The organism is Brevibacterium daeguense, from assembly GCF_021729135.1.
Classification (GTDB): domain Bacteria; phylum Actinomycetota; class Actinomycetes; order Actinomycetales; family Brevibacteriaceae; genus Brevibacterium; species Brevibacterium daeguense.
In genome coordinates, this window is record NZ_JAJTWW010000001.1 from 455,373 (window position 1) to 511,191 (window position 55,819).

Genomic DNA, 55,819 nt, shown 5'->3' on the forward strand with positions numbered 1-55,819 from the left:
CGGTGCACGGGCTGGCCGAGGCTCTTGCCGATCGCATCCCACAAGGCGATGTCGAGAGCGCCTTTGGCGACCTGATTGTGGATCGTGCGCCCGAGCACGGCGTGGATGCGCTCACGGTCGAGGATGCCGAAGCCGACCACCTGTGGGGCGAACAGCCCGGTTATGACCTCCACGATCGACCGCTGGGTCTCCCCATAGGTGTAGGGCCGCGGTGGTGCATCGGCAACACCGACCACTCCCTCGTCGGTGTGCACCCGGACGAGCACGTGGTCAGCGGTGTGCACCTCGCCCGATGCGAAGCGCAGGGGGTGGGTGTAGGGAATCGCGTAGGGGATCGCCTCGATGCGGGTGATGTTCATGATCGCTCCTGAGCAGATGCGGGTCCGGAGTCGGCGACGTCCGGCAAGCTGCCGGACGGTCCGGGCTCGAGAATGTCGAACAGGGAGATGAATCTGCGAACCAGGGCGGTCTCGGCGGTCCGGCGCCAGGCGAGAGCGAGGTCCACCACAGGAGCACTGTCGAGGGGGCGGAAGACGACGCCCTGCACGGAGAAGCCGCGCTGGGTCATGGGCACCAGCGCGACGCCCATGCCGGCGGCGACGAATGCCAGCAGCGTGGAGGTCTCACCGGCCTCCTGCGCGATGTGCGGCCGGAAGCCGGTCCGGCGGGTTGCCTCGAAGGTCGCGGCGGCGACGGCGGAGCCCTGGGGATAGCACACGAACGGATCGTCGGCGAGGTCCGACAGCGCGATCGACGAACTGTCGGCCAGGGAGTGGTTGCCGGGCAGTGCGACCATCAGCTCGTCCTGTTCGAGCAGCTTCACCTCGAGGTCCTCGGAGCGGACCGGGGGGCGCAGCACCGCGACGTCGATGCGGCCGGTCTCCAGCGCCTCGGTGAGTTCCGGAGTCAGCATCTCTGCCTGCACGTGCATGTGCAGGCTCGGCATCCTGGTCCGAGCTGCCTGGACGATCTCGGGCATCAGCCGGTAGGCCGCCGAGCCGACGACACCGACGCGGACCACCCCTGCCGCGCCCTCGGCGACGAGGCGGACATCCTGGACCATGCGGTCGACCTCTGTCAGGAGCGCCTGAGCGCGCGTGAGCATGAGCTCGCCGGCCGGAGTGAGGTCCACCCGGCGGGTCGTCCGCTCGAGGAGCGCAGCGTCGAGCTCGTCCTCGAGCTGCTTGATCTGCTGGGACAGCGGCGGCTGTGCGACGTGGAGGCGGTCGGCGGCCCGGGAGAAGTGGCGCTCTTCGGCGACTGCGACGAAATAGCGCAGATGGCGAAGTTCCATGGCCCTCCTCGGTCCGGTTCCTGCCCCATCGTAGAGGCGAGTCCACTGGCCCTGAAATATCGATCCCGGCGGCATTGAGATGTGCGGAGTCTGAATCCCTCGACGCGCAGCCATCGGCCGGGACTCCACGAAGCCGGCGCTCTTCGCTCCTCGATCGAGCCACGCCGACAGGATCAGCCAGTGGGGCCGATCAACGGGCGCCCTCCGGCCGGTGGGTGTGCAGCGTCAGAGCCTGGCGCTTGACGTGCACAGTGAGGTACTTCAGGCCGTCCTGGCCGGCGGTGAACTGCCGCTCGGATCGGCGGGGCATCCACAGCAGGTCGCCGGGCTGCAGCTCCAGCTCCTCCGCCTCCGTGGACAGTGTCCCCGAGCCGGTCAGGACGTGGATGAGCACATCGTTGTCCGGGCCGCGGTGGGCGTCGATCCGTCCCTCGGGAGGCAATGCGATGATGTTCGAGTCGAGGTCCCGACCGCGGGCCTGCAGCTTCCAGACTGCCCCGGTGAAGTCCGGTTCGATCTCTGCGGCGCTGACGCGTCGGGTGTTGACGAGGATCCGCGGCAGGGACGTGCTGGTGGTCTTGGTGATGCGAAACCGCCAGACGCTCTCCGCCCGGCCGAGCTCCTCCCTCGCGTAGGCACCGGACAGGTCGGCCTCGAGCTCCTGCCAGAGATGCTCGGGGTCATGATCGTTGACCAGTACGAATGAGCCGCCCGCCGGGAGCTCGTCGAGTGTGCGGAAGACTTGCGGATGGCGCTGAGGCCTGGGCAGCTGCCTCAGGTCCAGGACGGTCTCCTCGGCGGCGGTCTCGGGGACAGTGCGGTGGTCGTCGGCGGTCACGGCGGCTCCCTTCAAAGGTCTTCAGTGGTCTTCCGCAAGCGGGATGTCGGGTGGACGTTCGTGGTCACCACACTGGCTGCAAACCTGATCGGCGTCCAGGGGTGATTTCCGCGGCGGCCTTTGTCCGAGACGATTCTTCAAGGCGTGCAGAAACCAGGTTAGTCCGACCCAAGTCGATGCCGGGGCGATGGCTGCCGATGCCGTCGCAGCCTTGGCCTCGGGCCGGCGCTATGACCGGATCGGGCTCAAGGTCCTCTTCGCCCTCCCATTCCTGGCCGCGGCGATCCCGTGGCTTGATTCCAGCGATTACGGCGCCGACGGTAGCAGGTGTGCTTCTCTGGGGCGCTGCCATGGGCTGCCCGGGGTCAGACCCGGACAATGGACGAGGATCGCGGTTCCGCAGCAGCGGTCAGCGCGGCCTGCTTGGTGCGGGCGGCGCGCAAGCCGTTGGCGATGACGACGACCTCGGCGATCTCGTGCACCAGCACCACGGCGGCGAGGCCGAGGACGCCGGTGATGGCCAGCGGCAGGAGCACGGCGATGATGGCCAGCGACAGCACGATGTTCTGGTTCATGATCGTCCGGCCGCGACGCGCGTGGCGCAGCGCCTGCGGGATGAGACGCAGGTCGTGGCCGGTGAATGCGACGTCGGCTGACTCGATCGCGGCGTCCGAGCCGGTTGCTCCCATGGCGATCCCGACGGTGGCCGAGGCCAGGGCGGGCGCGTCGTTGATGCCGTCGCCGATCATGCCGGTCGGGCGCTCCTTCGCCCACGCCGCGACTGCGGCGGCCTTGTCCTCGGGACGCAGCTCGGCGCGCACGTCGGAGATGCCCGCGATCCTGGCCAGCGCGTCCGCGGTGCGGGTGTTGTCGCCGGTGAGCATGACGACCTCAACGCCCTGCGCTTGAAGGGCAGCGATCGCTTCGGGCGCTTCGGACCGCAACTCGTCGCGGACGCCGACCGCCCCGACCACTGCACCGTCGCGAGCGACCATGACGCAGGTCTGCCCGTCGGACTCCATGGCCGCGACCCGGCCGGCCAGCTCGCCGGGGGCGATCCAGCGCGGGCTGCCGACGGTGATCTCGTGGCCGTCCACCCGACCGGTCACGCCGTGGCCGGGCTGCTCTGTCACGTCATCCGCCGCGGGCGCCTCGGGCGCGGCAGCGGAGATCGCCGTCGCGAGGGGGTGGGTGCTGCGCTGCTCCAGTGCCGCCGCCCAGTCCAGGACCTCCTCGTGCGAGGCGCCGGGGACGACTGCGACCTCCGTGACGGCGGGCTCGTTGCGCGTGAGGGTGCCGGTCTTGTCGACGGCGAGCCGGCGCAGGGAGCCCAGTCGCTCGAACGCGGCCCCGCTCTTGATGATCACCCCGAATCGGCTCGCAGCGCCGATCGCCGAGACCACGGTCACCGGGACGGCGATCGCCAGCGCGCAGGGCGAGGCGGCCACGAGCACGACGAGGGCGCGGGTGATCCATGTCTGCGGATCGCCGAGCAGGGAACCGAGGACGCCGACGAGCACGGCGAGGACCATCACTCCGGGCACCAGCGGACGGGCGATCCGGTCCGCGAGGCGGGCCCGTCGACCGCGGTCCTGCTGGGCCTGCTCGACCAGCCCGACGAGGGTGGTCAGCGAGTTGTCCGTCCCGTCGGCGGTGGCGATGATCTCCAGCGCGCCGGAGGTGTTGATCGACCCGGCGGCGACCTCGTCGCCTTCGGCGACTTCGACGGGGATCGATTCCCCGGTGATCGCGGAGGTGTCCAGGCTGCTGCTCCCCGACGACACAGCGCCGTCAGTGGCGACGCGCTCACCGGGGCGGACCCGCAGCACGTCGCCGGCCTCCACCTCGCGGGCGGGGACCTCGACCGCGCCGCCCGCCCTGACCACGGTTGCGGTCTCGGGGACGAGCTTGAGCAGAGCTCGCAGCCCTGAGCGGGCGCGGTCCATCGCCCTGTCCTCCAACGCCTCGGCGATGGAGTACAGGAATGCCAGAGCGGCGGCCTCCTCGACGTAGCCGAGGATCACCGCGCCGACGGCGCTGATCGTCATCAGCAGCGAGATCCCCAGCCTGCCCTTGGCGAACAGCCCGCGCAGCGCGCCGGGGACGAAGGTCCACGCGCCCAGCAGCAGGCCGGTCCAGAACAGCACCAGAGCGGTCACATCGGCGGCGGCGCTTTCCCCTGTCGCCCATTCGGTGATCAGCCCGGCGAGGAAGAAGGCGCCCGAGGCGATCGGAGCCAGGATCGTCGGATCGCGCCACCACGGGCGCTCGACCTCCTCGCTGTCCTCCGCCGCGGCAGGTTTCGAGTGGTCGCAGCAGTCGTCGCTCATGCTCCGGCCTCCTCGGCCGTGTCCCAGCAGCCCGGCACGGAGCACTCCGGGTCCATGCACGGAGCGTTCTCGTCCACCGCGAGCGTCACGTCCACCAAGGCGGTCAGGGCGGCGGCGATGTGCGGGTCGGCGATCTCGTAGCGCGTCTGGCGGCCCTCGGGCTCGGCGACCACGATCCCGCAGCCCCGCAGGCAGGACAGATGATTCGAGACGTTTGTCCGCGTCAGATCCAGATCACGGGCGAGCTTCGCGGGGTAGCCCGGTTCGGAGAGCAGGGACAGGAGGATGCGGGAGCGGGTCGGGTCGGCCATGGCCCGACCGAGCCGGTTCATGACGTCCACCCTCGAAGCAATGGTCAGCATCCAGTGACTATACACTGAGCGCTGACCTGTCGTCGAGCAGGCTTCGCCGCCGTCGAGCAGGCCCCGCCGCCGTCGAGCAGGCCTGGCTGCTGGGTCTGCGCCCCTCCCATGTGTGCCCGCACTGCCGCAAGGCGCCGCGCCACTGTTGCCCGTGGCTCCGGCGAGCTTCGGCAGGCGAGTGCGGCGGGCTGGATAGAATGTGCCATCATCCCCCGTCATCCGCCAGGAAGGAGCCGGCATGTACTTGAAGTCGCTGACCATGCGCGGCTTCAAGTCCTTCGCATCCGCCACCCGGATCGAGCTGGAGCCGGGCATCACGTGCGTCGTCGGCCCGAACGGCTCCGGCAAGTCGAACGTCGTCGACGCTCTGGCCTGGGTGATGGGCGAGCAGGGCGCCAAGAACCTGCGCGGCGGCAAGATGGACGACGTGATCTTCGCCGGCACCTCCTCCCGGCAGGCGCTCGGCCGCGCCGAGGTGAGCCTGACGATCGACAACACCGACGGTGCGATCCCGATCGACTACACCGAGGTCACGATCTCCCGGACGCTGTTCCGCACCGGCGGCAGCGAGTATGCCGTCAACGGAGCGCCGGCCCGGCTGCTCGACATCCAGGAGCTGCTCAACGATTCGGGGCTCGGCAAGGAGATGCACGTCATCGTGGGCCAGGGCCGGCTCGACGAGATCCTGCACGCCGATCCGGTCGAACGCCGCGGGTTCATCGAGGAGGCGGCCGGCGTCCTCAAGCACCGGCGCCGCAAGGACAAGGCGCTGCGCAAGCTCACGGGCCTGCAGACCAACCTCGACCGGCTCGCCGATCTGCGCGCCGAGCTGGCCCGCCAGCTCGGTCCCCTCGGAAGACAGGCCAAGGCCGCGAAGCGAGCGGCGGTCGTCCAGGCGACCCTGCGCGATGCCTCGGCCCGCCTGCTCGCCGACGACATCGTCCAGGCCCAGGCGCGCCTCGCCTCGGCGGCCGGACCCGAGCAGGCCCCGGTCCGCGCCCGCGAACTCGAAGCCCGCATCGCCGAACTCGACAGCACCGTCGCCTCGCACGAGGCCGAGCTGAAGAACCACGAGGCCCGCACCGAGACGGTCCGCACCCGGCTGCGCTCCGCGGGCACCCTCGCGGCTCGGGCCGGCGCCCTGGCCCAGCGAGCGGCCGACCGGGTCGGCTTCCTCCGGCAGATGCCGCCGGAGCGGACGGGCAATGATTCCCCGGAGACGCTGCGCGAGCGCGGCGCCCGGTTCGCCGCCGAGCTCGCCGACGTGCGCGCCGAGGTCGAGGCACGTCAGACCGCGCTGGCCGAGCTGACCGAGGCGCGGGATTCCGCCCAGCAACGGCTGCAGGCGGCCGAGACTGCGCTCACGGAGCTGCGCGCACGGATCTCCGCGCAGCTGCGCAAGCGGGCCGGACTGGAGAGCTCGCGGGAGGTGGCCCGGAAGACGCTCACCGACGCCGAGGCGGGTCTCGCCGAGCTCGATGACGAGGAGTCCCAGCTCGACGACCGGCTGGCCGCGGCCCGCACGCGGCTGACGGACGCGCAAGCGGCCGCCGCCTCGACGGAGTCGGGGGAGTCGGAGCTCGACGCCGCGCACGAGGACGCGCTCGCCCGCCTGCGGGAGCTGGAGGACCGGAACCGCAGCCTGCAGTCGGAGCTCGACACCGCGGAGTCGGAGCTCGGGCGGGCCCGGGCACGCGCTGATGCGCTGCGGATCGGAACCCGGCTGGCCGCGGAGACCGCCGACATCCTCGACTCCGGAATCAGCGGGGTGCGGGAAGCCGTCGGCAACCTGCTGCGGATCGCCCCCGGATACGAGACGGCGGTCACGGCAGTGCTCGACCACGTCTCGGAGGCCGTCCTCGTGGATTCCCCGCAGACTGCGCTGGCAGTCCTCGATCACATCGCCGAGGACTCCCTCGTCGACCTGGCGGTGGCACCCGGATCCACTGCGTCCCCCGACGCAACCGGTGAAGCACCCGCGCCGCCGCCTGCCGATCATCCGCTGCCGACTGTCGAGGCCGGGGAGCCCATTCCCGTGCGCCGCCTGGTGCGGACCAGCGACCGCGGCCTGTCGGCGCTGCTCGACTCCGCGCTCGCCGAAGTGGTCACCGCCCCCGACGCCGCGGCCGCGGTCGCGGCGCTGCGGCAGGACCCCGCATGCACCTTCGTGACTCCCACCGGCGAGGTGATCTCGGCCGAGCGGATCCGGCGCACCGGGTCGACCGAGGGTGCGCGGATCGCCACTCGAGCGGCATTGGAGGAGACCGAGGAGCAGACCGCCGTGCTCGGCGCGCGGACCCGCGAACTCGCCGCCGCGCTGACCGAGCTCGCGCCGGACATCGACACGGCCCGCGCCGCGGTCGACCGAGCGCTGTCCGCACTCCACGAATCGGACGCCCGCATCATGGCAGTCGGCGAGGAGCTGTCGCGGGCGGCAGAGGAGGTCGCCGGGCTCGAGGCCTCCCGCACTCGGATCGCCGATTCCCGCCGGCGCCTGACCGCGGAGGCCGCGACCGCACGGGCGACCCTCGCCAATGCCGAATCCGCGCTCGCGGTCAACAGCGAGACCATCGACAGCGAACCGGACAGCGGCGAGCGGGACGGACTCGCCGAGCAGGTCCGCGCGCTCGGCGAGGAGGTGATGGAGGCACGCATCGGACTGCGCGCGGTGGAGGACCGGGCGAAGTTCCTCACCGACCGCGTCGCCTCCCTCCACCGGCAGGCCGATGCCGAACAGCAGGCCCGCGAGCGCGCCGCCCGAGCCGCCGCCCGCCGCGCCGCTCAGGCCGACAGGGCCGCTGAACTCGCCGCCGTCGCCGCATCCCTCGCCGACCACCTGCGGAGCCTGGAGGTCCGGGCGGAGCAGGAGATCGGTGCCGCGCGCGGCCGCCGCGCCGAGCTGGAGTCGACCCTGGAGCAGACCCGGACCGACCGGCAGCAGCGCGCGGCGGAGCTGGCCGAGCTCACCCGCGCCGAGCACGAGGCGCAGCTGCTGCGGGAGCGCCACGTGATCCAGCTCGAAGAGCTGACCCGCCGGGCGCAGGCGGAGATCGGGCTGTCGGCAGAACACCTCGTCGAGCAGTTCGGACCGCATCTGCCGGTGCCCGCCGAGGACGGAGACGTGCCGTTCATCCGCTCCGAGCTCGAGCAGGCCAAGGCGGCGGCCGAGCGGTCGCTGAAGTCGATCGGCCAGGTCAACCCGCTCGCCCTCGAGGAGTATGCCGCGCTGACCGAACGCCACGACTTCCTCGAGAAGCAGCTCAACGACATCGAGGACAGCAGGCGCGACCTGCTGGGACTCGTCAGGGACGTCGACGCGCATGTCCGGGAGGCCTTCACCGCGGCCTTCGCCGACACCCAGCGGGAGTTCGAGGTGATCTTCGCCCGGCTGTTCCCGGGAGGGGAGGGGTCGCTGAGCCTCACCGACCCGGAGGACATGCTCACCACCGGGGTTGAGGTCCACGCCCGGCCCGCCGGCAAGAAGGTCAAGCGACTCTCGCTGCTCTCCGGCGGAGAGCGGTCCCTGGTCGCCGTCGCGCTGCTGGTGGCGATCTTCAAGGCGCGGCCCAGCCCCTTCTACGTCATGGACGAGGTGGAGGCCGCTCTCGACGACGTCAACCTGTCGCGGCTTCTCACCGTCTTCCGCGAGCTGCAGGAGGCCTCCCAGCTCATCGTCATCACACATCAGAAGCGCACCATGGAGATCGCGGATGCGCTCTACGGCGTGACGATGTCCGGCGACGGCATCTCCAAGGTCATCTCCCAGCGAATTCACCGCACCGACTGACACACGCTCCCCGGGAGCTCAGCCCTTCACATATACACTTGTCGGAAGATTGATCGAACCCGTTGACCGAAGGAGCGCCACGCCGATGTCCTCTCCTATTGCGATGCGGGGGCCTGGATGGATCTAGGGGCCGGCATCGTCATCTTCATCGCGCTCGCGGTGTCGTTCGGGATCGGATTGGTCATCGTGCTCCTCGTCGCACTTCCCGGACTCCGGGCCGAAGGCAGGATCAGGCCCAGCGACCGCCAGCTGTTCCGACTGCCCACCGAGTGGACCGGGTTGGACGACGACATCCACGGGTTCTTCGGGCATGATGACGACACCTCGCACCTGGCGACCCGTGAGCAGGCAGCCGTCACCGCCATGCGCGAGCACTCGTATGTGCTGCGCCCGCAGCCGAGGCGCCACGCCGCTCCGCCCCTTGCCACCTTCCGACCGCGGACTCGACACTGGAAGGTGCCCGACACCGGCACCGGCTTCCGGACGACGCTGATTCTGCTGTTCGGCTGAACCGCGCCCGATCGGGGCCGCACGCAGCGCCGTCCCAGTTCCCTCTCCCCTGAAGTTCCCAATCCGGCCTCACCCGCCGAGTAGGAGTTGATCGTGGATCCAGTCAGCCTCATCGTCATCCTCGGCGCTCTGATCGCCGCGCTGGTGGTCTCCGGAGTCGCCCTCTACGGGCCCCCCAAGCCGAAGAGGCCGGCGGTCGAGGACCTGCCGACCACCGTTCCCGACCTGACAGCGCCCCCGGAGGAACGGGTGCGCGAGGACGAGCTCGAGGCGCCGGTCGCGGAGCCGGAGACCATCGTCGTCGAGCAGCCCGAGGCGCCGGCCCGCGAGCTCGAGGTCCCCACCGAACCGCGCACCCGCCTCGCCCGGCTGCGGGCACGGCTGGCGAAGTCGAACAGCGCGCTCGGCCGCGGCCTGCTCGGCCTGCTCTCCCGCGACACCCTCGATGAGTCCACCTGGGAGGACATCGAGGACACCCTGATCCTCGCCGACCTCGGCGTCGCCCCGGCCACCGAGCTCGTCGATGCGCTGCGCGAGCGCGTGCGGGTGCTGGGGACCCGCGACCCGGAGGCGGTGCGCGATCTGCTCCGCGAGGAGCTGATCAAGGTCGTCGATCCCACGATGGACCGCGAGCTCAGCGTCGCTCGCACGGACGGGGATCCGGCGGTCGTGCTGGTCGTGGGCGTCAACGGCTCGGGCAAGACGACCACCGTCGGCAAGATCGCCCGCGTGCTCGTCGCCGAGGACAAGTCCGTCCTGCTCGGCGCGGCGGACACGTTCCGCGCGGCCGCCGCCGAGCAGCTGACCACCTGGGGTGAACGGGTGGGAGTGGAGACCGTCCGCGGCAGCGAGGGGGCCGACCCCGCATCCGTGGCCTTCAGCGCCGTCGAGCGCGGCATGAAGGAGGACACCGACGTCGTCCTCATCGACACCGCCGGGCGGCTGCAGAACAAGAAGGGGCTGATGGACGAGCTCGGCAAGGTCAAGCGGGTCGCGTCCCGCCCGCTGTCCGACGGCCACGAGCTCGATGAGGTGCTGCTCGTCCTCGACGCCACCACCGGACAGAACGGCATGCAGCAGGCCAAGGTCTTCTCCGAAGCCGTCAACATCACCGGCATCGTGCTGACCAAGCTCGACGGCACCGCCAAGGGCGGAATCGTCGTCGCCGTGCAGCGTGAGCTGGGCGTGCCGGTCAAGCTCATCGGCCTGGGTGAGGGCGCCGACGACCTCGCGCCCTTCGACGCCGCCGGCTTCGTCGACGCGCTGCTCGCGGACGCAACACAGCTTTAACATCCCGGGCGCTCCCGTAACCTCCCGGCAATGTCACCGGTCACACGGGGAAACAGCCGAAGTCGACACTGAATCCAGCGAAGAGCCTCTTCGTCCGGTGGGGGACCGTCCCGCACCGCTGAGAGTCCGAACGGCTGGAACGAAAATGGAAATCTCCGCAGTCGACGTATGGGTGATGGTCTCTGCCGCGCTCGTACTGCTCATGACACCCGGCGTGGCCTTCTTCTACAGCGGGATGACCCGCGCCAAATCCGTCCTCAACATGCTGATGATGTGCTTCTCAGCGCTTGCCGTGGTCGCCGTCGTCTGGACGCTCTGGGGATACTCCATGAGCGGCGCGACCGGGATCGCGCAGCTGTTCGGCAACCCCTTCGAAGCCTTCGGGCTCAGCTCGCTGCTGGGCTCCGGGGACCTGATCTCCGCGGGATTCAGCGCGACCTTCGCCATCATCACCGTCGCCCTGATCGCCGGTGGCATCGCCGACCGCGCCAAGTTCTCCGGCTGGCTGGTGTTCGTGCCGATCTGGGTGACCCTCGTCTACTGCCCCTTGGCCTTCATGGTCTGGGGCGGGGGCCTGCTGTCCGCGGAGGGGGAATTCGGCCAGGTCTTCGGTGAGGCGATCGACTACGCCGGCGGCACCGTCGTGCACATCAACGCGGGAGTCGCGGCACTGGTGCTCGCGCTCATCATCGGCAGGCGGCGCGGCTTCGGCGTCGATCCCGCCCAGCGCCCGCACAACATCCCGCTGGTGATGCTCGGCGCCACCCTGCTGTGGTTCGGCTGGTTCGGCTTCAACGGGGGAGCCGCGACCGACGCGGCCGAAGCGGGTGTCATCTGGATCAGCACCATGGTCGCACCCGCCGCGGCCTTCATCGCGTGGATCGGCGTGGAATGGATCCGCGACGGCAAGCCGACCAGCCTCGGGGGCGCCTCGGGAATCGTCGCCGGTCTGGTGGCGATCACCCCGGCCTGTGCGAACGTGTCCCCGCTGGGAGCCCTCCTGATCGGTCTGCTGGCCGGAGTCGCCTCGGCGCTGGCGGTGGGTCTGAAGTACCGGCTGGGATACGACGACTCGCTCGACGTCGTCGGCGTGCATCTCGTGTCCGGGCTGGTCGGCACCCTGGCGCTGGGCTTCTTCGCCCTCCCGGTCGACGGCGAGGGCGGAGGGCTGTTCTACGGCGGCGGAGCAGACCAGCTCATCGCGCAGTCGGCTGCAGCCGCATTCGCCATTCTGTTCACTGGAATTCTCACCACCATCATCGGCATACTCATCCATAGGACGGTCGGGATGCGGGTCGCCGAGGAGGACGAGATCACCGGCGTCGACCTCACCGAGCACGCCGAGACCGGCTACGAGTTCGGCGGGCTGGGCACCGGCGGGTCGTTCCGACCGCATCCGTCCAGCCCTGCCGCCCACCGCCGCACCCCCGAAGCCGAAAGGGTGAACTCATGAAGCTCATCACCGCGATCATCCGCCCCGACAAGCTCGCCGATGTCAGGTCCGCACTCGAGGAGTTCGGGCTCCAGGGGCTCACCGTCTCGGAGGCCAGCGGCTACGGCCGGCAGAAGGGGCACAGGCAGTTCTATCGCGGCGCGGCCTATACACAGGACCTGGTGCCCAAGCTGCGGCTGGAGATCCTCGCGGAGGACTTCGATGCACTCCGGATCCTCGAGATCGTCCTGGAGAGCGCCTCGACCGGCGAACCCGGGGACGGGAAGGTCTGGGTGACCACGGCGGATCAGGTGATCCGGGTCTCCGACCGCGCGGAGGGCGCGGAGGCGCTCTGAGCGAGCACGGACCGGCACGGGCCGGGATGCTCCCCCGAGTCGGGCGGTGACGAGAACTTGGTACCCTGGGGTGTTGACTTGATGTGCATCCGTAGACGAAAGCTGTAGACCTCAGTGTTCAATTCACTCTCCGAACGGCTGACAACGACCTTCAAGAACCTGCGCGGCAAGGGCAGGCTCTCGGAGGCCGATGTCGACCAGACGATCCGGGAAATCCGGCGCGCGCTGCTCGACGCCGACGTCGCTCTGCCGGTCGTGCGGACCTTCACCGGCAAGGTGCGTGAACGAGCGCTCTCCGCTGAGGTGTCCGAGGCGCTCAACCCCGGCCAGCAGGTCGTCAAGATCGTCAACGACGAGCTCGTCGGGATCCTCGGCGGGCAGACGCGGCGGCTGAACTTCGCCAAGCGGCCCCCCACGGTGATCATGCTCGCCGGCCTCCAGGGTGCGGGCAAGACCACGTTGGCGGGCAAGCTCGCCCACTGGCTCAAGTCCGAGGGCCACCGGCCGATGCTCGTCGCCGCTGACCTGCAGCGACCCAATGCGGTCAACCAGCTCCAGGTGGTCGGTGAACGCGCGGGTGCCTTCGTCTACGCCCCGGAGCCCGGCAACGGCGTGGGCGACACGGTCCAGGTCGCCACCGACTCGATGGATGTGGCCCGGTCCAAGCTCTACGACGTGGTCATCGTCGACACCGCCGGGCGGCTGGGCATCGACGAGGTGCTCATGCAGCAGGCTGCGGACATCCGCGCCGCGGTGGAGCCCGACGAGGTCCTGTTCGTCATCGACGCGATGATCGGACAGGACGCGGTCGTCACCGCCGAGGCCTTCCTCGAGGGCGTCGATTTCACCGGCGTCGTGCTGACCAAGCTCGACGGCGACTCCCGCGGCGGCGCGGCGCTGTCGGTGGCGCAGGTGACCGGCAGGCCCATCATGTTCGCCTCCACCGGCGAGGGGATGAAGGATTTCGAGCAGTTCCATCCCGACCGGATGGCCGACCGCATCCTCGACATGGGCGACATCCTCACCCTGATCGAGCAGGCGGAGAAGACCTTCGACCAGAAGGAGACCGAGAAGCTCGCGAAGAAGGTCGAGTCCGGCGAGGACTTCGACCTCGATGACTTCCTCACCCAGATGGCAGCGATCAAGAAGATGGGATCGCTGAAGAAGATGCTGGGCATGCTGCCCAACGCCGCCCAGTTCCGCGAGCAGCTCGAAGCCTTCGACGAGCGCGAGATCGACCGGGTCGAGGCGATCGTGCGCTCGATGACCCCGCAGGAGCGGGCCAACCCGCGAATCCTCAACGGCTCGCGGCGTGCCCGCATCGCCAAGGGCTCGGGCAGCACCGTGACCCAGGTCAACCAGCTCATGGAGCGGTTCGCCCAGGCCCAGAAGATGATGCGCCAGATGCGCAAGGGCGGAGGCCGCGGCGGCCCCGCCGGAGCGATGCCGGGCATGCCCGCGATGCCGCAGATGCCCGGTGCGAGCGGGCCGGGCGGAGCGCGGAAGAAGAAGGGCAAGAAGAAGCCCGTCGCGAAGTCCGGGAACCCGGCCAAGCGTGCTGAGCAGGCGCGCCTGGCCGAGCTCAAGAGGCAGGGCAAGGCGCCGGAGCCGGCGGGCTCGGCGTTCGGCGGGATCGACCTGGATCAGGACGAGGAGCTCGATCTCAGCAAGCTCCCGAAGGGATTCGGAGGCATCTTCGGCTCAGGTGGAAAGTCCTAGCCTGATCTGACACAATGGTCCCTTGAACTCGACCGGTAGCGGACCCTCTCAACCGTCTGCCGGTCTTGTCCACGTAATGCACGAGTCGCGTCCAGCCCCACGGACGACCGAGCGGCATTCGAAATCGATATCCACAAAGGAGACACCACTACAGTGGCAGTCAAGATTCGACTCACCCGCATGGGAAAGATCCGTGCACCCTTCTACCGCGTAGTCGTCGCCGACTCGCGGATCCGCCGCGATGGCAAGCACATCGAGGAGATCGGCAAGTACCACCCCACCGAGGAGCCTTCGGTCATCGAGATCGACTCCGAGCGTGCGCAGTACTGGCTGTCCGTGGGCGCCCAGCCGACCGACCAGGTCAAGGCCCTGCTCAAGCTGACCGGGGACTGGCAGAAGTTCACCGGCGAGGGCGAGGCCGTCAGCACCGTCAAGGGACAGACTGCCAAGGCCACGTTCGAGCCCCCGGCCGCCAAGTCGGTGGTCAAGGACGCGATCACCCCGAAGGGCGGCGACAGCGCTCCTGCTGAGGCTCCCGCCGAGGATGCCGCCGAGCCGGCTTCCGAGGAGAAGGCCGAAGGCTGATCATGCTGGGCCAGGCACTGGAACACCTCGTCCGGGGGATCGTGGATCATCCCGAGGACGTCTCCGTGCGGGCGCGGACCTCGCAGCGCGGCAAGACGCTCGAGGTCCGCGTCCATCCCGAGGATCTCGGCCGGGTCATCGGCCGCTCGGGGCGCACCGCGAAAGCCCTGCGGACAGTGATCGGTGCGCTCGCCGGTCGGGAGAGCGTCCGGGTGGACCTCATCGAGGCCTGAGCAGGTCCGAGCAGGTCCCGGAGACTTGAGGGACGGCCCGTCGAGGCCCCGTCACCACAGCGGTGGGCGGGGCCTCGTGCTGTCCGCCGGTGTGGTGACGGGGCCTCCGGTAGCCTGGACCGGTATCCGCCCGGGCCCGAACCGGTGGTCGCCGGAAGCAGACGAGGAGTGAACGTTGAGCACAGTGGTGGCCCGCTTGGGCAAGCCCCATGGAATCCGCGGCGAGATGAGCGTCGAGGTCCGCACGGACGACCCTGATTCGCGGTTCGTGCCCGGTGCCGAGTTCACGACGGATCCGGACATCGGCTCCCTGACGCTGACGCGCGCCCGGTGGCACCGCGATCGGCTGCTCCTGACCTTCGAGGAGGTCGGTGACCGCACTCGCGCCGAGGAGATCCGCAACACCCTGATCGCGACGGCAGAGGATGTCGAGGAGGACGAGGCCTGGTACATCGACGATCTGGTCGACGCGGAGGTCTACGTCGGAGACGAGCGGATCGGCACCGTCACCGCGGTGACACCGGGAGCCGCACAGGATCTGCTGCACGTCGGCCTGCTCTCCGGGGCCGAGGTGCTGGTTCCCTTCGTCGAGCAGATCGTGCCCGAGGTCGACGCCGAGGGCGGGCGCATCGTGCTCGACCCGCCGCCCGGCCTGCTCGACGTGGAGGGCTGATGCGGCTCGACGTCATCTCGATCTTCCCCGAGTATCTCGCTCCGCTGCAGCTGTCCCTCATCGGCAGGGCCGTGCGGGACGGAGCGCTCGACCTTGCGGTCCACGATCTGCGGGACTGGACCCACGATCGGCATCGCACGGTCGACGACACGCCCTATGGCGGGGGAGCCGGGATGGTGATGCTTGCCGAACCCTGGGCGGAGGCGCTCACGGAGATCTCCGATCGTGCAGAGGAGGACGCCGAGGCGCCCGCGGATCGCCCCGTGCTGCTGGTTCCCAGCCCGGCCGGGATTCCCTTCACTCAGCGGATGGCAGAGGAGCTCGCCGGGCGCGAGCATCTGGTGATCGCCTGCGGGCGCTACGAGGGCATCGACCAGCGGGTGGTGGATTGGGCCGACGAGCGCTTCGAGGTGCGGCTCGTCTCGATCGGGGACTACGTCCTCAACGGCGGGGAGGTCGCCGCGCTCGTGATGATCGAGGCAGTCGCGCGGCTCATCCCGGGCATCATCGGCAACCCGGAATCCCTCACCGAGGAATCCCATGAGGACGGTCTGCTCGAATACCCCGTCTACACGAAGCCGGCCGTGTGGCGCGGTCGTGAGGTCCCGGAGATCCTGCTCAGCGGCAATCATGCGGCCATCGATCGCTGGCGGCGCGATCAGCGACTGAAGCGGACCGCGCAGGTGAGGCCGGATCTGATCGCCGCGCTCGGCGCCGACGCGCTGGATCCGCGCGACCGTGCCGTCCTCGCTGAGCACGAACTCGACCGGGCCGATTTGTCCGAAGGGGAGTCGAAGCCCTAGACTTGGCTCTTGCGTTTGCTGACATCATCCTGCCTCGGGGGGTGTGATGTCTGGCCGAACCGCCTTCGCTCGCGCGAGCGGCGGTCCGGAGTTCTGGAGGAGCGATCGCTCCGGCAGACGAATCCACTGATCCGGCGTCGCCGGCCAGAGCAATGTCGTGCCGACCCGGGGCGCGCAGACAGGAGAAGACGAACATGCAGAAGCTTGATGCAGTTGACTCGCAGTCGCTGAGATCCGACATCCCGGAGTTCCGCTCCGGGGACACCCTCAATGTCCACGTCCGCGTGATCGAGGGCAGCCGCACCCGTGTCCAGGTGTTCAAGGGCATCGTGATCCGCCGCCAGGGCCAGGGCATCCGTGAGACCTTCACCGTCCGCAAGGTCAGCTTCGGAGTCGGCGTGGAGCGCACCTTCCCGGTCCACTCCCCGGTGCTGGAGAAGATCGAGGTGCTGACCCGCGGCGACGTCCGCCGTGCCAAGCTGTACTACCTGCGCGAGCTGCGCGGCAAGGCTGCTCGCATCCGCGAGAAGCGCTGAGCTCCTTGACGGCACGAGGCGCGACCCGGTCCGGGTCGCGCCTCTTTCGTGCTCCGCAGCTGTGGCGTGGGCTTGTGGCTGTGCTCATCCTGGCGCTGCTGACAGCCGGCGGGATCCGAGCTCTGGGGGTGCAGAACTTCAGCGTCTCATCCGGTTCCATGCAGCCCGCGCTGCAGGGCGGTGACACCGTCACCGTGTGGCGGCCCGACGCGCTGCGCGATGACGTCGACCGGGGCGACATCGTCGTCTTCGACGGGCGCGGCTCGTTCATCGCCTCGGCTCCTCCCAGCGGGCCGGAGCAGCTCGGCTCGTGGTTCGGCATCGGACCCCGGGACGTGTTCTTCGTCAAGCGCGTCATCGCAGTGGCGGGGGACACACTGGAGTGCTGCGACGACTCCGGGCGCCTGCTGCTCAACGGTGAGCCGCTGGACGAGCCGTATCTGGACCCGGGCATCAGTGCGTCCGAGATCGAGTTCGCCGCCGTCGTGCCGCCTGAGAGGCTCTGGGTGATGGGCGACAACAGGCCGGGATCGACGGACTCCCGCGCTCTGCTCGGACGCCCGGGCGGCGGGATGATCCCCATCCAGCGGGTGCTCGGCACCGTCATCGGACACGGCTCGTCGATCGACCGCTGAGGATCGGCTCGCTGCAGGTCGGGCTAGACTGCCACTCGTGAACCAGGACAGCCGGCAGCCCCGATCGAAGCGCTCGATCTGGGGGATTCTCCGAGAGATCGCGCTCATTCTCATCATCGCGCTGCTGATCTCGACGGTGGTCCGGACCTGGGTCGTGCGGTCCTTCTTCATTCCCTCGGCCTCGATGGAGCAGACGCTGCAGATCGGCGATCGGATCCTGGTCAATCAGCTGCCCTGGCCGGATGTCGAACGCGGGGACGTCATCGTGTTCGACGATCCGGGCGGATGGCTCGACCCGACGCTGACTCAGCAGTACCAGCCGAACCCGGTCCTGGAGTTCCTCGGGCTGGTTCCCGCCGACGCCGGACAGCAGCTCATCAAGAGGGTCGTCGGGGTCGGCGGAGACACCGTCGAATGCTGCGACGACCAGGGGCGGATCCTCGTCAACGGAGAGCCGATCGACGAACCGTACCTGGCGCCGGGCGCCGAGGCGTCGTCCACCTCGTTCCAGGTCACCGTCCCCGACGGCCACTACTGGGTGATGGGCGACAATCGCCCCAATTCGCTCGACTCCCGCTACAACGTCGACTCCGAGGGCGGGCCGTACGTGCCGGAGGATGACGTGGTGGGCATAGTATTCTTCATCAACTGGCCGCTCGAGCGGATCCGAGGAATGGGAACGCCGGAGGAAGTCTTCGCAGGGGTGCCGCAGCCGTGAGCAGGGGACCAGGATTCGCGGATGCCGGCAGCGCCGGCGGCCGTTCCGCACCGGTCAAGGGGCTGCGAGACCTCAGCGTCGAACGAGAGCTGCTCGCCTCAGGAATCCGCTCGGTGATCGGGATGGACGAGGTGGGACGCGGCTGCATCGCCGGTCCCGTGGGAGTGGGCGCCGTGCACTTCGACCTCGCCGCACTCGTCCGCGCCGAGGTGCCCGCCGGGATCCATGACTCCAAGCAGCTCACCATCCTGGCCCGCACCGAGATCTGCGAGGTCGTCACCCGGTGGCAGCCTGCGCACGCCGTCGGCTATGCGACCGTCGATGAGATCGACCGCGTCGGTCTGAGCTCAGCACTGTGCCTGGCCGGCCGCCGCGCCCTGGAGAGTCTGCCGGCCGCGGACCTGGTGCTCCTGGATGGGTCCTTCGACTGGCTGTCCCAGGCACTGACCTTCGAAGCGCTGGAGGTGTACGGCCCGGCGGCAGACGTGAGTGTTCCTCGCGTGCGGACATTCGTCAAGGGCGACGGTTCGCTGGTCACCATCGCCGCGGCCAGTGTGATTGCGAAGGTCCGGCGGGACGGGCTGATGACTGAGCTGGCGCAGCACCACCCCCAGTACTCCTGGGAGCGCAACGTCGGCTACCCGACCCCGGAGCACAGGGCCGCAGTGGCCGAGCACGGACCGAGCCCGCATCATCGCCGCACTTTCCGACTGCTCTAGGATTAGTTCATGAGTGCCGAGGACCTGGAAGACTATGAAGCCGACCTGGAGCTCCAGCTCTACCGGGAGTACCGGGATGTCGTCGGACTGTTCACCTACGTGGTGGAGACCGAGCGCCGCTTCTACCTGGCCAACAAGGTCGATCTCAAGGCGCACCACGATTCTGGGGACGTGTACTTCGAGGTCACGCTGCGTGACGCCTGGGTCTGGGACACCTATCGGACGGCGCGCTTCGTCAAGCAGGTGCATGTGCTGACGTTCAAGGACGTCAACATCGAAGAGATCGCGAAGTCCGACCTCGAGCCGCCGTCCTCATTGCAGAAGTAGTGCGCGACCGTCTTTCCGCGCGAGTCTGCGGATCGTTCTGATCCCGCCCGAATCGGATGCTTCGCATCGCTCCGTCGCTGGTCAAGCGGGTTACCCTACAGTAACGGTGCGTGCGGAGTCAAGTCGTTCGCTGCTTCTATGTATTATGGGAGCGGACAACCGGATGAACTGGCGGCGCAGCGACTCTGGAGTCGGCGCCGACTCTGCGAGGATGAGGATACTTGTATGGCTGAGGAGCCCCGCTCGAACAATGCGCACCCGATGCGTCAGTACGTCGATGATTTCCTCTCGGTGGCTGCCCCGGGGCTGCAGGAAGTGGTCAACTCGAAGTCCTTCGGCGCAATGGTCTCCCAGACCGCCAGCAATCTGGTCGCTGTGCAGCGGATCGGCCATGAGGTGTCGGATCTGGTCCTGCGCAATGCGCGGATTGCCGGCCGCGCGGATGTGACGTCCTTGCATCGGCAGCTCGCCCGCACCGAGGACAAGCTCGAAGCTGTGCTCGAGACCGTCGAGCGGCTCGAGGACGAACTGGCCGATGAGCGTCGCCGGAGCACCGAGCCGACGAGCGGGTCCGCGGCTGACGGCTCTCCGGGCGCGAAGCCCGCAGGCCGGTCCGGCCGGTCGTCGAGCAGTCCCTCGCCGCGACGAGTCGACAATCAGGGTGAGTGACGAAGTGCGGTCGCTGCTCAGGAATATGATCACTCTGCCCTCCGCGCTCGCCGAGTACACGAATATCTGGCTCACCACCCCCGAGGCAGTCGTCGGCGCCACACCGAAAGAGGTGGTCTGGACATATCGGAAGACCACTCTCTACCGGTATCGGAGCAGCCGACGGTCGCACGCTGTGCCCATCCTGCTGACCTTCGCACTCATCAATCGTCCTGACATCTTCGACCTGCGCCCGGGAAACTCCTTCATCGAGTTCCTGCTGGAGGAGGGTTTCGATGTCTTCCTCGTCGACTGGGGGTATCCCGACGAGGAGGACGCCGACACGGGACTGGACGACTACGTTCTCGAGCATCTCCCGAGGGCGATCAGGAAGGTGCTCCGAACCAGCGGCGCCGAGGAGATCACCTTGGTCGGCTGGTGCATCGGTGCTGCCCTCACCGGGATGTACCTGGGCGTGACTCCGGATGCGCCGGTGCGCAACTGGGTGCCGTTGACGATGCCGTTCGACGCTTCCAACACCACCTACCAGACATTGCTCGACAACGACGAGATGGACGTCGAGTGGCTGGCCCAGCGAACGGGGTATTTGCCGGGTGCCCACGTCGACACGGTCAACAAGCTGCTGAAGCCGGTGCCCAACTTCGTGGGGACGCCATTGCGGCTGTTCCGCGAGGTCCAGGACGGCACGGCCGACAAGATCGCGTATCAGTCGATGTCCAAGTGGGTGGCCGACAACCCGAATTTTCCGATGCGGGCATTCCGCCAGTGGGTGACCTGGATCTACCAGGAGAATCGGCTGGCCACTGGGCGGCTGCGCCTCCGCGGGCACCGGGTGGACCTGTCCAGCATTCAGCAGTCGACTCTCGTGGTGACCGCCAGCAACGACCACATCGCGCCGCGTGACGGCACCGTGCCGCTGTTCGACGTCCTCACCACCCAGGATCTCGAACATCTCGACGGCGTCGGCGGTCACATCGGGCTGATGGCCGGTTCCCGAGCCCGGAGAGACATCTGGCCTCGCATCCGTGACTGGCTCGCGCCCCGCAGCCACGAGCGCCGACCGAGCAGCACCAGGAGTGAGACACCGGTGACGGGAAGGATGGCATGATGCCACAGCAGGCAGCAGGACCCAAAGGCAGCAAGCTGGCCGGCCGTGTCGCCCTGGTCACCGGAGGCACCCGCGGTATCGGTGCAGCGATCAGCCGGAGCCTGGCCGCTCAGGGCGCCGATGTGGCGCTGGGCTACGGACGTGACCGTGAGCGCGCCCGACAGTTCCGCGACGAGTTGCAGGCGCAGTTCCCGGGAGCGACATTCACCCTGCATCAGGGCAATGTCGGCGTGTCCACGGAGGCACGCGAGACGGTCGCAGGCGTCGTCGAGGAACACGGCAAGTTGGACATCCTCGTGAACAATGCCGGCATCACGCGTGACCGGACCGTGCTGAAGATGGAGGACTGCGACTGGGATGACGTCCTGCAGGTCAACCTCTCGGGCACGTTCTACATGGCGCAGGCAGGCCTCAAGCACATGCTGGAGCGAGGCACGGGGCGCATCATCAATGTGTCCTCGATCATCGGGGAGATGGGCAATATCGGCCAGGCCAATTACGCCGCCTCCAAGTCCGGGCTGTTCGGACTGACCAAGACCCTGGCCCGCGAGGCGATGTTCCATCTGGACCGCGCCGGCAAGCTGAACGACGACTCGATCGGACTCACCGTCAATACGGTCACCCCGGGTTACGTGAATACCGAGATGGTCGAGGCAGTTCCGGAGAAAGTGCTCGAGAAGATCAAAGGCAGGATCCCGATGGCCCGGTTGGCCAATCCGGACGAGATCGCCAGGGTCGTGCATTTCCTGTGCGCCGACAAATCCTCCTACATCACCGGCCAGATCTGGGGCGTCAACGGCGGCATGGACATGTGACGTGAAGCAGCGGCCGAGCTGTCGGTTGACGAGTTAGCAGAATCTTGCTAACTTTAGTTAACACCGGCAGTTGCACACTGTCGCTGAAGAATACCCCAGAGACTTTAAGGAGTCATCCATGACTGCCAACCCGAACCCCGAGAGCAACGCCGGCAAGCCCAACTTCAACAGGTCCAAGGAGAGCGCGGACAAGGTGACCCAGGATGCTGCCAAGATGGTTGAGGAAGCCACCAAGCGTTTCGAGGAGAGCACCGAGCGGATGAAGGAATTCACCTCCGCGATGATGGAATCATCCAAGACCAGCGGCCGTGTGGTCGTCGACAACTACGAGACCGCCGCCAACAGCATCTTCTCGATGCAGCGTGAGATGGCCGGAACCAGCCAGGTCGACTGGGTTCGCGACACCGCGAACACCCAGATCCAGTTCGCCGAGGAAGTCACCGGGGCCTGGGTCAAGGCAGCGCGCGAACTGCTGAAGTGACAGGCGGAGTCTCGTACTCGACGCCTGGGTAGACTGCGTAGGACGGTCCCGCCGAAGTTTCGGCGGGACCGTTCGTCTTGCCCTCGCCTGAGCCGTTATTGCCGCTACAATAAGCCGAACGACGTGAAACGCGTCGTCGATCAGGGCGCGAAGTGTGCCCCGTCCAGCAGGAGGACATGTGCGCGACTCACACTCACCCACCAGCTCGTCCGGGATATTCGACTCCTTGGTGTCTGCCACGGTCGGGGCCTGGACAGCATACAGCACGGCCACGATCGACTACTGGTGGGGGGCAGTGAGGAGGGGGGCGACTCCTCTGGACCTGGCGTCTGATCTGATGTCCTGGTCGATCACGATGTCCGACCGGAAGCGTCCGGAATGGGCGCATGAGAACCGTGTGATCAAGGAATGGCCGCTTGCACGGCTGCGCGACTACTCGGCCCCGGACGCGGACCCCGATATGATCGCGACGGTCATTCTGCCTCCGCAGGCCGGGCACGATTCGAGCATCATCGACTTCACCGCAGACCAGAGCCAGGTGGTGGTCGGCCGTGAAAGCGGGTGTCACCGGATATATTGCCTCGACTGGATCGGCGCGACTCAGGAGACCAAGGACGCCGGAATCGACGACTACATGGCAATCCTGCGTGAGACCGCCGAACTGCTGGGTGGCAAGGTCAATCTCGTCGGTGATTGCCAGGGCGGCTGGACCGCAACCATCTTCACCGCTCTCTATCCCGAGCGGGTCAACACCCTGGCCATCGCCGGGGCGCCGATCGACTTCCATGCCGGCGAGCCGCTGATCCGCGACTGGGTGGATGCAATCGCCCCGGGCGGCGACATGACCATCTACCGTTCCGTGGTCGAGGCCAACAACGGGGTGCTGCCGGGCCGGTTCCTGCTCGACGGATTCAAGGCACTGCAGCCGGATCAGGAGTTCAGCCGGTCGATTCAGCTGCTGGCCAATCTGCACGATGCCGAGCACGTGGAGCGCTATCGGCAGTTCGAGGACTGGTTCCAGTGGACCCAGGCGCTGCCGGGCGTGTTCTACCTCTGGGTCGTCGAGCACCTGTTCATCCGCAATTCGCTGATCAAGGGCGAATTGGTCGTCGAGGGCCGCATTGTCGACCTGGCGGCGATCGAGTGCCCGCTGTTCCTGATGGCGGGACAGACCGATCACATCACGCCGGCCGACCAGGTGTGGGCACTGGCTGATTACGCGTCGACTCCTGCCTCGATGATCGGACGCCAGTCCTCGACCGGCGGTCACCTCGGCCTCTTCATGGGCCATGAATCGCTGCGGAATCATTGGCAGGTGATCTTCAAGGAGATGGCCGGCCTGTCCACGCCGACCCCGGACGATGACCCCGAGGTGCTCACCGACGAACCGTCACAGCCAGTCGCGTCCAAGGCGACTTCTGCCCGGAAGACTCCTCGCAGGAAGTCTGCGGACGTGAAACCTGCTGCCGTCAGCAAGCCCGCCGAGGAAGCCCCGGATGCCGAGGCGGCAGCCACACGGATTTCGACGACCAGGGTGCCCGCCAAGCGGACGCCGACCGAGGAGAGTGCTGCGTCGCCGAAGCCGAAGCCACCTGCCGTGGGGTCCGTCGGTGCCGCGGAGTCGGCGACGGGCATTCGCCGGCAGACCTCTCCGGTCGAAGAGCCCCGGAGTCACGAGGACTGATCCGCTGAAAGGACGGGCTGCGCGTTTGGAGTACCGTCTGCCGCCTGACTGACGCCCTGCAAGCCCGTGTGGGGAGTCAGTCAGCTGATTCCCGTGTCGGTGTCCTGCTCGTCGTCTTCAGCCGGACGATCCCGAGTCGTGCGGTCCTGGTTGTCGTCCTGAGCCGCGGCATCGGTCGTCCGGTTCCCGTCATTGGCGCGGACGAATGATCGGTAGATCTCTGCGAGGGAAGCCTGCTGGGCGGGCGTGAGCTCGGCGGCGTTCTCGATGGCCTCCAGCAGATCCGAGCGTTCGTCGCCGGAGTCGTAGCGAGCATGGAACTCCTCGACGCTGATCCCCAGGGCAGAGGCGATACCGGCAGCGACCGCCTCGGAGGGAGACCGCAGCCCCCGCTCGATCTGTGACAGGTACGGGTTGGAGATCCCGACCATCGCAGACACCTGGCGCATCGACAGATCCGCCAGCTTCCGCTGCTGGCGGATATAGGCTCCCATGAGATTGCGCTGTTCTCGGCTGACCATGGACTCATTCTACGACCGGCGCTGCTGAGGATGAGCGGAGGGGCCGGCCGACGAGTGGTCACAGCCGCTCATGGCCGATGCTCGACAGCAGTGGAAGAACCGTCATCGGGAGAATGCCCGCGCTGTGGACAGGGAGCCGGTCGTCCACAGTGAGGCCACGAGTGATGTCTCGGGGTGCCGTCGGTGATTGTCTCGGGGCATGGACACGAAGACACTGGGCCGCCGGGGCGAGCTGATCGCCGTCGAGCACCTGATCGATCAGGGCTGGGAGATCATCGCGACCAACTGGCGCTGCCGCCATGGAGAGATCGACGTGATCGCCGACGACGGGGACTCGCTCGTCTTCGTCGAGGTCAAGACGCGGACGAGCGCACGCGCCGGTCACCCGCTCGAAGCGGTCACGGCAGGGAAGATCGCGACGATGCGCGGTCTCGCCCTGCGCTGGCTGGCCGAGCAGCCGGAGTGGATTCCGCGGTTCCGGATCGACGTCATCGGAATCCTGTGGAATGGCGGCCGGCCGGAGATCTCCCATGTCCGCGATGCGCGATGACCGGCAATCTCGGACGCACCGAGTCGATCGCGCTGCTCGGCATCTCCGGAACCCCGGTGATCATCGAGGCGAGCGTCAACGACGGTCTGCCGGGCATCGACATCGTCGGTCTGCCCGACACCGCGGTGAGTGAATCCCGGAAACGGATCCGCGCGGCGATCTCCAACCTCGGAATCACCCTGACCTCGCGCCGGGTCACCGTCAATCTTCTGCCCGGCGGCGTGAAGAAGGTCGGCACCGCCTTCGACCTCGGGATCGCCGTGGCGATCCTCGCTGCCGAGGGGCTGTTCCCCGCCGAGCGTGCACGCGGGATCGTCCACTGCGGAGAACTGGGGCTCGACGGCCGCCTCCACCCCGTGCGGGGCGTGCTGCCGAGCGTGCTGGCGGGACTCCGGTCGGGCTTCACCCGCTTCGTTGTGCCCCGCGCCAATGCCGCAGAAGCCCGTCTCACCGGAGATGCGGTGGTGTGCGGGGCGGGCAATCTGGCCGAGGTCGTCAACACGCTCGGCGGCCATGTCCCAGTCCCGCTGCTGCCGGCCGTGGAATCCGTGGACACCGATGCACTGCCGCCGGCTGCCACTCATGACCTGGCAGACGTGCAGGGGCAGGACGACGCCCGCCATGGGCTCGAGGTCGCGGCCGCCGGCGGTCACCACCTTCTGATGACCGGCACTCCCGGCGCCGGCAAGACGCTCCTGGCCGGCTGTCTGCCGGGTCTGCTGCCGGCCCTCGACGAGGAAGCGGCGTGTGAAGTGGTCGCTCTCCGGTCGCTGGACGGCACCCTCGACGTGTCCGCGGGCCTCGACCGCACGCCGCCGTTCGAAGCTCCCCATCATCGAACGACCGCGGCTGCGATGGTGGGCGGGTCGAAACCGGGGATGATCGGCGTCTTCTCCCGCGCTCACCGGGGTGTGCTCTTCATGGACGAGGCACCGGAGTTCAGCCGCGATGTTCTTGAAGCGCTTCGCCAGCCCCTGGAGAACGGGCGCTGCGACATCCACCGGGCATGGGGCTCCGTCGTCCTGCCCTCGCGATTCCAGCTCGTGCTTGCCGCCAATCCCTGTCCCTGCGGCGCCGGAATCGGGAGCTCATCACGCTGCCGCTGCACGCCGCTGAACAAGCGGCGCTATCGGAACCGCCTCTCGGGACCCCTGCTCGACCGGGTCGACATCCAGCTCGAGCTCATGCCGCTGGGCCCGGCGGACCTGCACAGCGCACAACCGCGGGAGGGATCAGCGGAGGTCGCAGGCCGGGTCGCAGCCGCGAGGGAGCGGCAGACTGCACGGTACCGCGAACTGGAGTGGTCGGCGAACGCGCAGGCGCCGGGCAGCTGGCTGCGCGAGGCTTTCGAGTTCCGCCGCTCGGAGACGGCCCCGTTGGACAGCGCACTCGAACGCGGAGTGCTCACCATGCGCGGCTACGACAGAGTCATTCGAATCGCGACCACTCTGGCCGACCTCGACGGGCGGAACAGACCGGGTGCGGACGATCTGCTCAGCGCTCTGCTGCTGCGAATCAGGGAGGGAACATGACAGCGCCTGACAACGTGCACCAACCCCGGGACGAGATGATCGATCCCCGTCGAAACCCGATGGCTGACGATCCCCGAGTGGTCGCCGAGCTGATGCGACTCTCGGAACCCGGCGACAGGCTGCTGAGCGCGGCTATCAGGTACGCCGGTGCGGAAGCCGTGCGCTCCCTGGTCGAGTCCCGGACAGGCGCTGCGGCGCAGATCCTGCACGAGGCGGCGACCGAGTTCGGCATCGTGACCGGAACCGATGCCATCGGACGAGCACTCGGCCGCTGGCAGAGTCGACTGCCCGAAGCGGACGGAGACCGTGATCTGCGGATCATGGGAAAGCTGGGCGCCCGCCTGCTGCTCCCGGAGGCCGCAGGGTGGCCGGACGGTCTCACCGAGCTCGGGCTCGACGAGCCGATCGGGCTGTGGGTGCGCGGTCCGGCGGATCCGGCTGCAGTCCTCTCCGGTTCGGTCGCGCTTGTCGGTTCGCGCGCCGCCGATGCGTACGGCCTGCATGTGGCGAAGACACTGGCCTGGGACCTGGTCAGCCACGGTCGCACCGTCGTCTCCGGGGGTGCCTACGGAATCGACGCGGCAGCACATGCGGCGGCATTCGCGGCAGCCGAACACGCCGCCGTCGGCACCGTGGCATTCATGGCCGGAGGCGTCGACAGGTACTATCCACGGTCGAACGCCGAGCTGATGGCCCAGATTGCCGAGAGGTACGTCGTGATCTCGGAAGCCGCACCGGGATGCACCGCCATGCGACACCGCTTTCTCATGCGCAACCGGTTGATAGCAGCCGTCTCGGCCGGAACCGTGGTCGTGCAGGCGGGGTGGCGTTCCGGGGCGATCAATACAGCCAACCGGGCCGCTGAGCTCATGCGCCCTGTCGGCGCCGTGCCCGGCCCCGTCACCACTCCGGACTCTGCGGGCTGCCACCGGCTGATTCGAGAGGGCGCAGCGACCTGCGTGACCTCGAGCGACGACGTGCTGGAACTCGTCGGGTCTTACGCAGCCGGCCCTGCGTCGCCGGGGCCGGAGCAGGGCCGGCTGCGCATCACCGACGACATGAGCGACGACCAGCTGCGCGTGTACGGCGCCCTGCCGCCCCGGCGCGGTGCTGAGGTCGCCGCGATCGCGCTCAGGGCTGGTCTCGACACTGCAGCGACGATGGCCGCTCTGGCGGGCCTGGAACTCGCAGGCGCTGCATCCCGACAGTCTCACGGATGGATCAAGCTGGCAGAGTGACGGGAAGTCGGCCCAGCATCGGCAGGCGGAGCAACCGGAAGCGCAGCGAGAACGCCGTCGTGCCGCGGGCGGTGGACTACAGTGATGGCATGTCGGCTTCCCCCCTTCCCGGCGAGTACACCGAGGCTCTCGCCGCCTTCATCGAGGATCTTCGGGTCCAGAGCAACGCGTCGGAGCACACCGTGCGCGGCTACTCGGCAGACGTGCGATCGCTGCTGGAGCACCTCACCGAGGCAGACGGTCAGGGGTTGGCGCTCGCCGACCTCGAGATCGGCAATCTCCGGCAGTGGCTGCTGGACCAGACGCGCGGCGGCGCCGCCGCGGCGACGACCGCCCGCAGGATCGCAGCAGCCCGGGCCTTCTGCGTGTTCTGCACCCGCACGCATCGCATGCAGCGGAATCCCGCCGCCCGGCTGTCGTCCCCGCGGAAGGCCTCGCGGCTGCCGGCGGTGCTCCAGCAGAAGCAGACGACGGCGGTTCTCGACCGCTCGCACGCGGCTGCGCGGGAGGAGCTGACGGGCAAGGACCTGGCGGTGGCACTGCGGGACACTGCAGTGGTCGAAGTTCTCTATGCGACAGGCATGCGAGTGTCGGAGCTCGCTGCCCTCGACGTGGATGACATCGATGACCACAGCCGGCTCATCACCGTGCTCGGAAAGGGCAGCAAGGAGCGGCGCGTCCCCTTCGGGATTCCGGCAGCGGACGCGCTGGAGGACTGGCTCCGGCGCGGCCGCCCCGAACTGGTCGTGCCCGGCGCGGCGGGGGAGACTCCAGCGGTCTTCCTCGGCGTCCGCGGAGGACGGATCAATGTCCGACAGGTGCGCGAGATCGTCCACCGGGCAACCCGTGCAATCGACGGTGCTCCCGAGCTGGCGCCGCACGGGCTGCGCCATTCCGCGGCCACGCACATGCTCGAGAACGGCGCAGATCTGCGCCAGGTCCAGGAGTACCTGGGGCACTCGACGCTGAGCTCGACCCAGATCTACACCCACGTCTCCCTCGGCAGGCTGTCCGAGAGCTACTTCCGAGCGCACCCTCGGGCCTGAGGATCAGCTCCCCAGGTGCGCGTCCAGCGCGTCGCCGAGCGGCTGCTCCCCGTCGAGGATGTCGAAGTCCCGACCGAAGGTCCGTTCGTCGTCGAGGATGTGAGCGATGAATCGGGCAACGTCCCCACGCCGCGTGGTGCCGCCGCGCTCGAGGTTCTCGCCCACCTCAAGCTCTCCGGTGGCCGGATCGTCGGTGAGGCCGCCCGGGCTGACGATTGTCCAGTCGAGATCCGCGGCGCGCAGGGCGTTGTCCGCCTCCCGCTTGCACGCCCAGTACGCTGCGAAGACTTCCTCCGCGTCCGGCTGGGTGGGCTGCTTTGCGCCGATGAAGGAGATCTGCACGAAGCGCTGGATGTTCGCCGCGAGCGCGGCCTGAATCGATCGGACGGATCCTGCGAGATCCATGGTGTACTTCCGGAACGCCCCGGAAGCGCCGCCGGCGCCTGCGGCGAAGACGACGGCCTCGGCGTCACCGAAGGCCTCCTGCAGCTCCGCGACGGATGCGTTCTCCGCATCGCACACAACGGGATCGCCGCCGATGCCGCGGATCTCCTCGGCCTGATCCGGATTGCGGATGATCGACCGAACCGCGACGTCCTTCTCGGCGAGCAGCTCGGTCAGGAGGAGGGCGATCTTTCCGTGTCCGCCGACTACGGCGATGCGTGAAATGGTCATACCCCCTTCCTAACAGTTCACGGGCTGAGGTCAAGGCGCACCTGCCTCAGCTGCCCATCAGCCTCAATTGCGCGCCTGGTACTCCCAGTGCCAGGGCTCGGGCAGTGAGCCGGTGCTGCGCGCCCAGCTCGGATGTATCCATCCGTAGCGAGGGGCGTTCGCCCGCATCCACTCGTGCTGCACCGTTCCGAACGAGTTGATTCCGCCGCCCAGGTCCACGGCCAGCCCCCAGCCGTGATTCGAGGTTCCCGGAGTGGCGGCCATCCGCCCCTTCCGACGCTTGAGCACCACCTGGGTGGCGTAGTCGCGGTAGGAGTCGGTCACGGAGATGCGCGTTCCGAAGCGCTGGGAGTAGGCCGTCGCCAGCGTCTCGAACGCCGCAGCGGCGTCGCAGCGCAGCAGATGCCCCGGCGCCGCGGCGACCGGACACAGTGCCACAGCGGGGATCCTGCCGTTCTGATGACCGCCCCAGGCTCCGGCGCCGCTGCTGGCGTCACCCCCGGCCGGCGGCGGCAGCTCGGCAAGCGCGTTCGCCTCCGGAAGGAGCACTGTCGCATCCGCGGAGAAGAACTGCGCCGGATTGAGATAGTCCTTCTCGGCGTCCGCGCGCCACACACCGACGTGCACGCAGCCGTCATCGCAATGGGAGGGTTCGGCAACCGTGCCGATCGGATGACCGGCGAACACCTCGTCGCCGGCGCGCAGATCCGACTCGACCGGCTCGAACGACACCACATGACCGTCGACGTGCAGGCTGAGCACCGATCTGCCGGCCACGCTGCCGGAGAATCGCACGGTGCCGGACTGCGGAGCGCGGATCGGCTCGCCGGGCAGCGCGGCGACGTCGATGCCTCGGTGACCCTGCTGCCAGTTCTGCGCCGGCTTGTCGAATGCCCGGACGATCTCGAACCCGGGCACCGGCGTGAACCAGGTGCGACGATCGTCGATCGCCTGCGCCGGCATCGCCAGCCCGGCGGCGAGCACGACTGCTGCGAGCACGACTGCTGCGAGCAGAGCGGTCAGCACAGAGGCACGGAACCGCAGGAGGTGAGCGAGTTGGGAAGCAGAAGGGGATACGACCATGCCCCTCACCTTCGCCTGGGCGACGATGCCGCGCCACGACGATTCACCAGCTGTGGACGGGCGACGAGGATCCACAAGGTGGTGGACGCGGTCGAGGGACGACAATCCACAGCCTGCCTCGCCGTGCGGTTTGGCCCTGTTGGCTGCCCGTCGTAGAATGAGCCCAGCGGAAGTGTCTTCGCTTCCGACTACGCGTATTCGACTTCCCGTCGGCTGCCGCCGGTGCGAATCCACCTGACTTCCTGACAGTGCACTGCTGTGCGCAGACAGAGTCACGGGCTTCGTGGGCAGCCGCGGCGGATACCAGGAATCAACCGAAACGTCGCCGGTGAAGCGCATGTCGTCCAGCCGGGGACTCGACAGTGCGGCTGCCACGAGCGGCCGCCATGAAAGGAGTGCGTCGGCATGGCCGTCGTCACCACTCGCCAGCTGCTCGACAGCGGCGTCCACTTCGGGCATCAGACCCGTCGCTGGAACCCCAAGATGAAGCGCTTCATCTTCACCGAGCGCAACGGCATCTACATCATCGACCTGCAGCAGACCCTGGGCTACATCGACTCGGCATTCGAGTTCGTCAAGGAGACCGTGGCCCACGGCGGCTCGATCCTGTTCGTCGGCACCAAGAAGCAGGCCCAGGAAGCCATCGAGGAGCAGGCCAAGCGCGTCGGCCAGCCCTACGTCAACCAGCGCTGGCTGGGCGGCATGCTGACCAACTTCCAGACCATCTCGGGCCGTCTGCGCCGCCTCAAGGAGCTTGAGGAGATCGACTTCGACGACGTCGCGGGCTCCGGTCACACGAAGAAGGAGCTTCTCATCCTCAGCCGTGAGAAGGAGAAGCTCGAGAGGACCCTCGGCGGCATCCGCGACATGCAGCGGACTCCGTCGGCAGTGTGGATCGTCGACACCAAGAAGGAGCACCTGGCCGTCGACGAGGCGAAGAAGCTGGGCATCCCGGTGATCGCGATCCTCGACACCAACTGCGACCCCGACGACGTCGACTACCCGATCCCGGGCAACGATGACTCCATCCGCTCGGTCAACCTGCTCACCCGCGTCGTCGCCGACGCTGTCGCCGAGGGCCTGATCAAGCGCCACTCGTCGGACGACAAGGGCGAGAAGAATGTCTCCGCCGTCGAGCCGATGCCCGAGTGGGAGCGGGAGCTCCTCGAGGGCAAGTCCGAGGGCGAAGCCCAGCAGACAGCCTCGGACGAGGCGGCCGCTGAGCCTGCCGAAACACCGGCCGAGGCCGCCGAGGTGTCCGCTGAGTCCGCCGAAGCGCCGGCCGAATCCGCCGAGGCGTCCGCTGGGGCGACCACCGAATCCGCCGAAGCCGACAGCACCGAGTCGACCCAGGCCTGAGCTGATCCGGGCCGCGCCCGCAGGATCCTGTGGGCGCGGCCTTCCACACATCTCGTGACTTAAGGAGATCCATGGCAAATTACACAGCTGCTGACATCAAGGAACTGCGCGAGAAGACCGGCGCCGGGATGATGGACGTCAAGAAGGCTCTCGAAGAGGCGCAGGGAGATCAGGCCAAGGCCGTCGAGATCCTGCGGGTCAAGGGACTCAAGGGAGCCACCAAGCGCGAGGGACGATCGACCTCGGACGGACTCGTCGCCACGCACGTCGCCGACGGTGTCGGCACCATGATCGAGCTGAACTCGGAGACCGACTTCGTCGCGAAGTCCGACAAGTTCATCGAGCTCGCCGATCAGGTGCTCGATCTGGCAGTGCAGAACTCGGCCGCCTCGGCCGAGGATCTCCTCGCTGCCGAGGTCGACGGCAAGCCGGTATCGCAGATCATCACCGAGGGTGGCGCGGCTCTGGGCGAGAAGGTGGACCTGCGCCGCGTCGGCCGGATCGAAGGCGCGAACATCGAGTCGTACCTCCACCGCACCAACAAGGATCTGCCGCCGCAGGTCGGCGTGCTGCTCGCCTTCGAGGGCGACGACACCGAGGTTGCCCACGATGTCGCGGTTCACATCGCAGCACTGACGCCGAAGTACTTCTCCCGTGACGACGTACCTGCCGACATCGTCGAGAAGGAGCGTGAGATCGCTCTGGAGACGGCCAAGAACGAAGGCAAGCCCGAACAGGCGCTGCCGAAGATCGTCGAAGGCCGCGTCAACGGGTTCTTCAAGGAGAACTGCCTGCTGGACCAGGGCTTCGCCAAGGAGCCCAAGAAGTCCGTGGCATCGGTGCTCGAAGAGGCTGGCGTCAAGGCGACCGGCTTCCTGCGCTTCCGCGTGGGCAGCTGAGCTCGGACACAGCAGAGCACAGCACAGCAGAGCTGACGGCGCCTGAGCCGTGAGCCGCCGGCAGAGGGCGGGGCGATTGCCCCGCCCTCTGCTCGTTCCCGGCGAAGTCCGCAGCGCCTCGGATGCGCGAGTGCCCAGCGAGGGCCGCCACGGGACCGGGAGCGGACCGCTACACTGGTCGATGGCTCCCGCGCCCACCTGCCCCCGGCACCCCGGTGAGCAGCAGCCATTCCGGACACTGAGGAAGAGAGCAAATGTCAGACGTCCCTGTGCACGCCTCCAGCCACCAGCGAATCCCGACCAGGACGCATCGCCGACGGGTGCTCCTCAAACTCTCCGGAGAGGTCTTCGGCGGAGGTGAGGTGGGCGTCAATCCCGATGTCGTCGCCTCGGTCGCACGCCAGATCGCCCCGGTGGTGCCCGAAGTGGAGATCAGCATCGTCGTCGGCGGCGGCAACTTCTTCCGCGGCGCGGAACTGTCGCAGCGCGGAATGGACCGCACGCGCGCAGACTACATGGGCATGCTCGGCACCGTGATGAACTGCCTGGCACTGCAGGACTTCCTGGAGCAGGCGGGAGTCGACACCCGCGTGCAGACTGCCATTCCGATGACCCAGGTCGCCGAGACCTACATCCCGCGGCGGGCCATGCGGCACATGGAGAAGGGCCGTGTGGTGATCTTCGGAGCCGGAGCCGGCCTGCCGTTCTTCTCGACCGACACCGTGGCCGCCCAGCGAGCGCTGGAGATCCGCGCTGACGTCGTGCTGATCGCGAAGAACGGCGTCGACGGCGTCTACACCGACGATCCGAAGAAGAATCCGAACGCGCAGAAGATCGATCGCATCACCTATGAGGAGGCGCTGGCGCGGGGACTCAAAGTCGTGGACTCGACGGCATTCTCCCTGTGCATGGACAACAAGCTGCCGATGCTCGTCTTCGGCATGGAAGGGGACCGCACCCTGCAGCGTGCGATCGCCGGCGAGGAGATCGGCACGATCGTCGAGTCGGCAGAGGAGAAGGCGCCCGCGATCGCCGCCGAGCGCAGCGCCACGGAAACTGCCTAGAATAGTCAGCAACACCACCAGCGAGCGAAAGAGTACCCCGTGATCAAGGAAACCCTGACCGAAGCCCGGCAGAAGATGGACAAGGCCGTCGAAGTCACCCAGGATGCCTTCGGATCCGTTCGGACCGGCCGCGCCAACCCCGCTCTCTTCGCGAACCTCCTGGTCGACTACTACGGTGCCCCGACTCCGATGCAGCAGCTCGCGTCGTTTCAGGTTCCCGAGGCCCGCACCCTGCTCATCACCCCCTACGACCGCGGTGCGCTGAGCAACATCGAGACCGCCCTGCGCAACTCCGACATCGGCGCCAACCCTGCCAACGACGGCAATGTGATCCGCGTGGTGCTGCCGGAGCTCACGGAGGAGCGCCGCAAGGAATACGTCAAGGTCGTCAAGGGCAACGCCGAGGAGGGCCGGGTCTCCGTCCGCAACATCCGGCGCCGCGCCAAGGAGTCGCTGGAGAAGATCCAGAAGGACGGAGACGCCGGCGAGGACGAGGTCCGCGCGGCGATCCAGGAGCTCGAGGACCTGACGAAGAAGAAGGTCGACGAGATCGACACGCTGCTCGTCGCCAAGGAAGCCGAACTCCTCGAGGTGTGAGGACGATGTCCCCGGACGAGCTGCCGACCTCTCCGGCAGATCGCGGACGCCCCGCCGGCTCCGGTGACGCCCGGGCGGGCGCCGTCCCCTTCCCCAAGCGCCGGGATCTGCGCCGAGCCGAACAGGCTCGACTTGATACCCCGTCTCCACCCGACTCCGCCTCGGACCCGGGTGAGGTCGAGCTGGGCTACGGCCACGGATTGGTGACCCCGCACCCGCAGGCGGAAGTGGACGCCGAGGCGGTCGCTGCCGCACAGACCGCCGGCACCTCCACGACGGTCGAGGAGCCGGCGAAGAAGGACTACGGCCGGGCCGGCCGCAACCTGCCGGCGGCCATCGGCGTCGGCGTCGTGCTCGGCGGGTCCGTGCTGGCCTCGCTGCTGTTCTACCCTCCGTCCTTCGTCGTGCTCACCCTCATCGGGGTGATGGCGGCCATGTGGGAGCTGGCGAACGCGCTCTCCCGCTCCGGTTCGGTCGTCGCACGGGTGCCGACGATGACTGCCGCGGCGTGCATGCTCGCCGCGACCTACTTCGGCGGACGAGAGGCCCTGTGGGTGACGTTCACCGTCGGCACGGGAGCAGTGCTCCTGTTCACCCTCTTCGAACACCGGGCCAATCCCGTCAAGGACGTCTGCCTGAGCCTGTTCGCCCTGACCTACGTCGGCCTGGGCGCCTCCTTCGTCGTCCACATGCTGACCTTCGAACAGGGAAACCTGCTCGCCATCTGCTTCCTGGCCCTGGTCGTCGCCTCCGACATCGGCGGGTACGCCTTCGGCGTCATGTGGGGAAAGCACCCCATCGCCCCGAGCATCTCGCCCAAGAAGTCCTGGGAGGGCTATGCCGGCTCTGCGCTGCTGTCGACAGCAGTCGCGATCGGCATGGCCTGGTGGGTATTCGACGCGCCGCTGTGGACGGGCGTGGTCCTCGGAGTCGTGATCCCGGCGGTCGCCACTCTGGGCGATTTCTCCGAATCGATGATCAAGCGCGACCTCGACCTCAAGGACATGGGCACGCTGCTGCCCGGGCACGGGGGAGTGATGGACCGGCTCGACTCGATCCTGCCGACCGCCCCCGTCGCGCTCATTTTGTTCAGCTTCCTGCCGGGCTACGCGACCTGATCCCCAGGGCCTGTGACAGCGCTGCGAGCGGCAGCCCGGCGTCGACCCCAGAACCGCACTTCTGCAAGACCTGCGCCGGTGATAGAACTGGAGGCGTGACCACCATCGAATCGCTGTCCCGCGCGCTGCCTGCCGACATCATCATCACCGACCCCGATGTGATGGAGCGCTATCTCCACGACGACGCGGAGTGGGCACCCTTCGAACCCGCGCTGGCGGTGATCCGCCCGCGCAGCACGGACCAGGTGCTCGCCGCTGTCACCTGGTGCATCGACAACCGGGTCGCGGTCGTGCCTCGGGGATCGGGCACCGGCCTGTCCGGTGGCGCCAACTCCCTCGCCGGCAGCCTCGTGATCTCGCTCGACGCGATGGACCGGGTGATCGACGTGGACCCGGTCGAGCGCACGGCGCGCGTCCAGCCCGGAGTCATCAACGAACACCTCCGCACTCGGGTCGCCGAGGACGGCCTCTGGTACCCGCCGGACCCCGCATCCGCGCCGTGGTCGTCGATCGGCGGCAACGTGGCCACGAACGCGGGCGGCCTGTGCTGCGTCAAATACGGCGTGACCGGCGAATACGTCATCAGCCTGGAGATGGTGACCGGCACCGGCAAGCTCGTCCGCCTGGGCAGGCGAACCACCAAGGACGTCGCCGGCTACGACCTGCGAGGCCTCGTCGTCGGCTCCGAAGGCACCCTCGGCGTCATCACCGAGATCACCGTGCGCCTGCTGCCACTGCCGCCCGTGGGGACGGCGATCGTCGGCTACTTCGACAGCCTCGTCGCCGCCGGGCAGGGCGTCGCCAACGTCACCGCCGCCGGGGTCATTCCCTCCGCGCTCGAACTCGTCGACAAATACTGTCTGAAAGCGGTCGACGACTGGAAGAACATGGGTCTGTCGGCCGACGCCGAGGCGATCCTGCTGGCCGCGACCGACGCTCCCGGCGCCGCGGGCGTCGAGGAGGCGCGCACCATCGTCGAGGCCTTCGAAGCAGCCGGCGCGACATTCGCCGCGGTCAGCGAGAACGACGAGGAGGCCGACGCGTTCTTCGCCGCCAGGCGCCTGGCCTACCCGGCGCTCGAACGCCTGGGACCGGTGCTGACCGAGGACATCTGCGTGGCTCGCTCCAAGGTTCCCGAGGTGCTCGCGCGGATCCAGCAGATCGCGCAGTCCCACGACACGGTGATCGCCCAGATCGCCCACGCCGGCGACGGCAACCTCCACCCGCTGCTCGTGACCCCGCCCGGCGATGACGAAGCACGGCAGCGTGCCCAGGCAGCCTTCGAGGAGATCATCGCGGTGGCGCTCGAGTTCGGCGGAACCGTCAGCGGCGAGCACGGGATCGGGCTGCTCAAGCGCGATGGGCTGGCGGCAGAGCTTTCGCCGGACGTCATCGACATGCACGTCGCGGTCAAGCGAGCACTCGACCCCCACGGCATCATGAACCCCGGCAAGGTGTTCGAGTCGAGGCCGGCGACCACCTCGCAGGCAGCATCCGAGCAGCTCTGAGCGCCGCCTGACAGACGAGGCAGGCCCGGTCATGCGATACTGGACACCACATGACTGAGCACACTTCACGCAGACAAGTCCGTCCCGTCGTCGAGAACGCCGACGGGACCACTTCGAGCACCCCGCAGCGCGATGGTCGTCCGCTGCTCAACTTCGGCTCACGCCGGGTCACTCAGCCGCCTGCTCACCTGGCGGACATGTCGATGACCGAGCGGATCGCCGCGGTCGAGGAGATGGGACTGCCCGGGTTCCGCGCCAAGCAGCTGTCCACGCACTACTTCGTCCACCACACTGTCGACCCGGAGCAGATGACCGATCTGCCCAAGGATCGGCGCGCGGAGCTGACGGAGAAGTTCTTCCCGCCGCTGCTCCGCGAGGTCCGGCGGCTGAAGAGCGGCGAGGGTGACACCATCAAGTTCCTGTGGCGGCTGTTCGACGGCGCGCTCGTCGAATCGGTGCTCATGCGCTACCGCAATCGGATCACACTGTGCGTGTCCTCGCAGTGCGGCTGCGGAATGAACTGCCCGTTCTGCGCCACCGGCCAGCAGGGGCTGACCCGCAACATGTCGACGGCGGAGATCGTCGAGCAGGTGATCCGCGCCAACCAGGCCATCGCGGCCGGAGAACTCGCCGCGACCAGTGGGCAGGACACGGACATGCTCGGCAATCCCACTGCCGGAGTCGGCTCCGAGGCCGATGAGGAGCAGGGTCTCCCACCCGCCGGCGCAGTTCCCGGTCCCGCATCAGCCGGAGCCGGGGCAGGCGCCTCGGCTCCGGCCGAACGCGTCACCAACATCGTCTTCATGGGGATGGGGGAGCCGCTGGCCAACTACCGGCGAGTGATGAATGCGGTGCGTCGCTTCGTCGCCCCCGCCCCGGAGGGATTGGGTATGTCCGCCCGCCGGATCACGATCTCGACAGTGGGGCTGGTGCCGGGGATCAACAAGCTCTCCGCGGAGGACATCCCGGTCACCTTCGCGCTTAGCCTGCACGCCCCCGATGACGGCCTGCGCGACGAGATGATCCCGGTCAACACCCGCTGGAAGGCCGACGAGGCGATCGACGCCGCCTACAACTACTACCGGACCACCGGGCGCCGGGTGAGCATCGAATACGCGCTCATCAAGGACATGAATGATCATGCCTGGCGCGCGGACCTGCTCGCCAAGAAGCTCAACGCGCGTGGTCGGGGCTGGGCGCACGTCAATCCGATTCCGCTCAACCCCACTCCGGGTTCCGTGTGGACCGCCTCCGATCCCGGGGTGGCGGCGGAGTTCGTGCGTCGCCTGCGGGACGCCGGAGTTCCCACGACCATCCGCGACACGCGTGGCAAGGACATTGACGGGGCGTGCGGCCAGCTGGCCGCCGCCGAGTGAGTGAGAACCCCGAGGAGAACACGACCGTGGACACCAACTTCCCCAGGATGTCGGGCTGGAAGACCGGCTACGATCCTGTTCAGGTGGACAGCTTCTTCAAGCGCGCACGAGAGTCTTTCGAGCGCGAGGCGCCCCAGCCCGGAGACCTCGATGCGCGCGCGGTCCGCACCGTCGGCTTCGATCTGGTGCGCAAGGGCTATCACGTGGGCGTCGTCGATGCCGCCCTCGACCGGCTCGAAGACGCGTTCGCCAAGCGGTCGCGCGATCGGCTGATCGCCAAGGCCGGCAAGGATTCCTGGGTGCAGGAGCTGACCCGAGCGGCCAGCTCGCTGCGCGGCCGCCTCACCCGACCGGCCGGGGAGCGGTTCAACCACGCGGCCAAGGGTGAGATCGGCTACGACATCGAAGAGGTCGACGCGCTCTGCGATCGCATCAGCGGGTACTTCACGCAGGGCGAGGCGATGAGTGTCGACGAGGTCCGCCGCGTGCTGTTCCGCGTCCGCAAGGGCGAGCGAGCCTACGACGAGGATCAGGTCGACGCGTTCATCGACCGGGTGGTCGAGGTCATGGCCAGTGTCGACTGAACCGCGCTGGTTCGCGCGCCCGGGCGTGCTCGACCCCGACCATCCCGGCACGCTCAACCCGGTCTACGAGGTGCTCGACTACCCGATCGTGCTCGGTCGGGCGGACGAGACCTGCATGACCGCGGAGGCCTCCGCCGGGGCCGCACCTGCGGAGCTGAGCTACGAGACCGTGCTCGAACGGGTGGCCAAGCTCGCAGGTGTGCTGCGCCTGCTGGACGTGAGGCCGGGAGTCCCGGTGCGGATCGGCTCCGACGTCCCCGCGCTGCCCGCCCGGCTCGCCCGGCTGGCCGTGATCCGGATCGGCGGGCTGCTCGTGGAGGATCCCGCAGCCGAGGCGCGCGTCGCCTTCTCGGCAGCCGAGGACGAGCCGACCCGAGACGTGCATCAGGCGTTCAGCAAGCCGGTTCGCAGGCTTCCCAGCTATTACGAGGGTGTGCAGATCGCCACGGCGGAGAGATCCGTTGCCTTGGATCCGGTGGTGCGGGACCCGCGCATCGAACCCGGCGCGGCAGCTCAGCTTCCGGCCGATCTCGTCGTGATCCGGCGTGCCGACGGCACCGAGGTCACCGCGCGCGAGCTGATCGGCGAGCTCGACCTGCACAGCTGAGCCGGCTCCGGCTCACGCCTCGGGGATGATCCGGTGCCCGTGCCTACGGTCGTCTCGCGTCCCAGCCCAGGGCGCCGCGGACGAAAGCCGCCTGCCCGGCGTGCTGGGCGGCGTCGTCGATGATCGAGACCAGGCGGACGCCCCGGGTGACCGGCGGATCCCAGCTCTCGTCGATCACCTCGGCGAGGTCCTCCGGCGTCAGCCCGGCCACGCAGTCCTGCACGAACTCGGCAACCTCGTGGAGGTAGCCGAGCAGCACCTCGGGACCGGACACGCGAAAGGCCGCGACGTCCTCAGGCGTGTCGCCGAATCCGAAGTCGTCCGCGGGCTTCCCGAACTGCTCGTGCCAGCCCCGCGCGGTCCACACCTGCTCGCGTCCGGCCAGCGGCGCGATCTGCACGTCCTGCTCGCGAGCCAGGTGCCACACCAGCCAGGCGATGGAGTTGCTGGTCTCCGTCAGCCTCGCGTGGAGGGTCTCCTCATCGATGCCGTCGAGCACCATCTCGCAGACCTCGACCGGCCGCGAGAATCCGTCCAGCAGCACTTCGTCGACGTTCATCCGATCAGCTCCTCGATCGCAGGGGGTCATCGGCTCCGGGCACGGGCGGCTTCGGATGTCGCCTGAGCCGGCCCTGAGAACGGCGGAAGGACGCAGACCGGGTCCGCGTCCTTCCGACTATCGCACACTCGGCATCGCTGGCCTCGGATGCTCGGCCTCAGAGGTGCGAGTGCACCCGGCTCCGCTCAGTTCGCGAAGGCATTGATGCCGGTGAGCGCCCGGCCCAGCGTGAGCTGGTGCACCTCATGGGTGCCCTCGTAGGTGAGCACGGTCTCCAGGTTGATCGCATGCCGCAGCGGGGAGTACTCGCTGGTGATGCCGGAGCCGCCGAACAGGGCCCGCAGATCGCGGCAGATGTTCATCGCGGTGTCGACGCCCACCATCTTGCCCAGGCTGATCTGCTCCGGGCTCACACCGGTGGTGTCCTTGATCTTGCCGATATGGGCGGCCAGCAGGGTGATCGACGAGTACTGGCCGAATGCCTTCGCGATCTTCTGCTGGGTGATCTGGAAGGACGAGATGGGCCGGTCGAACTGGATGCGGGTGCCGGTGTAGTCGAGTGCCGATTCGATGGCGTCGCGGGCCGCTCCGGTGACGCCGAAGACGATGCCATAGCGGGCCTCGGAGAGGCAGGACAGGGGGCCGCGCAGGCCCTTGGCCTTCGGAAGCATCGCGGAGGCCGGCAGGCGGACGTTGTCGAGGACGATCTCGCCGGTGATCGACGCGCGCAGGGACAGCTTGCGCTTGACGACGGGCACCTCGACGCCGGGGGTGGCGGTGGGAATGACGAAGCCGCGGACGACGTTCCTGCCCTGGTCGTCGGTCTCCTCGGTCTTGGCCCACACGACCATGACATCGGACACCGGCGAGTTGGTGATCCACATCTTCGCGCCGTTGAGGACCCAGTCGTCGCCGTCCTTCTTGGCGAAGGTGCGCATCCCGCTCGGGTCGGAGCCGACGTCGGGCTCCGTCAGCCCGAAGCAGCCGATCGCGGTGCCGGCCGCCATCTGCGGCAGCCATTCCTCCTTCTGCTCCTCCGATCCCCAGTGGTGGATGGCGAACATCGCCAGCGAGCCCTGCACGCTGACCAGCGAGCGCAGCCCGGAGTCCACGGCTTCGAGCTCGCGGCAGGCCAGACCGTACTGGGTGGCCGAGGCGCCTGGGCACCCGTAGCCCTCCAGGTGCATGCCGAGCACGCCGAGCTCACCCAGGCCCACAGCCAGCTCGCGAGCAGGAATGGTCCCTTCGAGGTAGTAGTCGCCGATGTGGTCGCGGACATTGTCGTCGAGCCACTTGCGGACGATGCCGGCCCATTCGAGGTCCTCCTTCGAGAAGACGGAGTCGAGGCCGAGCAGGTCATCGGGAGTCACAGTCTTGCTCATCACAGTTCTTTCACTCGAGGTCGAAGCGGAACGCGCGCCGCTGTCTGCCGGGACCGGTGCGCGACGGCGTCGGATCAGTGCCGCGGCGCCGTCGGACCTCACCGTACTCTAAGGAAGCGGTGACATCATCGGTCAGCGTGAGCGTGCGTGAGATCATTGTAATGGGGGCCACAGGCTCGGTCGGCACTCAGGCCGTGGAGGTGGTCCTCGGCAACCCGGAGCTGTTCTCCGTGACGGGGCTGACCGCCGGGTCGAACCTCGGACTGCTCGCCGAACAGGCGGTGCGCCTCGGCGCCTGTCGGATCGGCCTCGCGCAAGCTCCCGCGGGCGGTGAGCCGGAGGTGCGCCAGGCGCTGACCGAGGTCGCGCAGCGCCTGGGGCTGCCGGACCGGGTCGAGCAGATCGAGCTCGGACCGGAGGCGGGAGTCCGCATCGCCGGGACCCCCGCGGACATGGTCCTCAACGCCGTCACCGGAGCCGTCGGACTGCGCTCCACGCTGGCTGCGCTCGACGCCGGCACCGACGTGGCGCTGGCCAACAAGGAATCGCTCATCGTGGGCGGTCCGCTCGTGCTCGAGGCCGCCGCACGCACCGGAGCACGGCTGATCCCCGTCGACAGCGAGCACTCCGCGATCGCCCAGGCCCTGCGAGCCGGCCGCGCCGAGGAGGTCGACAGGCTCGTCATCACCGCCTCGGGCGGGCCGTTCCGGGGCATGCGCCGGGCCGAGCTCGACGCGGTCACGCCGGCACAGGCGCTCGCCCACCCGACGTGGACCATGGGCTCGGTGATCACGACCAACTCCGCGACCCTGGTCAACAAAGGCCTCGAGGTCATCGAGGCCCAGCTGCTGTTCGGGGTCGACTACGACCGGATCGACGTCGTCGTCCACCCGCAGTCGCAGATCCACTCCATGGTCCAGTTCGTCGACGGGTCGACGATCGCCCAGGTCTCCCCGCCCGACATGAAGCTGCCCATCGCCTACGCACTCGGGACCCACGGCGCCGGGGAACCGCGCCGGATCAGCGGAGCCACCCGTCCCAATGACTGGACCCGGGCGACGGAGTGGACGTTCGAGCCGGTCGACCACGAGGCGTTCCCCGCACTCGGCCTCGCATACGAGGCGGGTCGCCGAGGCGGCACCCACCCGTCCGTCTACAACGCGGCCAACGAGGTGCTCGTCGACGCATTCCATGACGGCCGCATCACCTTCCCGCAGATCGCCGACGGCATCGCCGCCGCCCTGGCGACGCACCATTCTGACGCGAGCGGCCGCGCTCTCGACCTGGACAGCGTGCTCTCGGCCGACGCCGCCGCCCGGGAGCGGACGAGCAGCTGGATCGAGCGGGCGGCTCCCGGGATCGCGCGATGAGTCCGCTGCTCTACGCGCTCGGCGTCGTCCTGCTCGTCCTCGGGGTGAGCATCTCGATCGCCCTGCACGAGCTGGGGCACCTGATCCCGGCCAAGAGGTTCGGCGTCAAGGTCACCCACTACATGATCGGGTTCGGGCCGACGCTGTTCTCCTTCCGCCGCGGTGAGACCGAGTACGGGGTGAAGGCGCTGCCGCTGGGCGGTTTCATCGCGATGCCGGGGATGTACCCGCCGGAGGACTCGACCCACGCCCGAGCCGAGCAGCTGGTGGGCGCCCCGGGCGCCCAGGACATCGACGCCGATGAGGACGGAATCGACGCCGCCGACATCGTGACTGCCGACGCCCGGCTGCGGGCAGCGGGTGAGGTGGCGGGATCCGTGCCCGCGCCCGCTGGTGGCGATGCCGCGGCTTCCGGTGCGGGCGCCGAGGCGCCCGGCGCACGCAGCCGGCGGCGCGGGCGGCTCTTCGAACGCACGATGGCTGACGCACGGGAATTCTCCAATCAGGAGATCGATCCCGGTGAGGAGCACCGGACGTTCTACGCGCTGACGGTGCCCAGGCGCCTGGTGGTGATGTTCGGGGGCCCGTTCGTCAATCTGCTGCTGGGCATCGGGGTCATGGCGATCGTGCTGCTGGGCATCGGCACCATCCAGCCCACGACGACCGTCGCCAGCACCGTCGAATGTGCGGTTCCGGCCTCCGAGGCGGTCGAGCGTCCTGCCGATCAGCGCACTGCGTGCCAGCCGGGTGACCCGCTGACACCGGCCTGGGAGATCGGCCTGCAGCCGGGAGACGTGATCGTGTCGATCGACGGGACCGAGCTCGACGACTGGGACGAACTGGCCGAGGCGGTCGGCCGCTCCGCCGGGGAGACGGTGCCGATGGTCATCGAGCGCGACGGGCAGCAGCAGACGCTGCAGGTGCCGATCATCGCCACCGAGCGGCCTGTCACCGATGACGACGGCGTGCCGGTGCTGAATGACGACGGGACACCTCGCACGGAGACCACCGGCTTCCTCGGGGTCAGCCCCACCCAGGAACGCCGGCCGTTGGGCGTGCTGGAGTTCCCCGGGGAGATGGCCGAGATGATCGGGCAGACCTTCCAGGCGCTGTTCACGCTGCCGGAGAAGCTCGTCGAGATCACCCAGGTCGCGCTCAGCGACGCCGAACGCGACCCGAACGGGCCGATCGGAATGGTCGGAGTCGGGCGGGTCGCCGGGGAGATCGTCGGCACCGATCGCCTCGAAGTCATCGAGAAGGTCCAGGTCGGGCTGTCGCTGCTCGGCTCCCTCAACCTCTTCCTGTTCGCCTTCAACATGGTGCCCCTGCTCCCGCTCGACGGCGGCCACGTCGCCGTCGCGCTGTACGAGGGAGGCCGCCGCCAGGTCAATCTCAAGCGCGGGCACGGGATCATCGGACCGTTCGACACGGCGCGCCTGCTGCCGCTGACCTACGCGGTGGTGGGAGTGCTGCTGGGCATGACCGTCCTGCTTCTTTATGTCGACATCTTCAAACCCGTCGTCCTGTTCAGCTGACGCGTCCTGTTTCAGCTGACCCGTCCTGTTCAGTTGACCCGGCCTGTTTCAGCTGACCCGTCCTGTTCAGTTGACGCGGCGGGGGCGGCTCATGGCCAGGACGATCTCCGCCGGCCGGACCCCGTGGCCCGGCACGGGCGCTGTCACCCGAGCAGGATCGGAGTAGCCGGCCGGCGCCTCGGCGGCTCACACTCGGAGGGTGGACGGGACAGGTGCGGCGGTGATGCGACCGTGAGGGAGATACGCAGCGCGGAGCGGATCGTGCTCGACTCACCGGAGCCGGCAGTCGTCGCGACGGGACTGCGCAAGGCGTTCGGCGGCAAGGTCGCGGTCGCCGGCGTCGATCTCACGATCCCGCGCGGAGGCGTGTTCGGGATCCTGGGTCCCAATGGAGCAGGCAAGACCACGGTCATCCGGATGCTGGCCACGCTCCTGCCGGTCGACGGAGGACAGGCCAGGGTGCTCGGCCACGACCTGCGCACCGCCGGCGGCGAGATCCGCAGAAGGGTCGCGCTCACCGGACAGTTCGCCTCGCTCGACGAGGACCTCACGGGACGTGAGAACCTCACGCTGATCTCGCAGCTGTTCGGCTATTCCGCAGGCGAGGCGCGGCAGCGAGCGCGGGAGCTGCTCGCCGCCTTCGGGCTGCTCGATGCGGCCGACCGGCAGGTCAAGAAGTACTCGGGCGGCATGCGGCGCCGACTCGACATCGCGGCCTCCCTGGTCGTCACCCCCGAATTGCTGTTCCTCGATGAGCCGACCACCGGCCTCGACCCCCGCAGCCGCAATCAGGTCTGGGACATCGTGCGCTCGCTGGTCAGCGCCGGCACGACCGTGCTGCTGACCACCCAATACCTCGACGAGGCCGACCGGCTCGCCGATCGGATCGCCGTCATCGACCACGGCCGCGTGATCGCGGAGGGCACCAGCGATGAGCTCAAAGCGCTGATCGGGCAGGGGACTGTCAAGGTCCGGCTCGCCGACCCCGCCGACCGCCGTCGTGCCGCCGAGCTGCTCACCGCGCTGCTCGACTCCGAACCACTCCCGCGCACCGACCCGGTCGAGATCGATTTCACGGTGACCGGCGACGCTCCCGTCGCAGAGGTGCTGACCCGCTTGGAGGCAGCCGGCTTTGCGGTCACGGCCTTCTCGCTCGGCCAGCCCAGCCTCGACGAGGTCTTCCTCGCGATCACCGGTGAGCCATCCCACGAGGACGCCGACGACAGCCGGGAGGACCCGGAATGACCACCGTCCAGCCCCGGTCCGAGGTGTCCTCGGTGCTGCGCCCGGCTGCCGAGCATCCGGAACCTGCGTCACCGCTGCGCGCCTCGCTCGTCTACGCCAAGCGCGCGATGCTCAAGATCCGGCACGTGCCCGAGCAGCTGTTCGATGTCACCGTCTTCCCGATCATGATGACCCTGATGTTCACGTTCCTGTTCGGCGGAGCGCTCGCGGGCTCCGTGGACGCCTACGTGCAGTACCTGATCCCGGGCATCTTCGCCCAGACGATCATCATGATCACGATGTACACCGGGCTGACCCTGAACAAGGACATCGAGAAGGGCATCTTCGACCGCTTCCGGTCGCTGCCGGTCTGGCGACCCGCACCACTCGTCGGCGCGCTGCTGGGCGACCAGGTGCGCTACCTGCTCGCCGGCGCGATCACGATGGCGCTCGGGTTCATGCTCGGATTCCGGCCCGAGGGCGGCCTGCTCTCGGTGCTCGTCGCCACTGTGCTGCTGCTGGTGTTCGCGTTCGCGCTGTCATGGATGTGGACGATGATCGCCCTGCTCGTGCGCACCGAGCAGGCCCTGATGGGAATCTCGATGTTCATCCTCATGCCGCTGGTGTTCGCCAGCAACATCTTCGTCGACCCCGCGACCATGCCGCGCTGGCTGCAGGGCTTCGTCGAGGTCAATCCGGTGAGCGTGGTGGTCACCGCGATGCGCGACGTGATGAGCGGATCCCCGGTCGCCTCGGACATCCTGCTCGTCTTCGTGTGGTCGGCAATCCTGGTTGCCGGATTCGGCCCGATCTCCATGATGCTGTACAACCGCAAGACCTGAGCGTCCCGCGGGCCGCTTCCCGGCGCGCTCAGCCGCGGCACCGGCTGCGCGGTCGACCGCGCCGAGGGCGCTAGTCTGTCCCCTATGGAAGAATCGCTGTCTGCAGCAGGGGAGTCAATGCCGGGTCGCGAACCGACGCCGGTCTGGAGCGCGGACACGATCCTGCCGACGGCTCACGGCAGGTTCCGGATGCTGGCTCATACGGACCGAACCGGGGTCGAGCACCTCGCTCTGCTGATGGGGAATCCGGAGACCGCCGACGCTCCACTGGTCCGGGTGCACAGCGAGTGCCTCACCGGTGACGCGCTGGGATCCTACCGCTGCGACTGCGGGGAGCAGCTCGATATCTCCATGGCCCACATCGCTGCCGCGGGCTGCGGAATCCTCCTCTACCTGCGAGGTCATGAGGGCCGCGGCATCGGGCTGCTCAACAAACTCCGCGCCTACGAGCTGCAGGATCGGGGCCTTGACACCGTCGAGGCGAACGCGGCTCTCGGGCTGCCCATCGACGCCCGCGACTACCAGGCGGCCGCCGCGATGCTGCGGGCTCTGGACTGCACGCGGATCCGCCTCCTCACAGCCAACCCCCTCAAGCAGATCGAGCTCGAGGCCAACGGCATCGAGGTCGTCGACCGGCTGCGCCCACCGGTGGCCGACCGACCCGAGAACTCCCACTATCTGGAGACGAAGCGCTCGGGGATGAATCACGACCGTCCGAGCGATTCCGATGCCTCACCGCTGCCCGATCTCTACACGCCGCTGGTCGGCCGCACCGAGGTGATCGCCCAGCTCGCCCAGAGCACCGACGGCTTCATCGCCGCGAACGGGGGCGATGCGGAGTTCGTGTCGGGCGCGGCCGATCGCGAGCACCTGCACCGGCTCCGGTCGCTGGCCGCCGTCGTCCTCGTGGGTGTGTCGACCGTGCGCGCCGACGATCCCAAGCTCACCGTGCGCGCGGTGCAGGGTCCCAACCCGGTCCGCGCGATCCTCGATCCGCACGGGCGCGTCCCGCTGGACAGCCACGTGCTGACCCAGCCCGACGCTCCGACCCTGTGGCTCCTCGGCGAGAGGATCCCCGTGCCGGAATCGCTCGCGTCCCACGTGACGGTTCTCCGCCTCCCGGAGACTGCCGGCCAGGCGGCACGAGGCGGGTCGTCGCGGGACGATCCGGCCGGCGATCACCCGGCACGGGGTGGCGCGGTCGAGGAGCACTGTCTGGACGTTCCTCCGGCCGTGATCCTTCAGGTGCTGGGCCGGCACGTACCCGGCACTGTCCTGGTCGAGGGCGGCGGCCGCACCGTCTCGGAGTTCCTCTCCGCGGGGCTGCTGGACCGCCTGTTCCTCACGGTCGCCCCCGTGCTCATCGGCAACGGCGTGCCGGGGCTGCGGTTCACCGGATCCGATGTGATGGCCGAGGCGCTGCGGGCGCCGTTCCGCCGTCATGTCTTCGGCGCCGACGTGTGCACCGAGTTCGTCTTCTCCGCAGCTGCCCGAGCCGCCACCCCCGGGCTGTCGGACGGGTCCACTCCGCTGAGCTGAGGGCGGCCCGGCGAGGTGAGCGTGTCGCTGATGACCTGCGCGGTGGCCGCCCACGAGGGCAGGGTCCCGCGGCGGCGTCCAGCGATGTCGCGCAGCTCGGCCCGCCAGTCGCCATCCCGCAGCCACCGTCGGATGCCTGCTCGCCAGGCGGGCGCGTCGCGCGGGTCGAACGTGCAGCCGGCGGCGGGGGAGCCGAGCGCCTCGACGGCTCCGGTGCCGGTGGAGACGAATGCTGGGATCCCTGCTGCTCCGGCTTCCGCGACCACCAGACCGTAGGTCTCGAAGCGCGAGGGGAGCAGCAGCAGCTCCGCAGTGTCGTACAGGTCATCGATCCGGCCGCCGTCCAGCTCGCCCAGCAGGGCGATGCGGCCGGGCTCGATCACGCTCGCGATCCGGCCGCGCAGCCGGTCCGCGTACTCCCCGTCGGCGACGGGTCCGGCGATGCGCAGCTGCCAGTCGTCGTCCTGCAGCCGTGCCAGCGCCTCGACGAGAAGCAGCTGGTTCTTCACCGGGCTGATCGCTCCGACGGCGATCAGATCCCTGCCGTCCCGCCGTGCGGCAGCGGGGCGCGGTCGCACCCCGGGCGGCGCCACGACGACGTCGCGGCGCCCGTAGCGGGCGGTGAGGTCGCGGGCGGCCCAGCTGCTGGTGGCGATCACGGCATCCGCACCGGCCACACAGATGCGCTCTCGGGCGGCGACCCGCTCCCGGTCCTCCGCGGGGGCAGCGGCCGCCTGCGGCATGTGCATGAGCAGGACCAGGGGCCACCTGCGCCTGCCGGCGAACGCCTCGGGAACCGAGCAGCCCACGAGGCTGTCGAGCAGGACCGGGCCTTCTGCCTCCGCGACCAGCTCGACGACGGTCCGGCGCGCCGCGGGCCCGGGTTCCGGCCAGTCTCCTCGGACGCGGTGCGCTGTCAGCTCCGGCAGCTCCGCCAGCACGAACGCGTTGTAGCGGCTGCCGCCGCTGACCGCGGGCAGCTCGGGTTCGATCAGGTGAGCGGTCACGGGGTCAGGCGGCAGGACACCCTGGCCCGGGGGTTCTCGACGACCGTGACGGTCAGCGCGGCGAAGGAATGCCAGTCTGGGATCCCGGCGGCGATCCGCTCCGCCAGGTGCGCCGCGATGGCCTCGCTCGTCGACAGCCTCCCGGCGAAGTCGGGATGATCGTCGAGGTTGCGGTAGCGAATCCCGGAGAGCGCCTCGTCGAGCAGCGCTGAGGCCCGGCCGATGTCCATCACCACGGCGTGCTCGTCGAGCTGCTCGCGCTCGAATGTCGCCTCGACGGTGAGCGTGGCGCCGTGCAGGCCGGCTGCGGGGCCGAAGAAGTCATCAGGCAGGCTGTGGGCGATCATGGCATGGTCGCTGACGGTCAGTGAGTACACGGAGATACGGTCCTTTCGGGTTCATCCGACTGGGGGCGGAAGTCGATGACATGGCACACGGTCGAGGCTGCCAGTTCTGTGTTCCCGGCCAGTCCGTCCATCACCTCCGGCAACTGCTGCCGGGGCGAGCGGCCGGTCAGGAGAGCGTCGAACCGGCTGTCGCGCAGGGCGGCCAGCGCGGTCGCCATCCTCTCGCCCGTGGTCCGGCGGTTCCGCTTGCCCGCGGCCACCTGGCCGACCTGACTGGCGATGATCGAGAGCCTGCGTGCGTGGAAGTCGGCGCCCAGCGGGACCTGGGGCGAGTCGGTCCCGTACCAGGACGCCTCGATGAGGCAGCCGTCGTCGCCGGTGATCTCGAGGCCGCGGCTCAGGCCCGAGGCGCTCGCCGAGGTGTGGATGGTGATGTCGTTGTCGGTCCGGGCTGCGGCGGGGTCGCAGGCATCGAGTCCCAGCGAACGGGCCAGTTCGCGTCGGGCGGGGTTGGGCTCGAGCAGCTGCAGGCGCTGCAACGGCATGCGGGAGGCCAGGAGCGCGACGGACAGGCCGATCATCCCGCCGCCGATCACAGCGACTCGATCAGCGAAGGCCGGCGGGACCTGCCAGAGGATGTTGACGGCGGTCTCCACGGGCCCGGCCAGGACGGCCCGCTCAGTGGGCACGTCGTCGGGAATCGGGTGGAGCTCGGCGGGATCGGCCGTGTAGTGCGTGTGGTGGGGGAAGAGGCCGAACACGCGCCGGTCCCGCCAGTCCGCGGGACCGGACTGCACGACGCCGACGTTGAGGTATCCGTAGGAGACCGGGAACGGGAATTCGCCGAGCTGATGAGGAGAGCGCATGAGCTGGGCCACCTGGCCGGGCACCAGTCCCCGGTGAACCAGTGTCTCGGTGCCCTTGGAGACGCCCGTGACCAGCGTGCGCACCAGCAGCTGGTCCGCACCGGGGGAGGGGTCGGCGGTTTCGCGCCAGGTGCCTTCGCCCGGTGCGGTGGTCCAGTACTGCCAAGCCATGAGGAGAGCGTATCCCAGCGCGTGAGGCTCTCAGCTTGCACCAATCGCGCGGAGTAGGATTGTGCACGATGTATCAGCGCCCCGCCAGGGGTGAGCAGCAGACGTCGAAGGGAAACACGTGACCTCGGTCAACCTCGGAATGCCCGCGCCTCCGCCGCCGGTCCTCGCGCCTCGCCGGAAGACCCGTCAGATCAAGGTCGGGAAGGTCGGCGTAGGCTCCGATCACCCGGTCAGCGTGCAGTCCATGACGACCACCCCGACCACCGACATCAACGCCACCCTGCAGCAGATCGCGGAGCTCACCGCGGCCGGCTGCGACATCGTGCGAGTCGCCTGCCCGAGCGCGGACGACGCCGCCGCTCTGCCGGCGATCGCTCAGAAGAGCCAGATCCCGGTCATCGCCGACATCCACTTCCAGCCGAAGTACGTCTACGCGGCGATCGACGCGGGCTGCGCCGCGGTGCGGGTCAACCCCGGCAACATCCGCAAGTTCGACGATCAGGTCAAGGAGATCGCCAAGGCGGCCTCCGACGCCGGGACCTCCATCCGGATCGGCGTCAACGCCGGCTCGCTGGACAAGCGGATCATGGACAAGTACGGCAAGGCCACGCCCGAGGCGCTGGTCGAGTCGGCCGTCTGGGAGGCTTCGCTGTTCGAGGAGCACGGCTTCCAGGACTTCAAGATCTCCGTCAAGCACAATGACCCCGTCGTCATGGTCCGCGCGTACGAGCTGCTGGCCGAGCGCGGTGACTGGCCGCTGCACCTCGGCGTCACCGAGGCGGGGCCGGCCTTCCAGGGCACCATCAAGTCCGCCACCGCCTTCGGCGCGCTGCTGAGCCAGGGGATCGGCGACACCATCCGGGTCTCGCTGTCGGCTCCGCCCGTCGAGGAGATCAAGGTCGGCAATCAGATCCTCGAGTCCCTCAACCTCAAGCCGCGCAAGCTGGAGATCGTGTCGTGCCCGTCCTGCGGCCGCGCCCAGGTCGACGTGTACTCGCTGGCGGACAAGGTGACCGCGGGCCTGGAGGGGCTCGAGGTTCCGCTGCGGGTGGCCGTGATGGGCTGCGTCGTCAACGGCCCGGGCGAGGCGCGCGAGGCCGACCTCGGAGTCGCGAGCGGCAACGGCAAGGGGCAGATCTTCGTCAAGGGCGAGGTCATCAAGACAGTGCCCGAGAGCCAGATCGTGGAGACGCTCATCGAAGAGGCCATGCGCATCGCCGACGAGTCCGACATCCCCTCGGGCGCACCCGAGGTCGTCGTCGGCTGATGCGGCTGCTCCCGCTCCGGAGCGAGCACACGCACTGGCTGAGGGAGAAGGCCGCCGAGGATCCGGCGCAGCACGTCTTCCTCCTCAGCCTGCTGGAACTCACCAGGACCGCTGAAGTGTCCACGGCTGCGGGCACGCTGTACGGACTGTTCAGCGGCCACGATCCCGTGGCCGCCTACTGGGTGGGCGGCAGCATCATCTCCATCGGGGCGACCCCGGAGACGAATGCTCGGGTTGCGCGGATGCTCAACGTGCGCGGACGCTATCACTGCTCGCTCATCGGTGAGCACCGGGCGGTGCTGGATCTGCATCACCGGCTGGAGTGGGGCGCTCCGCGCAGCATCCGGCCGGATCAGCCGCTCATGGTCGCGAGCCGGGAACCGGAGGTCGGACCGGACCCCGGCGTGCGGGTGGGGACGATCGCCGATGCTGACGCCGCGTATGCCGCGGCAGTGGAGATGTTCACGGAGGAGGTCGGATTCTCACCGGTCGCCGACGGCTCAGCGGGGTACTACGGCAAGGTCCGCTCGAACCTGACCAGCTGCAGCACTCTCCTGTCGATGACGGAGACAGGTCCGGACGGGAGGCCGATGCGCGACTGGCCGGCCGCTGGTTCGCCCCGCCAGGTCGTGTTCAAAGCCGATCTGGGGATCCGGTGCCGCGAGGCCGTCCAGGTGCAAGGGGTGTGGGTGCATCCGGATTTCCGCGGTCGCGGTCTGGCCGCCCCGGGCATGGTCGCCGTCACCGAGCATGTGCGGGAGCACGTGGCGCCGATCGTGAGCCTGTACGTCAATTCGTTCAATGAGCCGGCGCTGCGGTCCTACGAGCGCGCAGGGTTCTCGCAGGTGGGGCGGTTCGCCACGGTCATGTACTGACTGCCGATCGCTTCCACCCGCTGACCGGCCGAGCGGCGGCGTGCGGCTTTCCGGCCGGTCAGTCCTGGCCGCTCAGTCTTGGCCGGGGTCGAGAAATCCCCCGTGGTCGTGGGTCCGAGCGCGCAGCTTCTCCAGGGCTCTGCGGTCCTTCTTCGTCGGCCGTCCGGTGCCTCTGTCGCGACGGGGCACCCACCCGCGCAGGGCGGGGTCCGGAGGAGGAGTGAGGTCCTCGTAGCATTTCTGCGCGACAGGGGCTCCGGCCCGCGAGGCGAGCAGCCCTGTGATGCGCAGGATCTTTTCGAAACCGGACCGGCGCACGCGCACTTCCTGGCCGATCCTGACCTTCTGCGCCGCCTTGACGCGCTGCCCGTCCACGTGGACGTGCCCGCCCCGGCAGCCGGCGGTGGCCTCGGAGCGGGTCTTGTACATCCGGACTGCCCACAGCCAGACGTCGACGCGCTGCGACTGCGTGGAATCGAAAACCGGTTCGGGCATGCTGGTGAGTCTACTCGGAGCCGAAGCCCCGGGCCGTGGCAGCGCCGGCGCCGTCATTCGAGGTGCCGCAGGAATCTCTCGGGTGCGTCGAGGAACAGTTGCCAGTTCCGGACGAGGTCGAGGTCGTCGTACGACGAGGTGCGGATTCCCCAGGGTCCCACTTCGCACAGCCGGGCGCCGGGAAGAGCCGCGAGCACGGGGGAGTGGGTCGAGAGCACGATCTGGGATCCGGCTGCCGCGAGCTGGCGGAGAATTCCGATGAGCGCAAGACAGCCGGAGAAGGACAGCGCGGATTCGGGCTCGTCGAGGATCCAGAGCCCCTTGATGCCCGATCTGCTCGTGATGAATTCGAGGAATGCCTCTCCGTGACTCTGCTCGTGCAGGCTGCTCGGGCCCAGCGATTCCAAGTAGCTGAAATGCCCGTGCATCGTCTCGGCCCGCAGGAACACGCCTCGCCTGGATGCGCCGGCGCCGCGCACGAGCTGCAGGTGCTCCGCGAGGTCCGATTCGGTGCGGCGGGTCTCATGCATCGCCGCGTGAGTGCCGCCTTCGGGGTTGAGACTGAAAGCACCAGCCAGCGCCTCGACGACAGTCGACTTGCCGGCGCCGTTGTCACCGATCAGCACGGTGATGGGACCGAGATCGAGACCGGAGTCGAGAATCTGCCGGACCGGTGCGAGAGTCGCGGGCCAGTGTCGCCGGTCCATCGGAGCCAGCGGATGCTCTTCGAGTCGCCTCACCGGCAGAGTGCTGAACTCCTCCATGGCCTCAGTCTGACAGCCGGGCCATCGTGGCCGCACATCGCTGTCCCGCGGCGCACCAACTGTGCCGGCCTCAGCCGCCGAATTCGACGCTCGGCTTCGGGCGGGTGTCGACGGAGAGCCGGAACACGTCCGGACGCGCATAGTGGCCGACCGGATCGAAGTCGAAGACTGTCCGGCTGAGGGCTGAAACGTCGATGTCAGCGGTGAGGATCGCCTCGGCGTCGTAGACGGGACCGGCCAGAGCAGTTCCGCTCGAATCGTAGATCGCGGAGCCGCCTCGGATCAGCCAGCCGTCGGCATTCGGCTCCAGGACGCCGGCATAGTCCTCCCCGTAGTCCTCGGCTCGGATCGCCTGGCAGGCCGAGATCACGAAGCACCGGCCCTCCATCCCGATATGCGCCATCGTGTGCTGCCAGGAGTCACGATCGTCGACCGTCGGCGCGCAGTACACCTCCACGCCCTGGGCGTACATCGCCTGCCGCATCAGCGGCATGTAGTTCTCCCAGCAGATCACCGCACCCGTGCGGCCTGCCGGGGAATCGACGACCGGCAGCGTCGAACCGTCGCCGAAGCCCCAGATCAGCCGCTCGCCGCCGGTGGGCATGAGCTTGCGGTGGTGCCCCACCGGCCCGCGTTCCGGGTCGATGTGCACGGCGGTGCAGTACAGCGTCCTGCCCGCCCGCTCGATGATGCCGAGAACAGTGAAGACGCCGGTGCGGGCGGCGGCCTCGGCGATCGCCGACAGCTCCGGCCCGTCGAGGGTCACGGCATTGGCGAAGTACTTCTCGAACTGGTCCCGGCCCTCGTCCGTGCGCCGTCCGACCGGAGCGCCGAAGGTCAGGCCCTTGGGATACGTCCCGAGGGTCGCCTCGGGGAACACGGCGAGCTCGGCGCCGGTGGCAGCGGCCTCGGCGAGCTTCGCACAGATCTTCTCCGCGGTGGCGGCGGCGTCGAAGGGGACGGATCCGATCTGGACTGCTGCGACCGTGGTCATGACTGCTCGCTTTCCGCCGCCGGGATCACCCAGTCGAACGCCTGTGCTCGTGACCGGGCGCCCTGTGCCGCCTTCGACGTGCTGCGCTGGCCGAGCTCGGAGGTCACCTGCTCGCCGAGCTCGACGATGCGCGCGAAGACCTCCGGGGTGAGCCACTCGGGTTTGGTGGCGAACAGGATGTCCTCGCTGGAGGTGTTGCCCGAAGCACCCGGGGCGAACGGGCAGCCGCCCAGCCCCCCGAGAGCTCCGTCGACCATCCGGGCGCCGGCGCCGATCGCCGCGAGCGTGTTGGCCACGCCCAGGCCCCACGTGTCGTGGCCGTGGAAGACGACCCCGTGGTCGGGCCGGGCGCGCGCGGTCTGGGCGATGAGATGGGCGACCTCGGTCGGATCCGCCTGGCCGAGGGTGTCGCAGATGACGGAGTCCGTGCAGCGCTCCACGCGCGGGTCCTGCAGGATGCCGAGCACTCGGGCCGGGTCGACCCGGCCCTCGAAGGGGCAGGTGAAGGAGGTGGCTAGCGTGAGCTGGAGCTGCGCACCCGCCTCGGCGGCGATGTCGAGGGCGCGGGGGAGCGCGGCCAGCGACTCCTCGGTGGTGCGCCCGATGTTGGCCCTGTTGTGGGAGTCGGTCACCGACAGGCAGTACTGCATCCGGGTGACACCGGCGGCGACCGCCTTCTCGACATTGCGCGGCGTGGCGGTCCAGATCCAGCAGCGCGCGAGCTCCTCCGGGCTGAGCTCAGCGACGACGTCCATGGTGTTCGCCATCGGCGGCACCAGATCAGGCCGCGCCATGGAGCCGATCTCGAGTTCGGACACCCCGAGTTCGAGCAGGTCGCGGATGAGCTGGACCTTGGTCTCGGTGGGCAGCACCCCGCCGGTGAGCTGCAGCCCGTCGCGCAGGGTGACATCTCGCAGGACG

Annotated in this window: 57 protein-coding genes (2 of these 57 only partly in view); 40 read left to right on the top strand and 17 right to left on the bottom strand. The window is 68.6% G+C overall.

Features of this window, described 5'->3' with window-relative positions:
* From LXN01_RS02120 to cmtR, 5 genes are all read right to left on the bottom strand, one after another.
* A protein-coding gene (locus tag LXN01_RS02120) for a mandelate racemase/muconate lactonizing enzyme family protein (RefSeq protein ID WP_236862880.1) crosses the window boundary here: on the bottom strand, positions 1 to 359 show its 5' end (the start). 745 nt of this gene lie to the left of the window's left edge; only the first 359 of its 1,104 coding nucleotides appear in the window; the start codon lies at positions 357 to 359; its stop codon lies beyond the left edge, outside the window.
* Positions 356 to 1,294 (bottom strand): LysR substrate-binding domain-containing protein, encoded by a 939-nt coding sequence (locus LXN01_RS02125; RefSeq protein ID WP_236862881.1) that lies wholly within the window; start codon positions 1,292 to 1,294, stop codon positions 356 to 358. Before LXN01_RS02125 ends, LXN01_RS02120 begins: the two co-directional genes overlap by 4 nt.
* A gap of 190 nt (positions 1,295 to 1,484) precedes the next feature.
* Positions 1,485 to 2,132, bottom strand: a complete 648-nt coding sequence (locus tag LXN01_RS02130; RefSeq protein ID WP_236862882.1) for a DUF2249 domain-containing protein — start codon at positions 2,130 to 2,132, stop codon at positions 1,485 to 1,487.
* Positions 2,133 to 2,497: 365 nt separating this feature from the next.
* Positions 2,498 to 4,462 carry a heavy metal translocating P-type ATPase gene (locus LXN01_RS02135; RefSeq protein ID WP_236862883.1) on the bottom strand — a complete coding sequence of 655 codons (1,965 nt, stop codon included), beginning with the start codon at positions 4,460 to 4,462 and terminating at the stop codon, positions 2,498 to 2,500.
* Positions 4,459 to 4,824: a Cd(II)/Pb(II)-sensing metalloregulatory transcriptional regulator CmtR gene (gene cmtR / locus LXN01_RS02140; protein ID WP_236862884.1), complete on the bottom strand. Its 366-nt coding sequence runs from the start codon at positions 4,822 to 4,824 to the stop codon at positions 4,459 to 4,461. The genes LXN01_RS02135 and cmtR overlap by 4 nt, the downstream gene beginning before the upstream one ends.
* 238 nt (positions 4,825 to 5,062) lie before the next feature.
* Between cmtR and smc the strand changes: the two genes are divergently transcribed.
* From smc to LXN01_RS02240, 20 genes are all read left to right on the top strand, one after another.
* Positions 5,063 to 8,611, top strand: a complete 3,549-nt coding sequence (gene smc / locus LXN01_RS02145; RefSeq protein ID WP_236862885.1) for a chromosome segregation protein SMC — start codon at positions 5,063 to 5,065, stop codon at positions 8,609 to 8,611.
* Between the two features lie 117 nt (positions 8,612 to 8,728).
* Entirely contained in the window at positions 8,729 to 9,121 is a 393-nt protein-coding gene (locus LXN01_RS02150; protein ID WP_236862886.1) for a hypothetical protein, read from the top strand.
* Between the two features lie 93 nt (positions 9,122 to 9,214).
* The gene (gene ftsY / locus LXN01_RS02155) at positions 9,215 to 10,411 is read left to right on the top strand and encodes a signal recognition particle-docking protein FtsY (protein WP_236862887.1); all 1,197 of its coding nucleotides are present in this window, start codon (positions 9,215 to 9,217) and stop codon (positions 10,409 to 10,411) included.
* A 145-nt stretch (positions 10,412 to 10,556) separates the two neighbouring features.
* Complete coding sequence (locus LXN01_RS02160; protein ID WP_236862888.1) at positions 10,557 to 11,864, top strand: ammonium transporter; 1,308 nt, start codon at positions 10,557 to 10,559, stop codon at positions 11,862 to 11,864.
* Positions 11,861 to 12,199 (top strand): P-II family nitrogen regulator, encoded by a 339-nt coding sequence (locus LXN01_RS02165; RefSeq protein ID WP_236862889.1) that lies wholly within the window; start codon positions 11,861 to 11,863, stop codon positions 12,197 to 12,199. The genes LXN01_RS02160 and LXN01_RS02165 overlap by 4 nt, the downstream gene beginning before the upstream one ends.
* Before the next feature lie 114 nt (positions 12,200 to 12,313).
* Entirely contained in the window at positions 12,314 to 13,918 is a 1,605-nt protein-coding gene (gene ffh, locus LXN01_RS02170) for a signal recognition particle protein (protein WP_236862890.1), read from the top strand.
* Between the two features lie 153 nt (positions 13,919 to 14,071).
* A complete protein-coding gene (gene rpsP / locus LXN01_RS02175) occupies positions 14,072 to 14,503 on the top strand; it encodes a 30S ribosomal protein S16 (RefSeq protein ID WP_236862891.1) in 432 nt (143 codons plus the stop codon).
* Positions 14,504 to 14,505: 2 nt separating this feature from the next.
* A complete protein-coding gene (locus tag LXN01_RS02180; RefSeq protein WP_236862892.1) occupies positions 14,506 to 14,736 on the top strand; it encodes an RNA-binding protein in 231 nt (76 codons plus the stop codon).
* A gap of 184 nt (positions 14,737 to 14,920) precedes the next feature.
* Positions 14,921 to 15,409: a ribosome maturation factor RimM gene (rimM, locus tag LXN01_RS02185; protein ID WP_336885223.1), complete on the top strand. Its 489-nt coding sequence runs from the start codon at positions 14,921 to 14,923 to the stop codon at positions 15,407 to 15,409.
* Positions 15,409 to 16,212: a tRNA (guanosine(37)-N1)-methyltransferase TrmD gene (trmD, locus tag LXN01_RS02190; RefSeq protein ID WP_236862894.1), complete on the top strand. Its 804-nt coding sequence runs from the start codon at positions 15,409 to 15,411 to the stop codon at positions 16,210 to 16,212. The genes rimM and trmD overlap by 1 nt, the downstream gene beginning before the upstream one ends.
* 194 nt (positions 16,213 to 16,406) lie before the next feature.
* Entirely contained in the window at positions 16,407 to 16,748 is a 342-nt protein-coding gene (gene rplS, locus LXN01_RS02195) for a 50S ribosomal protein L19 (protein WP_236862895.1), read from the top strand.
* 74 nt (positions 16,749 to 16,822) lie between these two features.
* Positions 16,823 to 17,383, top strand: coding sequence for a signal peptidase I (gene lepB / locus LXN01_RS02200; RefSeq protein WP_236862896.1), 561 nt, complete (start codon positions 16,823 to 16,825; stop codon positions 17,381 to 17,383).
* 37 nt (positions 17,384 to 17,420) lie between these two features.
* On the top strand, positions 17,421 to 18,101 hold the full coding sequence (gene lepB / locus LXN01_RS02205) for a signal peptidase I (protein ID WP_236862897.1): 681 nt from the start codon (positions 17,421 to 17,423) through the stop codon (positions 18,099 to 18,101).
* Positions 18,098 to 18,820 (top strand): ribonuclease HII, encoded by a 723-nt coding sequence (rnhB, locus tag LXN01_RS02210; protein ID WP_236862898.1) that lies wholly within the window; start codon positions 18,098 to 18,100, stop codon positions 18,818 to 18,820. Before lepB (LXN01_RS02205) ends, rnhB begins: the two co-directional genes overlap by 4 nt.
* A 9-nt stretch (positions 18,821 to 18,829) precedes the next feature.
* The gene (locus LXN01_RS02215) at positions 18,830 to 19,147 is read left to right on the top strand and encodes a DUF2469 domain-containing protein (protein WP_236862899.1); all 318 of its coding nucleotides are present in this window, start codon (positions 18,830 to 18,832) and stop codon (positions 19,145 to 19,147) included.
* A gap of 225 nt (positions 19,148 to 19,372) precedes the next feature.
* Positions 19,373 to 19,816 (top strand): hypothetical protein, encoded by a 444-nt coding sequence (locus LXN01_RS02220; protein ID WP_236862900.1) that lies wholly within the window; start codon positions 19,373 to 19,375, stop codon positions 19,814 to 19,816.
* A 25-nt stretch (positions 19,817 to 19,841) separates the two neighbouring features.
* Positions 19,842 to 20,924 (top strand): alpha/beta fold hydrolase, encoded by a 1,083-nt coding sequence (locus tag LXN01_RS02225; protein ID WP_236862901.1) that lies wholly within the window; start codon positions 19,842 to 19,844, stop codon positions 20,922 to 20,924.
* Positions 20,921 to 21,739: a 3-oxoacyl-ACP reductase FabG gene (gene fabG, locus LXN01_RS02230; protein ID WP_236862902.1), complete on the top strand. Its 819-nt coding sequence runs from the start codon at positions 20,921 to 20,923 to the stop codon at positions 21,737 to 21,739. The genes LXN01_RS02225 and fabG overlap by 4 nt, the downstream gene beginning before the upstream one ends.
* 118 nt (positions 21,740 to 21,857) lie before the next feature.
* Entirely contained in the window at positions 21,858 to 22,220 is a 363-nt protein-coding gene (locus LXN01_RS02235) for a hypothetical protein (protein WP_236862903.1), read from the top strand.
* Positions 22,221 to 22,557: 337 nt separating this feature from the next.
* Positions 22,558 to 23,904, top strand: coding sequence for an alpha/beta fold hydrolase (locus LXN01_RS02240; RefSeq protein ID WP_236862904.1), 1,347 nt, complete (start codon positions 22,558 to 22,560; stop codon positions 23,902 to 23,904).
* An 80-nt stretch (positions 23,905 to 23,984) separates the two neighbouring features.
* Here the strand turns inward: LXN01_RS02240 and LXN01_RS02245 are convergent, their stop codons facing one another.
* Positions 23,985 to 24,425 carry a helix-turn-helix domain-containing protein gene (locus LXN01_RS02245; protein ID WP_236862905.1) on the bottom strand — a complete coding sequence of 147 codons (441 nt, stop codon included), beginning with the start codon at positions 24,423 to 24,425 and terminating at the stop codon, positions 23,985 to 23,987.
* A 199-nt stretch (positions 24,426 to 24,624) separates the two neighbouring features.
* Here LXN01_RS02245 and LXN01_RS02250 point away from each other — a divergent pair, with 199 nt between their 5' ends.
* The 4 genes from LXN01_RS02250 to LXN01_RS02265 all read left to right on the top strand — a co-directional run bounded on the left by LXN01_RS02250 (position 24,625) and on the right by LXN01_RS02265 (position 28,791).
* The gene (locus LXN01_RS02250; protein ID WP_236862906.1) at positions 24,625 to 24,975 is read left to right on the top strand and encodes a YraN family protein; all 351 of its coding nucleotides are present in this window, start codon (positions 24,625 to 24,627) and stop codon (positions 24,973 to 24,975) included.
* Positions 24,972 to 26,507 (top strand): YifB family Mg chelatase-like AAA ATPase, encoded by a 1,536-nt coding sequence (locus LXN01_RS02255; RefSeq protein ID WP_236862907.1) that lies wholly within the window; start codon positions 24,972 to 24,974, stop codon positions 26,505 to 26,507. Before LXN01_RS02250 ends, LXN01_RS02255 begins: the two co-directional genes overlap by 4 nt.
* Positions 26,504 to 27,745: a DNA-processing protein DprA gene (locus LXN01_RS02260; RefSeq protein WP_236862908.1), complete on the top strand. Its 1,242-nt coding sequence runs from the start codon at positions 26,504 to 26,506 to the stop codon at positions 27,743 to 27,745. Before LXN01_RS02255 ends, LXN01_RS02260 begins: the two co-directional genes overlap by 4 nt.
* 89 nt (positions 27,746 to 27,834) lie before the next feature.
* On the top strand, positions 27,835 to 28,791 hold the full coding sequence (locus LXN01_RS02265; protein WP_236862909.1) for a tyrosine recombinase XerC: 957 nt from the start codon (positions 27,835 to 27,837) through the stop codon (positions 28,789 to 28,791).
* A 3-nt stretch (positions 28,792 to 28,794) separates the two neighbouring features.
* Here LXN01_RS02265 and LXN01_RS02270 read toward each other — a convergent pair whose 3' ends face one another.
* The gene (locus tag LXN01_RS02270) at positions 28,795 to 29,466 is read right to left on the bottom strand and encodes an NAD(P)H-binding protein (RefSeq protein ID WP_236862910.1); all 672 of its coding nucleotides are present in this window, start codon (positions 29,464 to 29,466) and stop codon (positions 28,795 to 28,797) included.
* 63 nt (positions 29,467 to 29,529) lie between these two features.
* Positions 29,530 to 30,549, bottom strand: a complete 1,020-nt coding sequence (locus tag LXN01_RS02275; protein ID WP_236862911.1) for a D-alanyl-D-alanine carboxypeptidase family protein — start codon at positions 30,547 to 30,549, stop codon at positions 29,530 to 29,532.
* Between the two features lie 405 nt (positions 30,550 to 30,954).
* On the opposite strand from LXN01_RS02275, the gene rpsB reads away from it, so the two are divergent.
* From rpsB to LXN01_RS02320, 9 genes are all read left to right on the top strand, one after another.
* Positions 30,955 to 31,908 (top strand): 30S ribosomal protein S2, encoded by a 954-nt coding sequence (gene rpsB, locus LXN01_RS02280; RefSeq protein ID WP_236862912.1) that lies wholly within the window; start codon positions 30,955 to 30,957, stop codon positions 31,906 to 31,908.
* Positions 31,909 to 31,979: 71 nt separating this feature from the next.
* Positions 31,980 to 32,807, top strand: a complete 828-nt coding sequence (tsf, locus tag LXN01_RS02285) for a translation elongation factor Ts (RefSeq protein ID WP_236862913.1) — start codon at positions 31,980 to 31,982, stop codon at positions 32,805 to 32,807.
* A 254-nt stretch (positions 32,808 to 33,061) separates the two neighbouring features.
* Positions 33,062 to 33,871, top strand: a complete 810-nt coding sequence (pyrH, locus tag LXN01_RS02290) for a UMP kinase (RefSeq protein ID WP_236862914.1) — start codon at positions 33,062 to 33,064, stop codon at positions 33,869 to 33,871.
* A gap of 39 nt (positions 33,872 to 33,910) precedes the next feature.
* Positions 33,911 to 34,468 carry a ribosome recycling factor gene (gene frr, locus LXN01_RS02295; RefSeq protein WP_236862915.1) on the top strand — a complete coding sequence of 186 codons (558 nt, stop codon included), beginning with the start codon at positions 33,911 to 33,913 and terminating at the stop codon, positions 34,466 to 34,468.
* A gap of 5 nt (positions 34,469 to 34,473) precedes the next feature.
* A complete protein-coding gene (locus LXN01_RS02300) occupies positions 34,474 to 35,586 on the top strand; it encodes a phosphatidate cytidylyltransferase (protein ID WP_236862916.1) in 1,113 nt (370 codons plus the stop codon).
* Positions 35,587 to 35,681: 95 nt separating this feature from the next.
* Positions 35,682 to 37,094, top strand: coding sequence for an FAD-binding oxidoreductase (locus LXN01_RS02305; protein WP_236862917.1), 1,413 nt, complete (start codon positions 35,682 to 35,684; stop codon positions 37,092 to 37,094).
* Positions 37,095 to 37,144: 50 nt separating this feature from the next.
* Positions 37,145 to 38,470, top strand: a complete 1,326-nt coding sequence (rlmN, locus tag LXN01_RS02310; RefSeq protein ID WP_236862918.1) for a 23S rRNA (adenine(2503)-C(2))-methyltransferase RlmN — start codon at positions 37,145 to 37,147, stop codon at positions 38,468 to 38,470.
* 26 nt (positions 38,471 to 38,496) lie between these two features.
* A complete protein-coding gene (locus tag LXN01_RS02315) occupies positions 38,497 to 39,054 on the top strand; it encodes a DivIVA domain-containing protein (protein ID WP_236862919.1) in 558 nt (185 codons plus the stop codon).
* Positions 39,044 to 39,661, top strand: coding sequence for a hypothetical protein (locus LXN01_RS02320; protein WP_236862920.1), 618 nt, complete (start codon positions 39,044 to 39,046; stop codon positions 39,659 to 39,661). The genes LXN01_RS02315 and LXN01_RS02320 overlap by 11 nt, the downstream gene beginning before the upstream one ends.
* Positions 39,662 to 39,704: 43 nt before the next feature.
* On the opposite strand, the gene LXN01_RS02325 is transcribed toward LXN01_RS02320, so the two are convergent.
* On the bottom strand, positions 39,705 to 40,220 hold the full coding sequence (locus LXN01_RS02325) for a mycothiol transferase (protein ID WP_236862921.1): 516 nt from the start codon (positions 40,218 to 40,220) through the stop codon (positions 39,705 to 39,707).
* Positions 40,221 to 40,405: 185 nt separating this feature from the next.
* Positions 40,406 to 41,602, bottom strand: coding sequence for an acyl-CoA dehydrogenase family protein (locus LXN01_RS02330; RefSeq protein WP_236862922.1), 1,197 nt, complete (start codon positions 41,600 to 41,602; stop codon positions 40,406 to 40,408).
* 137 nt (positions 41,603 to 41,739) lie between these two features.
* Here LXN01_RS02330 and dxr point away from each other — a divergent pair, with 137 nt between their 5' ends.
* From dxr to ribA, 5 genes are all read left to right on the top strand, one after another.
* Positions 41,740 to 42,972, top strand: coding sequence for a 1-deoxy-D-xylulose-5-phosphate reductoisomerase (gene dxr, locus LXN01_RS02335; protein WP_236863132.1), 1,233 nt, complete (start codon positions 41,740 to 41,742; stop codon positions 42,970 to 42,972).
* Positions 42,969 to 44,507, top strand: coding sequence for a M50 family metallopeptidase (locus tag LXN01_RS02340; RefSeq protein ID WP_236862923.1), 1,539 nt, complete (start codon positions 42,969 to 42,971; stop codon positions 44,505 to 44,507). Before dxr ends, LXN01_RS02340 begins: the two co-directional genes overlap by 4 nt.
* 231 nt (positions 44,508 to 44,738) lie before the next feature.
* A complete protein-coding gene (locus tag LXN01_RS02345) occupies positions 44,739 to 45,752 on the top strand; it encodes an ATP-binding cassette domain-containing protein (protein WP_236862924.1) in 1,014 nt (337 codons plus the stop codon).
* The gene (locus LXN01_RS02350; RefSeq protein WP_236862925.1) at positions 45,749 to 46,573 is read left to right on the top strand and encodes an ABC transporter permease; all 825 of its coding nucleotides are present in this window, start codon (positions 45,749 to 45,751) and stop codon (positions 46,571 to 46,573) included. Before LXN01_RS02345 ends, LXN01_RS02350 begins: the two co-directional genes overlap by 4 nt.
* Before the next feature lie 84 nt (positions 46,574 to 46,657).
* The gene (ribA, locus tag LXN01_RS02355; RefSeq protein WP_236862926.1) at positions 46,658 to 48,112 is read left to right on the top strand and encodes a GTP cyclohydrolase II RibA; all 1,455 of its coding nucleotides are present in this window, start codon (positions 46,658 to 46,660) and stop codon (positions 48,110 to 48,112) included.
* Here ribA and LXN01_RS02360 read toward each other — a convergent pair.
* The 3 genes from LXN01_RS02360 to LXN01_RS02370 are packed head-to-tail and all read right to left on the bottom strand — an operon-like array spanning position 48,013 to position 50,503.
* Positions 48,013 to 49,119 carry a glycosyltransferase family 4 protein gene (locus LXN01_RS02360; RefSeq protein ID WP_236862927.1) on the bottom strand — a complete coding sequence of 369 codons (1,107 nt, stop codon included), beginning with the start codon at positions 49,117 to 49,119 and terminating at the stop codon, positions 48,013 to 48,015. The genes ribA and LXN01_RS02360 overlap by 100 nt on opposite strands.
* Positions 49,116 to 49,496: a 6-pyruvoyl trahydropterin synthase family protein gene (locus tag LXN01_RS02365; RefSeq protein ID WP_236862928.1), complete on the bottom strand. Its 381-nt coding sequence runs from the start codon at positions 49,494 to 49,496 to the stop codon at positions 49,116 to 49,118. Before LXN01_RS02365 ends, LXN01_RS02360 begins: the two co-directional genes overlap by 4 nt.
* The gene (locus tag LXN01_RS02370) at positions 49,484 to 50,503 is read right to left on the bottom strand and encodes a zinc-dependent alcohol dehydrogenase (protein ID WP_236862929.1); all 1,020 of its coding nucleotides are present in this window, start codon (positions 50,501 to 50,503) and stop codon (positions 49,484 to 49,486) included. Before LXN01_RS02370 ends, LXN01_RS02365 begins: the two co-directional genes overlap by 13 nt.
* A gap of 118 nt (positions 50,504 to 50,621) precedes the next feature.
* Here LXN01_RS02370 and ispG point away from each other — a divergent pair, with 118 nt between their 5' ends.
* Both ispG and LXN01_RS02380 read left to right on the top strand, forming a co-directional pair.
* On the top strand, positions 50,622 to 51,770 hold the full coding sequence (gene ispG, locus LXN01_RS02375) for a flavodoxin-dependent (E)-4-hydroxy-3-methylbut-2-enyl-diphosphate synthase (RefSeq protein ID WP_236862930.1): 1,149 nt from the start codon (positions 50,622 to 50,624) through the stop codon (positions 51,768 to 51,770).
* Positions 51,770 to 52,645, top strand: a complete 876-nt coding sequence (locus tag LXN01_RS02380; RefSeq protein WP_236862931.1) for a GNAT family N-acetyltransferase — start codon at positions 51,770 to 51,772, stop codon at positions 52,643 to 52,645. Before ispG ends, LXN01_RS02380 begins: the two co-directional genes overlap by 1 nt.
* Positions 52,646 to 52,717: 72 nt before the next feature.
* Here the strand turns inward: LXN01_RS02380 and LXN01_RS02385 are convergent, their stop codons facing one another.
* The 4 genes from LXN01_RS02385 to LXN01_RS02400 all read right to left on the bottom strand — a co-directional run.
* Positions 52,718 to 53,140: an RNA-binding S4 domain-containing protein gene (locus tag LXN01_RS02385; protein ID WP_236862932.1), complete on the bottom strand. Its 423-nt coding sequence runs from the start codon at positions 53,138 to 53,140 to the stop codon at positions 52,718 to 52,720.
* A gap of 53 nt (positions 53,141 to 53,193) precedes the next feature.
* Complete coding sequence (locus LXN01_RS02390; RefSeq protein WP_236862933.1) at positions 53,194 to 53,904, bottom strand: AAA family ATPase; 711 nt, start codon at positions 53,902 to 53,904, stop codon at positions 53,194 to 53,196.
* A 70-nt stretch (positions 53,905 to 53,974) separates the two neighbouring features.
* Entirely contained in the window at positions 53,975 to 54,898 is a 924-nt protein-coding gene (locus tag LXN01_RS02395) for a carbon-nitrogen hydrolase family protein (RefSeq protein ID WP_236862934.1), read from the bottom strand.
* Positions 54,895 to 55,819 carry the 3' portion of a hydroxymethylglutaryl-CoA lyase-like TIM-barrel protein gene (locus LXN01_RS02400; RefSeq protein ID WP_236862935.1) on the bottom strand. Its footprint extends 8 nt past the window's final position, so 925 of the gene's 933 nt are visible here — the last part of the coding sequence; its start codon lies off the right edge, out of view; the stop codon is at positions 54,895 to 54,897. The genes LXN01_RS02395 and LXN01_RS02400 overlap by 4 nt, the downstream gene beginning before the upstream one ends.

Excerpts from the sequence above, each read along its gene's own strand:
- cmtR (WP_236862884.1), bottom strand. The coding sequence starts at position 4,824 with ATGCTGACCATTGCTTCGAGGGTGGACGTCATGAACCGGCTCGGTCGG.
- LXN01_RS02300 (WP_236862916.1), top strand. The coding sequence starts at position 34,474 with ATGTCCCCGGACGAGCTGCCGACCTCTCCGGCAGATCGCGGACGCCCC.
- ribA (WP_236862926.1), top strand. The coding sequence starts at position 46,658 with ATGGAAGAATCGCTGTCTGCAGCAGGGGAGTCAATGCCGGGTCGCGAA.
- pyrH (WP_236862914.1), top strand. The coding sequence starts at position 33,062 with ATGTCAGACGTCCCTGTGCACGCCTCCAGCCACCAGCGAATCCCGACC.
- LXN01_RS02385 (WP_236862932.1), bottom strand. The coding sequence starts at position 53,140 with ATGCCCGAACCGGTTTTCGATTCCACGCAGTCGCAGCGCGTCGACGTC.
- LXN01_RS02220 (WP_236862900.1), top strand. The coding sequence starts at position 19,373 with ATGGCTGAGGAGCCCCGCTCGAACAATGCGCACCCGATGCGTCAGTAC.
- LXN01_RS02270 (WP_236862910.1), bottom strand. The coding sequence starts at position 29,466 with ATGACCATTTCACGCATCGCCGTAGTCGGCGGACACGGAAAGATCGCC.
- LXN01_RS02330 (WP_236862922.1), bottom strand. The coding sequence starts at position 41,602 with ATGAGCAAGACTGTGACTCCCGATGACCTGCTCGGCCTCGACTCCGTC.
- fabG (WP_236862902.1), top strand. The coding sequence starts at position 20,921 with ATGATGCCACAGCAGGCAGCAGGACCCAAAGGCAGCAAGCTGGCCGGC.
- LXN01_RS02340 (WP_236862923.1), top strand. The coding sequence starts at position 42,969 with ATGAGTCCGCTGCTCTACGCGCTCGGCGTCGTCCTGCTCGTCCTCGGG.
- LXN01_RS02275 (WP_236862911.1), bottom strand. The coding sequence starts at position 30,549 with ATGGTCGTATCCCCTTCTGCTTCCCAACTCGCTCACCTCCTGCGGTTC.
- LXN01_RS02180 (WP_236862892.1), top strand. The coding sequence starts at position 14,506 with ATGCTGGGCCAGGCACTGGAACACCTCGTCCGGGGGATCGTGGATCAT.
- LXN01_RS02325 (WP_236862921.1), bottom strand. The coding sequence starts at position 40,220 with ATGAACGTCGACGAAGTGCTGCTGGACGGATTCTCGCGGCCGGTCGAG.
- LXN01_RS02135 (WP_236862883.1), bottom strand. The coding sequence starts at position 4,462 with ATGAGCGACGACTGCTGCGACCACTCGAAACCTGCCGCGGCGGAGGAC.
- LXN01_RS02250 (WP_236862906.1), top strand. The coding sequence starts at position 24,625 with ATGGACACGAAGACACTGGGCCGCCGGGGCGAGCTGATCGCCGTCGAG.
- LXN01_RS02390 (WP_236862933.1), bottom strand. The coding sequence starts at position 53,904 with ATGGAGGAGTTCAGCACTCTGCCGGTGAGGCGACTCGAAGAGCATCCG.
- LXN01_RS02240 (WP_236862904.1), top strand. The coding sequence starts at position 22,558 with ATGTCCTGGTCGATCACGATGTCCGACCGGAAGCGTCCGGAATGGGCG.
- LXN01_RS02255 (WP_236862907.1), top strand. The coding sequence starts at position 24,972 with ATGACCGGCAATCTCGGACGCACCGAGTCGATCGCGCTGCTCGGCATC.
- LXN01_RS02265 (WP_236862909.1), top strand. The coding sequence starts at position 27,835 with ATGTCGGCTTCCCCCCTTCCCGGCGAGTACACCGAGGCTCTCGCCGCC.
- trmD (WP_236862894.1), top strand. The coding sequence starts at position 15,409 with ATGCGGCTCGACGTCATCTCGATCTTCCCCGAGTATCTCGCTCCGCTG.
- LXN01_RS02165 (WP_236862889.1), top strand. The coding sequence starts at position 11,861 with ATGAAGCTCATCACCGCGATCATCCGCCCCGACAAGCTCGCCGATGTC.
- LXN01_RS02125 (WP_236862881.1), bottom strand. The coding sequence starts at position 1,294 with ATGGAACTTCGCCATCTGCGCTATTTCGTCGCAGTCGCCGAAGAGCGC.
- LXN01_RS02225 (WP_236862901.1), top strand. The coding sequence starts at position 19,842 with ATGATCACTCTGCCCTCCGCGCTCGCCGAGTACACGAATATCTGGCTC.
- tsf (WP_236862913.1), top strand. The coding sequence starts at position 31,980 with ATGGCAAATTACACAGCTGCTGACATCAAGGAACTGCGCGAGAAGACC.
- LXN01_RS02215 (WP_236862899.1), top strand. The coding sequence starts at position 18,830 with ATGAGTGCCGAGGACCTGGAAGACTATGAAGCCGACCTGGAGCTCCAG.
- LXN01_RS02395 (WP_236862934.1), bottom strand. The coding sequence starts at position 54,898 with ATGACCACGGTCGCAGCAGTCCAGATCGGATCCGTCCCCTTCGACGCC.
- rpsB (WP_236862912.1), top strand. The coding sequence starts at position 30,955 with ATGGCCGTCGTCACCACTCGCCAGCTGCTCGACAGCGGCGTCCACTTC.
- smc (WP_236862885.1), top strand. The coding sequence starts at position 5,063 with ATGTACTTGAAGTCGCTGACCATGCGCGGCTTCAAGTCCTTCGCATCC.
- LXN01_RS02380 (WP_236862931.1), top strand. The coding sequence starts at position 51,770 with ATGCGGCTGCTCCCGCTCCGGAGCGAGCACACGCACTGGCTGAGGGAG.
- LXN01_RS02235 (WP_236862903.1), top strand. The coding sequence starts at position 21,858 with ATGACTGCCAACCCGAACCCCGAGAGCAACGCCGGCAAGCCCAACTTC.
- rlmN (WP_236862918.1), top strand. The coding sequence starts at position 37,145 with ATGACTGAGCACACTTCACGCAGACAAGTCCGTCCCGTCGTCGAGAAC.
- LXN01_RS02245 (WP_236862905.1), bottom strand. The coding sequence starts at position 24,425 with ATGGTCAGCCGAGAACAGCGCAATCTCATGGGAGCCTATATCCGCCAG.
- LXN01_RS02370 (WP_236862929.1), bottom strand. The coding sequence starts at position 50,503 with ATGGCTTGGCAGTACTGGACCACCGCACCGGGCGAAGGCACCTGGCGC.
- LXN01_RS02160 (WP_236862888.1), top strand. The coding sequence starts at position 10,557 with ATGGAAATCTCCGCAGTCGACGTATGGGTGATGGTCTCTGCCGCGCTC.
- LXN01_RS02260 (WP_236862908.1), top strand. The coding sequence starts at position 26,504 with ATGACAGCGCCTGACAACGTGCACCAACCCCGGGACGAGATGATCGAT.
- rplS (WP_236862895.1), top strand. The coding sequence starts at position 16,407 with ATGCAGAAGCTTGATGCAGTTGACTCGCAGTCGCTGAGATCCGACATC.
- LXN01_RS02350 (WP_236862925.1), top strand. The coding sequence starts at position 45,749 with ATGACCACCGTCCAGCCCCGGTCCGAGGTGTCCTCGGTGCTGCGCCCG.
- LXN01_RS02150 (WP_236862886.1), top strand. The coding sequence starts at position 8,729 with ATGGATCTAGGGGCCGGCATCGTCATCTTCATCGCGCTCGCGGTGTCG.